A 57671-nucleotide genomic window follows, 5' to 3' on the forward strand; every position below is an offset into this window, starting at 1 on the left:
GAAACAGCATCAGTGGTTCAAAATTAAGTTGCGAAATGGTTCACTTTTCACTTGCGAAATACATCTGATAGAATTGCTTTAATTTTCAAGGTCGATAATGTTGAAGAGAAATATAAGGAATTAAAAGAAAAGGTTGAATTCATAACAAAGCCTACTGCACAAGAAAGATGGGAAATTAAAGTAGCTCATTTTAGAGATCCTGATGGGTCGCTAATTGAAATCTATGAGAGTATTGGATAATTTTAATAATGATGCGATTCTTTAAGAGTCACTAATCATAACTGATGCTTTAATCCAAAAAAGATCTTCAGCAAACGGGCGCGATTGTGGCATAAAGATTTGATTTTCAAACGACTTTATTGTTAACTTCACAAGTTCCTATTCATTAATTGTACAAGAAATTAAATGACTTTATTGTCACTCAACATTATTACGATACCGTCGGTGCTGTTTGGCACCGTTTTTTTAATTTTATATTTTCTTCGATCTAACACTTTGGTCGGCATAATTGTTTTTTTATTATGGAAAAAGGTAAAAAAAGGTTGCATTCAAGAAGAAAGTTTTTCAAAATTAATAAATAAAGATATGTAGGCAGAATTGGATTACCGCGTTTCTTGCTCCGTATTTGGTGGGACAAGTAAGTGAGAAAACGGTCCGCTTCTATATAAGTTGAGTTAATTTTTTTACATTGTTTTAGGCCGCTCTATGTGATGGAAAGAGATCTAGTTGATTGTAGTGGAAGGCGGCGACTCCTGCGGGATAAACGTGAGCCTTGAGACCCCACAGGACGCAAAGCGTCCGAGGAGGCTCAAGCCACGCCCGCGGAAAGCGTCCGCCTGGAACGGAAATCAACGGTGGCTAAAAAGTATGAAAAATATATAACCCAACTTATATAGACTTGAATTTAATTTATTGGAAGGTTGATTGTATGGTGACTGTTGATCCTGCTTTGAATACGATTCAGCATAGGAAGCTTACGAAAAGAGCGATTTTTTGGAGAGTTATTTTCGTGACAATCGGAGCCGTATTAATGGCTGTTGCGCTTGAACTTTTCTTAATCCCCAACAATATTTTGGATGGCGGAATCACCGGCATTTCGATTATTATCAGTTATTTAACAGATTGGAGAGTCGGGTTTATTCTTTTCGTATTAAACCTCCCGTTTGTCTACCTCGGTTATAAACAAATCGGAAAAACATTTGCAATTGCCACTCTTTACGGAATATTCATCCTTTCATTAACTTCAGTTTTACTTCACAACGCGTATGTTGTCACAGATGATTTATTGCTCGATACTGTGTTTGGCGGGATCATTTTAGGGACAGGCGTAGGCATTGTGATTCGTGCCGGCGGTTCTCTTGATGGTACGGAAGTTCTCTCGATTTTGATGAGCCAAAAACTTCCATTTTCTGTCGGAGAAGTTGTCATGTTCTTCAATTTCTTCATCTTCGCCACTGCCGGTTTCATTTTCAGCTGGGATCGCGCGATGTATTCAATTATCACCTATTATATCGCTTCAAAAGTGATTGATTTGGTTGTTGAAGGCTTCAATGAATCAAAATCGGCTTGGATCATCAGCGAGAAGGCTGAGGAAATCGGCATCTCCATCATGGCAAGGCTTGGGCGGGGTGTCACTTATCTGAAAGGTGAAGGAGCCTTTACAGGCAATGATAAAGCGGTCATTTTTTGTGTCATCACCCGTCTGGAGGAATCGAAGCTCAAATCCATCGTCGATGAATACGATCCCGCCGCTTTTCTTGCAATAGGAAACATTTCCGAAGTGCGCGGCGGCCGGACAAGAAAGAAGCGTATTCATTGAAAAGGAAACCCGGGCTGCCATATTACATCCAATCAGGCAAAGGAAAAAAAATCCCTTCCTGATTTTTTTATTGGCAAATACTCTATTGCAAATATTTCGGGTTACTCTCTTGCTCCTCCTGTATCTCGGTGAAAATGTTTGACGCACTATTTTTCTGCTCCATTGATTGAGATTCCTTGATACCAAGCATATACTCATCCATCAGCTTTTGAAAATCTTTCTTTGTCAGCGGTTTGGCTTCGTCCTTCAATTCATATCCGAGCTCTCCGTTCGGCTCAATCGTTGCTGTTTTTATATCATCCACTTTGCTGATGCCGTTCAATCTCAATCTCATTTCCAGTTGATCAACGCTCAATCGGAGCTTTCGAAGTTCAGACACATTGATGGTTCCATTTTCAATCACCACTTTGGATTTCCCCGTGAAAATTTTTTCAGCTCCATTTATTTTCACCTGAAGGTATTCAAGCAAAAATAGAGTGACAACGAATATTCCGACAACCACCAGCGTACGTACGACCCCCTTATGCGCAATGGGCTGAACAAGGATCGTTCCTAAAGAAAGCATGACAATCAACTGAGGCATGGTCATTTGGGCAATCGCTTTTCTTCCAGTCAATTTCAGTAAAAACAACCCGGCTATCAGAACAACGAACGGCTCCCAAATCAGATTCATTCCATCAACTCCATTCCTGAAATTATTATTTGTATTGGCAATGGAAACATGCATCCATTCACATGTTCTGTTACCAATTGGGCACCCTAAGCGTAAATTTTTAAAAGGGTGTGTAGCGATTGAAGGCCGTAACTTACCAGGGAATCAAAAATATGAAAGTCAAAAACGTGGAAGATCCCAAGATAGAAAGGCCGGACGATATCATCGTACGAATAACGTCCACGGCCATATGCGGATCGGACCTCCATCTTTACCTGGGCAACATCAAGCTGAGGGATGATTACATCGTTGGGCATGAACCGATGGGGATTGTGGAAGAGACCGGTCCTGAAGTGACAAAGGTGAAAAAAGGGGACCGGGTGATCATTCCGTTTACAGTTGCCTGCGGCACCTGTTTTTATTGCAAAAATGATATGGAAAGCCAATGCGATAACGTAAATGACATCGAAGATACAGGCGGCTATTTTGGATACTCCGAGTGGTTCGGAGATTATGCCGGCGGCCAGGCGGAAATGCTCCGTGTGCCTTTTGGAAACTTTCTCCCCTTTGTCGTTCCGGAGTCATGCGAGCTTGAAGATGAATCATTGCTCTTTTTATCAGATGTGCTGCCAACCGCCTATTGGAGCGTGAAAAATGCCGGTGTTAAAAAAGGGGATACAGTTGTTGTACTCGGATGCGGGCCTGTCGGTTTAATGACACAGAAATTCGCATGGATGGAGGGAGCCGGCCGGGTCATTGCAGTCGATCATGTGCCCTACCGTCTTGAACATGCCAAAAAAACAAATAACGTTGAAGGTTTTGATTTTACAGCTCACGATGACATGGGGCTTGAATTGAAGGAGCTGACCGGGGGCGGTGCTGACGTTATCATCGATTGTGTCGGGATGGACGGTAAGAAGTCGCCCCTTGAAAAAGTCGGCCAGAAATTGATGCTGCAAGGCGGTACGATGAGCGCAATCCAAATCGCTGCGAAAGCCGTCCGGAAATTTGGTACGATCCAGCTCACGGGAGTCTACGGCATGAATTATAATATGTTTCCATTAGGCGATTTTTTCTCAAGAAATATCTCGTTGAAAATGGGACAGGCTCCTGTCGCCCACCTCATGCCGGAGCTGTATGAAAAAATCATGGATGAACAATTCGATCCAACGGAAATCATTACACACAAGCTCCCGCTTGAAGAAGCTCCGCATGCGTACCAAATATTCAATGACCATGAGGATGATTGTATAAAAGTGGTATTGAAGCCGTGAATAGGAGTCGCCTCTCAATGATGAGCTGGTCATTGGGGAGGCTTTTTATGTGAAAGGGACCAAAATGATGTGATGATGTTCGGGATACTCCCCTACTGTGTTATAATAAGGAAAATAAAAAACGAAACCTTCGAGGTGATGAATAATGTGCGCATTAAGCAAGAATGCGAAAGAAGAAATCGCAAACGCCTTGAATGATAAAAATTCGGCAATGTTTGTTGCCGATGGAAAACTATTCTCTTTGGAGGTACATGATACGCCTTCCATAGATGAAAACTCCAATAACCTGGCTCAGAAAATCGAAGAATACCCAGAATTAAAGGAATCACTACAACGTTATCTTAACAATCCAGATATGAAACGCTATACCGCGAAAGAGTTAAAGGAGTTGCGGTATGACCAAAGAAGGTAACCGGAGGTTTTCGGTTCATTTTACAGAAGAATTTAACAGGTGTCTGGATCAAATCCAAGCCTTCTTTGCGGAGCAAGGAGAAGATGTACTTGATTGGTGGTTTACTAAAGAAGGTAACATGATCGATGAAATTGATCGACTGTTATCTTCTTTTCCGTATGCAGGAAGGTTAGTTGAGCAGGGAGATTTTAAAGGTTTTCGTTGTCTTACCTACGGAAAAAGTCGACATCGAATGTTAAATTATGTGATTTTTTATGTGGTTTATGAAGATGATGGTGACGTTGATGTCATTAACATTCTGCCTGCACGTTCAAAGCGAAAGCGGAAAAAATAGATTCAAAGTTTTAATTGAATCCACAAACGCCCGTTTATCGTAAAATGATACCATCTATTAACCATTTAAAGTTAGTATAATATTCCAATCAACCATGTGATTCCACCCGATCATCCGAATACCCCAAAAAATCAGGTGAAGGAGTCAGTGGTTCCCTCACCTGTTCCATTTACCAGTTTTCAATTTCTCGCCGCTCTTTTTTTAAGTTTCCTTTTTTGGATGAGCGGTTCCGCAGTTCTGCCAATACAGCTTCAAGCGGCACATTTTGATCCGCCATCAGAACGAGGCAATGGTAAAAAAGGTCGCCAAATTCATTGACAAGCTCTTCCTTGTCCTTGTTTTTAGCTGCTATAATGACTTCGCCTGCTTCTTCAATCAGTTTTTTGGCGATTTTATCTGTGCCTTTTTCAAATAAATAAGCGGTATATGATCCTTCAACAGGCTCTGCTTTTCTGTCTTTTATTTCTTCATCAAGAGATGAAATGACGGATGACAAAGGCAGTTCTTCATAATCGCCTTCGACTGTGTCAAAAAAACATGATTTTTTGCCTGTATGGCAGGCAGGGCCGAGCGGGTCAACCCTGACCAGCAAAGTATCGCCGTCGCAATCCGCCTGGATGGATTTGACCCGCTGCTTGTTTCCGGACGTAGCACCTTTATTCCAATATTCCTTGCGGGATCTGGAATAAAACCACGTTTCCTTTGTTTCCACTGTTTTGTTAAAAGCTGTCTCGTCCATGTAGGCGAGCATTAGTACTTCACTGCTCTTGTCATCAACGACGATTGCCGGAAGCAGCCCCTTGGAGAAATCAGGAGTCACTGACGTTCACTCCCTGCTCGCTGCACAGCTTTTTCACTTCGGAAATGCTGACGGTATTTTCGTGAAAAATGGAGGCCGCCAACGCCGAGGCGCAGTCCGTCTTTTCAAACACTTCGACGATGTGCCCTGCGTTGCCGCAGCCGCCGGAAGCCGTAACCGGAATGTCAACCGCATCGACAATCGCTTTTGTCAATTCCAAATCATACCCGTCTTTCATGCCGTCACGATCAACGCTCGTCAGTAAAATTTCACCTGCTCCCAGCTCTTCAATCATTTTGGACCACTGCACGGCATCCAGTCCGGCATCCTTCATGCCGCCATGGGTCATAACATGCCATGAGCCATCCGGGAATTGCTTGGCATCCACTGCCGCGACGATCTTTTCGGAACCGAATTTTTCCGCCGCTTCCTTGATCAGTTCAGGACGGTCCACGGCAGCCGAATTGATCCCTACTTTATCCGCACCTGCACCGAGAACCCGGGAGATATCATCCAATGTTTTGATCCCGCCGCCGACGGCAAAAGGAATCGAAATGTTTTCAGCCACCCTTTTTACAACATCCACCATCGTATCTCTTCCTTCGGTCGTAGCCGAAATATCCAAAAGCACCAATTCATCTGCACCATTTTTCGAATAATTCGAGGCCATCTCCACCGGGTCGCCCATTAGGCGAAGCCCTTCAAAATTGATTCCTTTCACCACTTGCCCATCTTTTACGTCTAAACAAGGAATAATTTTTTTCATCTTTCATGACCTCCTTAATTTTACCGTGCCTTCATACATTGCCTTTCCGACAATCGCTTCCTCAATGCCAAGTTGTGCAACCGCATCGAGGTCAGCCTCGTTTCTGATTCCTCCTGAAGCGACAATTTTACATCCGACTGCATCGTTGATCTTTTTCAACTGTTCGAGATTCGGGCCCTGCATCGTGCCGTCCTTTGAAATATCTGTGAAAACGATCGTTTCTATTCCGAGCTCCTCCATCTTTTTGGCGAACTCGATGTAATCCACTTCCGTCTCAGTTTCCCACCCGGATACAGCCACCTTTTCATTGCGGGCATCAATTCCGATGACGATGTTTTTCTTGTAATCTTTCAATGCTTCTTTTAAAAAATCTTCATCCTCGACTGCTGCCGTACCAATAACGACACGCTCGGCACCTGCTTCAACGTATGCCTTGACGGTTTCAAGGTTGCGGATACCGCCTCCAATCTGGATAGGCACAGTCGATTTGGCACAAAGCTTTGAAATCAATTCAAGCTGGTCGGGCTTCCCCGAACGGGCCCCGTCCAAATCAACGATATGGACGATTTCCGCCCCATCTTCGATAAATGTTTGAAGCTGAGATTCCGGATCGCTCCCCACCTGTGTCGTTTGGTTGAAATCTCCCTGATAAAGCCTGACGCACTTTCCATCAATCAAGTCCATCGCCGGTAAAATTTTCATTGGTTCCTCCTGCAATCGTTTTGCTTATATTTACTATTCCAAGAGACCCTTCGTTGAAAGAACCCCTTTTATTTCAGGATCAATATTGACCGCTTCTCTTAAAGCCCGTCCAAGAGCTTTAAAAAGTGCCTCGATTTTATGGTGGGTATTTTCCCCGTATAAAACCCGGGCGTGCAGCGTAATGCCGGCGTTAAAGGCAAACGCCTGGAAAAATTCCCTCACAAGCTCCGTATCGAAATTGCCCAATGACTGCATTTTAAAATCACCTTCAAAATACAGGAACGGGCGTCCGCTTATATCAAGCGAAACAAATCCTAGTGCATCATCCATAGGGACATAGGAAGTGCCGAATCGGACGATCCCCTGCTTGTCGCCAAGCGCTTCCCTGATCGCTTTTCCAAGGACAATCCCCGTATCCTCCACTGTATGATGGCTGTCGATATGCAAATCGCCTTCCACGGCCGCCTTCAGTCCAAATCTGCCGTGCCGTGCAAAAGCAGTCAGCATATGATCAAAAAATCCGACCCCCGTATGGATATTCACCTCTGTCGGGTCATCTAGATTAACAGCAAGCTCTATCCTTGTTTCACTTGTCTCCCTTTTACTAGACGCCTGGCGCATGACTGTCACTCCAATTCATCAATGCCTCTTTCAGCTTCGCATGTTCTTCCTTTGCCCCAGCAGAAATCCGGACAGCTTCAAAAGAACCTTTGTCGAAAAGACGGATTTTCATTTTTCTTTCATATAAAAAATCTGCCAAATCTTTGGCGCCTTCCATTTTCATTAAATAGAAGTTGGTGCTGCTCGGGTATAATACGGATCCCGGCAACCTGCCGGCAAATTCTTTCAAAATTTCTTCGAGCTCGGCAATTTGTGCAAGCTGCATAATTAAAAATTGGTCCAAAAGCTCCGGCTTTTTCAAAAGCTGCGTTCCGATTTGTGCGGAAACGGTATTGACGTTATACGGCGGTTTAATCGCTGTGATTCCTTCAATAATCCGGTCGTTGGCAACAATAAAGCCAAGACGGAGCGCCGCCATGCCCAATGCTTTTGAAGCTGTTCTTAAAATAATGAGATTATCATAATCAAGCACTTTTTTGGAAAAAGCTGATTCACCGGCGAAATCGATATAAGCTTCATCCAGAATAAGAATTCCGCCCGCCTGCTTCATGGAATCGATCAACGCTTCGATTTCCCCATTTTCATATAATCTGCCTGTAGGATTGTTTGGATTCGATAAGAATAATAACTTTGGTTTCAGGCGTTCTATTTCAGCCTTGGTTTTATCCAGCGACAATGAGAAATCTTCGTTCAATTGGATCGTTGTCACTGCTGCGCCCATGACGCGGGCATTTTTTTCATACATGGAAAAATCAGGTTCCAATACGATGACCTGATCCCCCGGATCAAGGGCATATTGGGAGATGAGTGTGATGCATTCATCAGAGCCGTTTCCCGCCAATATATTTCCGGCAGGAAAACCCGAAAACCCGCTGTATGCTTCGATCAACGCTTCCGTGCTTTCTGCCGGATAACGGTTCAACAGCGTTTGTTCCAGCCCGGAAAAATCAACATAGGATAGCAGGCTTGTGTATGCTTCATTGTTGTCAAGCCGGATCACATCAGCCTGTTCAGACGTCACTTTATACGGGATCAATCCTTCGAGTGTCTTTCTCACGGTTCCAGCCTCACTTTCACTGCACGCGCATGGCCGTCCAATTCTTCCTTCGCTGCCAACGTTTCCACATAAGGGGCCGCTTTGCGCAATGCTTTTTCAGAATAATAAACGTACGTTGTCTTTTTGACGAAATCATCTACAGACAGACCCGATGAAAAACGGGCCGTCCCCACTGTCGGCAAAACATGGTTCGGTCCGGCAAAATAATCGCCGACCGCTTCAGGTGTGTAATGCCCGATGAATACAGAACCGGCATTTTTTACTTTGCTCAAATGCCGCAGGGCATTTTCAACCTGGATTTCCAGATGCTCCGGGGCAAGAGCATTCACTAATTCAAAAGCTTCTTCTACAGAATCCACTAAAACAATGGCACCTTCATTTGTGAGGGAAGCTTCCGCAATATCTTTTCTCGGAAGTTCCCCACATTGCTTCTTTAATTCAACTAACGTTTCGTCAATGAGTTTTTTTGAAGCCGTAAAAAGAAAGGAGCGCGCTTTTTCGTCGTGTTCAGCCTGAGCAATCAAATCGGCCGCGACATACGACGGGGTAGCCGTTTCGTCCGCAATGATGGCGACTTCGGAAGGACCCGCGATCATGTCAATGCCCACATCACCGAATACAAGAGATTTGGCAGCTGCCACATAGGCATTTCCCGGACCGACAATTTTATCAACAGAAGGGATTTTGCCCGTTCCATACGCAAGCGCTGCAATCGCCTGGCTCCCGCCAATTTTATAAATCGTATCCACTCCGGCTATATCCGCAGCGACTGATAAAACTGCAGGAATGCTGTCTCCGCCCCTGACAGGTGTCACCATGACGATTTCCTGTACGCCTGCAAGGCTCGCCGGGATGGCATTCATCAATACGGTGGATGGGTAGCAAGCCTTTCCGCCTGGAACGTAAATTCCGGCGCGTTCAATCGGCCTGAAAAGCTGGCCGGAAATGATATCGTCCGTCATATCCATCATCCGCGACTGCTGAAGCTGCTTGGAATGAAAGCTTTTGATATTTGCTGCTGCCCTTTCAAGCGACTCGATCACTTCAGGAGATACTTCCTTCCAGGCCGCTTTTCTCTCTTCATTCGTCACTTCCCAATTATCGCCGCTGTACCCGTCAAATTTTTCCGTGTACTCTTGCAACGCTTTATCCCCACGGATGCGGATGTCTTCAAGGATTTTTTTTACCGTTTCTAAAACTTCATCGTCAAAAGGCTGCTTTTTCGTTTTTGCAGAAATGAATGAATCTCTGAACTGGTTGACAGTATATGCCGGGATCATATGGCAGCCTCCTCGATTCGGAATGAGTCGATAAGCGGTGCCAATACAGATTTTTTCAGTTTCAAAGAATTACGGTTTGCGATGCAGCGGGCGGAAATGGACATCATTTCCTCTTTGACTACGAGCCCGTTTTCTTTTAATGTATTGCCCGTTTCGACGATGTCCACGATATTATCCGCCAGGCCCAAAAGCGGAGCCAATTCAACGGAACCTTCCAGTTTTACAATGTCAACGGATTTGCCGCGCTCCCTGAAATATTTCGTTGTGATGTTCGGGAACTTCGTTGCAATCCGCTGCTTGCCGAATGAGCGGGGCCCTTCCGCTTCCCCTGCTATGGCGAGACGGCATTTGCCGAATGGAAGCGGCAATAAGTCATAGACGTCCGGCTCGAATTCAAGGAGAATATCTTCCCCGACAATGCCGAGGTCGGCAATTCCATGTTCAACGTATGTCGCCACATCCACTCCCTTCGCAAATACAGCAAAAAAATCGTCCGTCTCAATTTGAAGTTTTCTTCCTTTATCGGTCAAAGGCGCGATATCATAGCCTTTAGATTGTAAGAATGCGAGAAATTGCTTTTCCAATCTCCCTTTTGTCAGAGCGATCGTCGGTTTCACTTTTCCAACACCTCATATTTTCCGTCAATAAGTTTTATTTCCACTATTTTATCATAATTGTCCGGATCAGCCGCTTCCGTCCGGACATCGACAATGCAACCTTCGTATGAATGCCTTAGTTTTTCCGCGTAAACAAGCGAATCAAGATTTGCAATGATGCAGATTTTTTCCAGAGGGGATTCTTCCTGGTAAAGTTCAGCAAGAACATTCACATCGAACGCAAGGCCTGCTGCGGATACATGCCCTCCATACCGGTCATACAGTTTGTCGTAACGTCCTCCGGAGAAGCAGACAGCACCTGTCTTTTTCAAAAAGCCTCTGTATAACATACCTGAATAGTAAGGAAGGTTCTTTACCCTGCCCAAATCCACAAGAATTTCGCCGCTGCCCGATTCGCTTAAAATCTTGGCAGTCTTTTTCATTTGGGCAAGCATGTCGAGCAGGTCTTTCCTGTCCTTCCACCGTTCTTCATATTCAGCGATCACTTCTATGCCGCCATATGCATCAACGAGGGCTGCCAGCTCCTTCGCCGTTTCCTTGTCACCATGATGAAGCGCGATTTCGTATACCTCATCCTGTCTTTTATCATGCATGGCCTGGCGGAGCCGTTCCGCATCATCGTTTTTCAAATCAAGCTCCTGAACAAGGCTTTCATACAATTCAGTATGGCCAAGTTCGATTACATAATCTGTAATGCCAAGGCTTTTTAAAAAAGAGCCGGCCATCAGAAGACTTTCAATCTCGCCCATCAACGATGGCATATGAAGGATTTCAATCCCGGCCTGATGGTCTTCCATTCCCGGCCTGTCAGTCTTAAAGACGGACCCCTGATAAGCCCATTTCTGCGGCTTGTGCTCCTGTGCAGAAAGTGCGCGTGCAATGGATGTTGTCCAATCCGGGCGGAGCACCTCAATTTCTCCTTCCGAATTGAACCATTTCAGCATATTTTGAAGGTTCATACCCACATATTCATTTGTAAAAGTCGATGCATATTCAACCACGGGTGTAGAAATTTGCTCATAGCCGCGCAACACTGCCACTTCCCTGAACTTTTCCATGACAGAAAAGCGATTGCTGACGGTGCGCCCCATCTCATCCCTGCTTCCTGCTGGCAAAAACATAATAAGTCACTTCCCGAATCTATGATTCTTTAATTCTCTAGCGAACTAAAGGATTTCTGTAAATTGGTATTACTTTACCATAAAAAATAATTGCTCGTCAATTATCATTTTAAAATAAACTTGTCTGAAATAGTAAAAATAGAGGAGGGTCTTCGCAAAAAGAGGAGGAGAGGTTATCCGCGGGTATTTTTTATTATCCGCGGGTACGGTTGCCCAACAGGCCATCCGGCTGTTGGGCAACCCACCCTGCATTATTGATATAAATGACACGCTGTAAAGTGGCCCGGCTTCACTTCCTGCCACTCGGGCACTGCCTTGGCACACACATCCATGGCTGCCGGGCAGCGCGTCCGGAATACGCAGCCGCTTGGCGGATCGATCGGGCTTGGCACATCCCCTTTGAGGATGATCCGCTCGCGCCTCAATTCCGGATCAGGTATCGGAACTGATGACAACAATGCCTTGGTATACGGATGCAACGGATCTTCATACAGTTCTTCGCTGTCCGCCAGCTCGACCATTTTACCAAGATACATGACAAGGATCCGATCAGATATATATTTGACCATGGACAAGTCATGTGCGATGAACAAGTAAGTCAAGCCCATTTTCCGCTGCAAATCCTTCAGCAGGTTCACGACCTGTGCCTGGATTGAAACGTCCAATGCAGAAATCGGCTCGTCACATACAATGAATTTCGGGTCCAAGGCAAGTGCCCGGGCAATCCCGATCCGCTGGCGCTGCCCGCCGCTGAATTCGTGCGGGAAGCGGCTTATATGATCGGTATTCAGTCCGACAAGCCGAAGCAGCTCTTTGATGCGCTCTTTTTTCTTCTTCCCGCCCAATGCATGGTGAATCGCAAACGGCTCCCCGATGATTTCCTCTACTGTCATCCGCGGATTCAATGATGCATATGGATCTTGAAAAACCATCTGGATTTCCCTGCGCAGTTTGGACATTTCCCGTTCATTATTTCCATATATATTTTTTCCGTTATATAAAACTTCACCGGACGTCGGTTCGTACAATCTGATGATTGTTCTCCCGGCTGTGGATTTGCCGCAGCCGCTTTCGCCGACAAGTCCTACGGTTTCCCCCGGGTAAATATCCAGGTTCAGCCCGTCAACCGCCTTCAGTTTTTTATCGCCTACCGTAAAATATTTCTTCAAATCCTTCACCTGAATCAATGGTGAAGAAGAGCTTTCCTGTTCAAAAGAGTGTTTTTCTTTCAGTTGCGGCGCCATCTGCTTCCTCCTTGTCACACACTTGCTCTCTTTTGGGCCATAGGATGATGAAGCCAGCAAGCGGCAAATTGGTTTGTCCTCACTTCCTCGAGATCCGGATCATTGCCTTTACAAACACGCATGGCATATTGGCATCTGGCATAAAACGGGCAGCCTTCAGGAGGCTCGATCAAATCCGGCGGTGTCCCGATAATCGGCGACAGCGGCTGTGTTTTATCCATATCCAGACGCGGGATCGAATTCAATAATCCCATCGTGTACGGATGCTGAGGATTGGCAAACAGCTCCTTCACCGTTCCGGTTTCAACCACCTGGCCGGCGTACATGACGACCACCCGGTCAGCCACTTCCGCTACGACCCCCAGGTCATGTGTGATTAAAATAATGGATGTTCCGGTTTCCTTCTGGATTTTCTTCATCAGTTCCAGTATTTGCGCCTGGATGGTTACATCAAGCGCTGTTGTCGGCTCGTCCGCGATCAGCAGGCGGGGGTTGCATGCAAGCGCCATCGCAATCATGGCCCTTTGGCGCATTCCCCCGGAAAATTCATGGGGATATTGATTGACCCGCTTATCCGGCTGCGGAATCCCAACAAGTTTCAGCATATCAATCGCTTTTTCAATAGCCGCTTTTTTGTTGATGTCATTATGTTTTAAAATTGCCTCCATAATTTGGCTTCCGACCTTGCTTGTCGGATTCAAAGATGTCATCGGATCCTGGAAAATCATGCTGATTTGATTTCCGCGGATGCGCTGCATTTCTTTTTCGGAGACTTCTAACAAGTTTTTCCCCTGAAATTCAATCGATCCCTGCTTATATTGTACCGGAGGAGAAGGCAGCAGTTTCATAATCGATTTGGCTGTCACACTTTTTCCACAGCCTGATTCTCCAACAATGGCTACCGTCTCTCCCTGTCCCACATTGAAATTGACACCGCGGACAGCTTTTACTTCCCCGGCGTGTGTGTGAAAGGATACATGCAAGTCTTTTACTTCCAGTACGTTCTTCATATCGATCCCCACCTTTCTTAATCCCGCAATTTGGGATCGAGCGCATCCCTGAGTCCGTCGCCAAATACGTTAAAGGCCAGCATTGTTAAAGAGATTAATATCGCAGGTATGAAAAGCTGGTAAAAATTCCCGACGTGAATGCTCCCAAGCGAATCGCTGACGAGTGTTCCCCAGCTCGCCTGCGGTGCTTGGACGCCCAACCCAAGGAAGCTTAAGGTCGCTTCTGCAAAAATTGCCGTCGGAACGGTAAGGGTAATATTCACTAGGATGGGACCAAGCGTATTCGGTATCATATGCTTTCGCAAAATCCAGCCCATTTTCGCACCCATTGCGTTGGAAGCCTGGACGAATTCCTGCTCTTTCAATTGTAAAACCTGGCCTCTTACCAGTCTGGCCATTTGAATCCAGCCAGTGATCGACAAAGCGATAATGATCGGCCAAATTCCTTTTTCCATGACAATCATGACCAAAATAACAACAAGCAAATAAGGAATGGCATAAAGAATTTCGGCAATCCTCATCATAGCGTTGTCCACGCGCCCGCCTTTAATGGCTGAAATACCGCCGTACGTAACACCAATCAAAAAGTCGATCAGCGCAGCCATCACTCCGATAAACAGAGAAATTCTTGCGCCGTACCAGCTGCGGGTGAACAGATCCCTTCCGGCTGAGTCTGTACCGAACCAATGCTCAGCGTTAGGCTTCACATTCTTTTTTGTAAAATCTTGTTCGTAATACGTGTATTCGTTCAAATGCGGGCCGATAATCGCCATGATGGTCAATAAAATAATGACAATCAATCCGAGCATCGCAAGCTTGTTTTCAACCAGTCTCCGCCATACATCTGACCAGTAGGAAACAGAAGGCCTGGCAATTTTCTCAGCTTCTTTATAATTGTCTTCCGCGGGCAAAAACATCTCTTCCGTCAATTTCAGTTCCTGCTTGCTCATCAGCTGCTCTCCCTTGTAATCTTGATTCTCGGATCAATCCATGTATAGGCGATATCTACAATAAAGATCAATCCAATAAGAATGATGCTGTAGAAGATCGTAGACCCTAAGATGACAGGGTAATCACGGTTGAAGATACTTTTTACAAACATTTCCCCCATGCCTGGTATACCGAAAATAAACTCAACGATAAAACTTCCGGTCACCAGATTGGCAGTCAGGATTCCAAGAACCGTCACGACAGGCAGAATGGCATTCCGGATCGCATGCTTTAAAATGATGACACTTCTGGCCAACCCTTTTGCCTTGGCAGTTAAAATATAATCCTGGCTCATTACTTCCAGCATGCTGGATCTCATAAGCCTGGCGATAAAGGCCATCGGCATCATGGCAAGTGCGATTGAAGGCAGAATCGTATGCGCCCACGACTTCCATGTGGCAACCGGCAGCAATTCCCACTGGACTGCAACATAGTAGATCAAGAAGGTTGCAAAGACAAAATTCGGGACCGACAGGCCGATAATGGCAAGTACCATCGAACTGTAGTCAGGCCATCGATTTCTGTACAATGCCGCAATGACTCCCAGGATCAAACCGAAAGCAACCGCTATCAATAGTGCCTGGAGACCCAGGTGAAGAGAAACGGGAAACCCTTTTTTAATATAATCATTGACTGATATGGATTTTGTTTTCATGGATGGCCCGAAATCGAATTGGAGAACAGACTTTAAATAATGGCCATATTGGACAATTTCCGGCTTGTCCAAATTATAATGACGCTGCAGGTTATTATATACAGCCGGGGGCATGGCACCTTCTCTTGCAAATGGATTCCCCGGAATAATTTTCATAATGATAAAGGTGAGGGTGATGATGACCCACACAGTAATAATTGCCCAGAATAATCGATTCAACGTGTATTTCCACATCTTTTACACCTCTTTCATAGTGCTTTTTTCTTGGTTGACTAGACCGCTAACCCTATAATGCAGCAAAACCAGGTATGCCAAAAATGGCATACCTCGATTTTGGAATGCATGGTTATTTTTCAATATCAGCATAAATGAACTGCGGGTATCGGTTGATCGGTGTAAAGACACCTTTTACATGCGGTTTGACAGTAAAAGGCTTTGTGTAGAAATAAAGCGGGATGATTGGCATCTCATCCATTAAAATTTCCTCGGCTTTGTGCATGGCTTCCATGCGTTCTTTTGCATCCATGGATGTTTTGGCAAGCTTGACATTCTTGTCATATTCTTCGTTGCTCCAGTTGGCATCGTTGAAGGAGCCTCCGGATACCCATAGATCTACGAATGTCATCGGGTCGACATAGTCTCCAACCCAGCCGGCACGGGAAATTTCATAATCTCCTGCTTTTTCGCGGTCAAGCTTGACCTGGAATTCGACATTTTCCAATGTCACATCAATACCCAGGTTTTTACGCCACATTTCTTGTACAGCCTCGCCTATTTTCTTATGTCCCTCATCCGTGTTATAAGTAAATGTAAATTTCGGCATTTTATCCAAGCCTTCTTCAGCGAGCCCTTCTTTTAAAAGCTTTTTGGCTTCTTCCACATCTTCTTTAAATAGTTCCCCGGAGTTTTCCTGGAAATCTCCCTCAACATCAGGGATTCCCGGCGGGACTATACCGTATGCCGGCTTCTGGCCCCCCTGCGCTACATGTTCAACAAGCGCCTTCCGGTCAATCGCCATCGAGAGGGCTTTTCTGACCTTTGCATTATTGAACGGTTTTACCTCGTTGTTTAAATTATAATAGTAAACAGCCAAATCCGGAGCTATTTCAAACTCTGGATCGTCTTTACTGTTCAGTTCACCCGTGACATCCTGCGGAAGCGGGTAGACTAAATCAAGTTCATCCGCCTGATACATTTGCCAGGCAGTATCTTCATTGGCAATCATGACAAAATTGACTTCATCCAGGTTAATTTTGTCCTTGTCATAATAGTTTTCGCTTTTCTCCAATTTCAAACTTTCTTTATGTTTCCATTCAGCCAGCTTAAATGCACCGTTAGATACGTAGCTGTCTGCTTCCAATGCCCAGTCGGGATTTTCTTCCTGGACCTTTTTGTTCACAGGATAATACGTATAAAAAGATGTCAAATCAAGGAAATAAGGCGTCGGCTCAGCAAGCTTGACTTCAAGCGTATGGTCGTCTAATGCCTTTACTCCGACCTTTTCTTCCAACTCGGCATATTTATCCTTGTCTTCGGAGCTGTTGTACTCTTCCCCTCCCGCAAGATAATACATCTGGTAAGCGTATTCGGAAGCGGTTTCAGGATTGAGTACATATTTCCACGCATATTCAAAGTCATGGGCAGTTACCGGATCGCCGTTGGACCATACCACATCATCTTTCAGATTGAATGTCCAGGTGATGCCGTCATCACTGACCTCCCAATCTTCTGCCATTCCGGGAACAATTTCCCCTTCAGGAGTTTTCTTTGTCAATCCTTCAAAAACATGCTCCAAGACCCATGAATCGTGGGTTCCCTGGGCTGTCCCCGGATGCAGTGATCCCGGCTCTTCTTTGTTGTTCAGGTTCAATACCTTTTTGCCATCGGACTGTTCTTCACCGGTTTTTTCTCCATCAGAAGAATCCGGCTTCGACTCGGTTTCGCCGCTGAAACAGCCTCCGAGCAGCAGCATGAATGCGGTTGCAAAACTCAATAAAGCAAATCGCTTCTTCTTCAAGCTAATTCCCCCTTTTTGGTATTTTTGCAACGGTAAGCAAACAATTGCCTCCTCTATCATTCTATGATGCCAATTGCAATTCATTTGCTTTTTCGTTACAACACTAATATACCAAAAAGGGAGAGAATATCCAATATATTATTATTCTATCAAATTATTTTCCGTAGATAATCCGTAGCGGGAATATGGATTCATTTTTGCACTTTACACGGCTATGCCGCGATATCCCGCCTTGTAAAAAAAGCAAATGCCAAGATGTGAAATATGGAAAAATAGACTAATAAAATTATTACGGAAAACTTCATCGTCATACTGTCGACCATTGGCAATCCGTCGACATATTGCATCAAATTTGTATTTGCGAACAGGCTGTATTTTGCCCATTCAAATTTGCTCGCCAACAAATTCGTGATCGTTCCCCCTGTAAAAAGCAGGAATACTGAAAGGCCTATTGCAAGCGCGCTGCTTCTGAACACCGCCGATATCATAAAAGCCATGGCGGCAAGCAAAAAGATGCTTAAAGAGCTGAACGCATAGGATTTAATCAAATACAAGAACAGGCTTTGCTCTTCGACCCGGCCGTTTACATACGCCAAGTGGACATTTGCTGCCGCTTCCCCTGTCCCGAATAGTACAGCTCCGGCAATCCCTGAAAAAACAAACAATAGAATGAGCATCAGCAGCAGGAAAAGATTGACGGCAATATATTTGGAAAGCAGGATCTTCCATCGCTTATACGGCTTTACAAGCAGTACTTTGATGGTTCCCCATGAAAACTCGTTGGCCACAATTCCTGCAGCAATAATCAACACGAACAGCCCGGCTAAAGGAATCAGTCCAGCGGAATCATTGATGAATGTCCAAACTGTGCTTTTGGAAGCTGGGGGCAGGTCATTTTTTATCCGATATTCATTGACAGCCACCTGTTTATGGATAAATTCCTTCATGGACGGAGTCATGATTTGCACGCCGTCAGACTCCTGCTTCAGCGATTCATTTTCCGCCATCAGTTCCTGCTTCCAGTCATTTCCTGACGGTCTTTCTTTTCCTTCAAGATATTTGGTTATGCCGGCATTGACAAACACTACCAGAATGAGGAATCCAATCATGATAAAGGTGCTTTTTTGCCTGAAAACCTTCTCCCATTCATTTCGAACTAAATTAAACACGGGCAGCCACCTCCGAATGATTGGTTATTTCCAAAAACTTTTCCTCAAGAGATTTCTTGACAGGACGCATCTCAAAAACAAGCAAATCATTCTCCAGGAGCAGACGCAATGCATCCGGAACCTCGCCTGTTTCCAAATAGATCTGGACGCCTTTATCATGCTTTACAGCCTGGATACCTTTTCTTGCCAACACCTTTATTGCCTTATTTCGGTTATCCACATCACAGAAATAGGTTTTTTTGTCTGATTCCGTCTCATCGCTTGACACATTTTGAATGTTGATAAGCTTTCCTTTTTGTATAATGGCGATCCGGTCGCACATCATTTCCATTTCGGACAGCAGGTGGCTGGATACGATAATGGCCAGATTCTTTTTTTCGGCCAATCTTCTTAAATAGTCCCTGATCTCTCTGATGCCGGCAGGATCGAGTCCGTTGGTCGGCTCATCCAGAATGAGGATTTTCGGATCATGCAGGAGGCTTTGGGCAATGCCTAATCTTTGCCTCATCCCTAAGGAATAAGTTTTGACTTTGTCATGTATTCTATCCGTCAATCCGACAAGCGCAGCAATCTCGTCAATTTTTTCTTTCGTTACTCCTTTGCTTAAGCGTGCGGCCTGCTGAAGGTTCTGATAGCCGGACAGAAATTTATACAGTTCAGGATTTTCAACGATGGCTCCTACATGGCTGATAGCGTTCTCGTATTCTTTGCCGACGCTTTTGCCGCATATTTTTATTTCTCCGGACGTCATGCCGATCAGGCCGACAATCATTCTGATCGTTGTCGTTTTACCCGCACCGTTCGGCCCCAAAAAACCGAACACCTCACCGGCGTTGACGCTAAAGCTTAGATCGTCGATGATTTTTCTTCCCTTAATCGTTTTCGTCACCTTTTCAAGCTCAACGACTGCTCCCATCGCCATTACACCTCCTTTCTCTTGTTTGCCATTGTTGATTTAAACCATTCTAGGACGGATAATCCTTGTTCTTCGCGCAGGGTTTCCACATTTTCATGGCCGATAATATCCCCGTTGTAAATGGCAACGACCTCATCCATAATCGGTTCGATCTCGTCAATTTCGTGGGTGGCGATGATGACTGTCTGTTTCTCAAAATTGATATAAGCCAGCAGGCTTTTGACAATCGAATCTCTCACCATGGGGTCCAAGCCGGAAAATGGTTCATCAAGCAATACAACAGGAACATCCCTCGCCAATGTCAGCACAAGCTTCAATCTTCCCCTGTTCCCTTTGGAAAGCTGTTTGATTTTTTTATCCGCTGAAAGCTCCATCTCCTGAAGAAGCTGAAAGGCCTTTTCCCTGTCAAAGTCAGGAAATTGAGAGTCATAGAAATCAATCATTTTTCCTCCGGTAAAAGAATCGTAGAACATATCCAGTTCTGTCATGTATGCAACATGCTTACTGATCCTTCTCGTCACATTTTCCTGTAAAACTGAAACAGTTCCGCTGTTCGGATAGACCAGGCCTGTGATCAATTTCAGGGTGGTGGACTTTCCACTGCCGTTCGGGCCGAGCAGTCCGTAAATTTTACCGGGCTCAAAATGCAATGTAACATTGTTCAAAGCCTTTTCTTTCCCATACTTTTTCGTGACGCCGTTTAACTCAATGCTCACCCTGTTCACCTTCTTCCAAGAAATTTTTTAATCCGCTCACCATTTGCTGTTTCGTAAATCCCAATTCTTCCATGCTTTTTACAAATTGGCCGATCACTTCTATTTGCATGGAGTGCTTCAATTCATCCACGATACTTTCCCTCTCAATGACAAATGTTCCCTGCCCGCGCTTTGTCTCCACAACACCCATCCTTTCCATTTCCGCATATGACCTTTGTACCGTATTTGGGTTGACACCCGACTGCACCGCCATTTCCCTTACGGAAGGCAATTTTTCCCCAGGCTTGATTTCACCGCGGATAATCCTTTGAAAAATCTTTTCAGTGATCTGTATATAAATGGGTTTAGATGCTTCAAAATCTTTTGCCATAATTACACCTCGACTTTCCTGTCAAGAAGCCAGCTGGCGAGAAGGAAAACGATGATCGCCACAACAGCGTACAGACCGATTATTAGCAGCGGAATGTGAGCATCGGTATAGACGATATTCCAGCTGTTGTGCGTCCCATAGTCCATTTTGGGTGAAATATTGATGTTGACAGAGAAAAACATTTCTTTTTTAAACAGCTTCGTCTTGGATAGAAGGGTTTCCAGAAATCCGAATGCGAACCAGACAAGAAGGACTGCAAGCCAGCGGAAATTTTTAATGGCCGGATATTTGCCAAGCAAGTGATAAAGCGTCCAAAGGAAAATAACCCATACCGAAAAATATATGGCAACCGCAAAAATTCCGAGTTGCATGAAAAGCCCTTGCTTTACAGGAAGAAAACTGTTGTAGCTGTCAATCAGGCCGTTAGCAAGCAAGATTTTCATGACAAAAAAGGCATACAGTAAAATGAAAAATTGCGCCAGCAACTGAATAACAGCGGCTGCACTGAGTTTTGACAGCAGCAGTTTCGCACTGCTCTGCGGGTTATAGAGCCATAATTGTGTCTTGCCCTCCGAATTGAGAGCCGTCAGCATCGTCAGTGGTGCCAAGAGCAGATGCAAACTGGCCATCATCACAAGGAATGGGACAGGAATGCTCGGTTCGGAAACATATACTGAAAAAACATATATTCCAACCATCCCTACAAGCATGAAAGCAAACCATGTCAGATACCAGTTCCTTATAATGGTCAAGTCTTTTCTCAATAATCCTATAAATGCCTTCATTATATTTCCCTCCGTTTGCTTTTTGTACCAGTGTATTAATTAGATAGTACACTAATACAAACATACATGTCAAACCTATTTTTGAAAAAAGGCTGGTGTGGGAGGGATTTATTGTGCGGATTCAAGCCATCGAACGTAAGTCGTTTTAGTTGGGGCAGACGGGTTTTGGAGCAGCACAGCGGTTGCGTGCATCTTTCCTGCCCAGTGACCGCGGTCGGTGATAAGCCTATTGCGCGGGCACTGGAGACGACGCCCAGTTACCGCGGTCGGCGATAAATCCCTTGCGCGGGCATTGGAGACGACGCCCAGTTACCGCGGTCGGCGATAAACCCCTTGCGCGGGCAACTGGAGACTGCGCCCAGTTACCGCGGTCGGCGATAAACCCCTTGCGCGGGCACTGGAGACTGCGACCAGTGACCGACATTTGAGCCAGCCGCGTTTTAGATCACCTTGCTCACTTTCTAATCCAAGCGTTTTTTTCATACAAAAAGAACCTCCAGAAATGAAGGTTCTTTACTTTGATACATATTGATTTCCCTTAATCCAAAAACGCCACGGATAAAAGCGCGCCTCGCCCGTATTTTGAATCCCAATCCTTGTTCCCTGTTCAATCTCATCAGGGGAAATTCCTTCACTGATGAACAGCGGCCGCTCGAAAAATTTTCGTCCGTAATCTTCCATTGTAATCCCCATCGCTTTGGTCAATTTTCCCGGGCCGTTCGTCAAATTTTTCATTTGGTCGACTGGACGCCTCCGCTTCATCAACTCAATCCCTTTAAAAGGTTCCAACGCACGGATCAGAACGGCTTCCGGTTCATCAACACCTGCACTGACCACATTGATCAGGCAATGCGTATGCATCGTATATGTGTACACGAGACCTGCCTGTCCAAACATGATTTCCGTACGCTTCGTCCTTCTGTTTCCGAAGCTGTGCGCAGCACGGTCATGCGGTCCTCTATAGCTTTCCGTTTCCACTATATAGCCAGCGGTGAGCCTCCCCTCCGTCTCTTTCACAAGCAGGCAGCCCAGAAGCGACCGGGCCAGTTCGAGCGTCGGCTGTTGAAAAAACTTTTCGTTCAGTGGTTCTATTGAAATGTTTTCACTCACTGTCTAAACACCCGCTCCGCAATCATTCATTTAATTCATCGAGTGAAACTTCTTTCACTTTCTTTACTTTATTATGTTCAGAATCATACTCATATATTTCCAAATAGTTATAGTCAATTACGCCGAAACGGCCATCTCCCAATGGAACGACATTTTGCTGTGAAATCTCCATTTCATTGCCATCATCAGGATAGTCCACATGAACATCCGAATTACCCCCGCTAATAAGAGTGACAATCACCAAAAAAATTAACGTAATCCGAATTCGCCTTAATTCCCTTGCCTGCTCTTCCAATCTGTTCACTCATTTCTTTATTTTTTAACTCCTGCCAGTGCATCATCGAAAAACCCTTTCACCTTTTCAACATATTCCTCGGAATTCTGCTCAAAGGATTTGACATGGCCTTCTCCTTCCGTAAGCCATAAGGTAAAATGCTCCGGATCCTTCTTCGCCATCATTTCGCTTTCCGTATAAGGGATTGACCCATCTCCTTTATTATGAATAAAAAGAACCGGCCTCGGAGCGACTCTGTCCAATACACTGATGGGACTTGCTTCATCAAGGTCAATGTCCGCCATCATCGGTATGATGGTCAAAATAAGAGGCGTAAACGGAAAGTTCGGCAAGCCGGTCCACACTGGCATGTTCACCTTCAAATAGTCGTGCAGGTCGCTGAAAGGACTGTCGGCAACAACAGCAATAACATCTTCCGAGTCAGCCGCGGCCAATATTGAAGTGGCAGCCCCCATTGAAATACCCAATAACCCGACAGGCTCTTCATAATTTTCGGCCGTCCAGTCAATGGCACCAAGCAAATCAAGCTTTTCTTTTACCCCGACCGTTGTCATCTCCCCATCCGATTCTCCTGCATGGCGGAAATCGAACATGATGACACGATAGCCGTCAGCAAGCAGGTTGCTGGCCAGCGGCAAGAACGGAATATTCTCTTCATAGCGGTTTCCTTTGTAGCCATGTGCGAAAACAACATTCATTTTCGCCGTGCCCGGCGGCTCGAGCACCCATCCGGAAAGCTTCGTCTTTTCATCCTTGCTCATAAACTCAATATCCTTATATTCCATCTCATAATCGCTTGGCAGTACCTCAATCGCTTTTTTTGCAGGCTTTGTCAAATTCGTCCCGACATATACGGAAACTCCGATACAAGTAGAAAAGGCCAATAAAATGATAATGATTCCGGCAATCCACGCGATTTTCTTTTTATTCCAAGTGCCTGGCCTTTTTCTTAGGACAGGTGAGCTGTTCGTCGGTTCCAGCATCATCGGATTCCTCCTCATGTTTTACCATCTAACAAATATTATTTCGAGAAAAATATTTGAATTCCTCTTTTCCCTTTGACACATTCTGTTCAAAAGAAGCTAAAAGCATTAAAAAACACCTTGACTTTTAAAACTTAAATGTCTACTATATAAAAACAAATGTACTTTATAGACAGACAGAAAGGTGAGGAATTTTTAATGAAGAAAGACTATGTATCTATCGGATTATTAGGTTTGGGAACTGTTGGTTCCGGTGTAGTACAGCTGGTTGAAAACCACCAGGATGAGCTGGTTCACCAACTCGGCTGCGGTGTCAAAGTAAAAAGCATTCTTGTACGGAACACAGAGAAAGAAAGAGACATTCAAATTGGCCAGACATTCCTCACCTCCAACCCGGATGATGTGCTTCAAGACCCAGAAATCGATCTTGTCGTTGAAGTGATGGGCGGAATTGAAGAAGCCAGAGAACATATAACAAAAGCAATCCAGGCGAAAAAACATGTCGTTACGGCTAATAAGGATCTGATTGCACTCCATGGGCCCGAATTGCAAAAAGCGGCTGTTGAAAACGGCGTTGACCTGTTTTACGAAGCGAGTGTCGGCGGCGGTATCCCTATTTTGCGTGGATTGACCGAAGGTTTGGTATCCGACCGCCTGAAAAAAGTGATGGGGATCGTCAACGGTACAACTAATTATATTTTAACAAAAATGGAAGAGGAAGGTCAGTCCTATGAAAATGCCCTGAAAAAGGCGCAGGAACTCGGATTTGCCGAAGCGGACCCGACTGCTGACGTTGAAGGGCTGGATGCTGCCAGAAAAATGGCAATCCTTGCAAGACTCGCCTTTTCCACAAGCGTTGCTCTTGATGATGTGGAGGTGGAAGGTATCAGCAAGCTATCCCTTGAAGACCTGCATTATGGACAAAAACTTGGTTATTCCATGAAGCTGATCGGATTTGCTCAAGTCGACGACCATAAAGTGGAAGTGAGCGTCCAGCCGACATTTTTATCCAAGAGCCATCCGCTCTCCTCTGTCAAAAATGAGTATAACGCCATTTATGTGCAAGGTGAAGCAGTCGGTGAAACAATGTTCTACGGACCGGGTGCAGGAAGCCTGCCGACAGCCACTGCCGTCATGGCTGACGTTGTTGCCGTCATTAAAAACCTGCTTCTTGGCGTGAATGGAAAAAGCGCTGTAGCCCCAAGATATGAAAGTGTGTTAAAATCTCCTAAGGAGCGTTTTGGACAATTCTATTTCAGGCTTCATTTGGCTGACGAAGTTGGAGCATTTTCACAAATCACTACTTTGTTCAACGAGTTGGGTATCAGTTTTGAAAAAATCCTGCAAACTCCGCTCAATAAAGGGGAACTGGCTGAAATCATCATTGTTACACATACAGTTTCCTTGGAAAACTTCCAAGAGGCCTTAATGAAGCTTAGGGATTTGTCCGTTGTAAAAGACGTAATCAGTTATTATCGTGTAGAGGGGAATGGAGAAAAATGAACTGGCCGGGCCTGATCTCGCATTATCAACCTTATTTGCCTGTGACAGAAAAAACACCAAGATTAACACTTCAGGAAGGTAACACACCTTTAGTACATCTGGCCCATTTATCTAAAGACCTGGGAATTGAATTGTACGCAAAAGTGGAAGGAGCCAACCCTACCGGCTCATTTAAAGACCGCGGAATGGTCATGGCTGTGGCAAAAGCTGTTGAGGATGGCAGCAAATCGATCATTTGCGCCTCAACAGGAAATACATCTGCTGCTGCTGCGGCTTATGCCGCCAAAGCCGGAATCAGGGCGATCATCGTTATTCCGAACGGAAAGGTCGCACTTGGCAAATTGGCGCAGGCAATAATGTACGGAGCAGAAATCGTTGAAATAGAAGGCAACTTTGATGAAGCCTTGGCAATGGTCCGTAAAATCAGTGAGACAGCACCTGTTACTCTTGTAAACTCTGTCAATCCTTACCGGATTGAAGGGCAGAAAACAGCTGCGTTTGAAATTTGCGACCAGCTTGGCGCTGCTCCGGACGTTTTGGCCATCCCTGTAGGGAATGCCGGAAACATCAGCGCTTATTGGAAAGGATTCAAGGAATATAACGAAGAGAAGCAGACAGGACTTCCTAAGATGTACGGTTTCGAAGCGGAAGGTGCAGCTGCGATTGTGAAAGGTGAGCCTATTGCAAATCCCGAAACTGTAGCAACTGCCATCCGGATTGGAAACCCTGCAAGCTGGAACCTTGCGACAGCAGCAAGAGATGAGTCCGAAGGTAAAATCGAGTCTGTAACGGATGCAGAAATTCTAGAAGCATTCCAATTGATTGCACGTAAGGAAGGCGTGTTCGCCGAGCCTGGTTCATGCGCATCTATTGCTGGTGTACTTCAGCAGGTGAAAAACGGCAGCATCAAAAAAGGAAGCAAGGTTGTCGCTGTATTGACAGGTAACGGACTGAAAGACCCGCAAACTGCCATATCTCAAATTGAGTACAATCCTGTCGTCCTTCCAAATGATGAAAATGTCATTATAGACTATATTAAAGGCGTGGTTAATGAATGAACGGCTTCACTATCTCTGTTCCGGCAAGCACCGCAAATATCGGCCCGGGATTCGATTCTGTCGGAATGGCACTGAACCGTTATTTGACATTACACGTTCAAAGAAGTGACGAATGGGTATTTGAGCACCGCTCAGAGCATCTCCCCCCTGCTGATGCAGCCCAAGAACATTTTATTTACCAAATGGCGGAAAGGATGGCTTCGGAATGTGAAGCCGTCCTTCCTCCTTGTAAAGTGGTTGTTGAAAGTGAAATCCCTTTGGCCCGCGGTATGGGAAGCAGCGCCTCAGCAGTCGTAGCCGGAATAGAACTTGCCAACCAGCTTTGCCAGTTGGAATTAACTCCGGAGGAAAAATTGGAATGGGCCACAAAATTTGAAGGCCATCCGGATAATGTCGCTCCGGCCCTGCTCGGCGGATTGATTGTCACGGCAGAAACAAAGCGGACAGACAAAGTGGAGTATTTTCAAACAGACGATCTAAACATGGACCTTGTCCTATATATTCCAAATTTCGAATTGAAGACAGAAACTGCCAGGAAAGTTCTTCCTGAAACGTTCAGCCGAGCGGATGCAACGGCTGCAAGCGGAATTGGGAATGTCATGATTGCAGGACTGCTATCAGGGGATTATGGGCTTGCCGGCAGAATGATGGAAGCCGACCTCTTCCATGAGCCTTATCGTGCTTCGTTGATTCCAAACTACGATGAGATCCGCCAGGCTGCAAGGGAAATGGGAGCATTCGGAACAGTGATAAGCGGTGCAGGACCGACAATGATATCCTTTGCTCCAAAAGGAACCGGGGAATCAATCGTGAAGGGTATGCAGGCAGTACTGCCAAATTACTCCATTGAATTGATGGAAGCCGACCGAAACGGACTTCGTGTTGAGAAATTCCAGGATTGTAAATAATGAACGAATCGCCTGCGGCCCGAGTGATGAGCACTTGGGCCGTTTATTATCTTTAGCAGAGTATGGAACCCCATCCAAGAACAAATTCTTGAAAAAACAATCCATATATATTATTATTCTCTTATAATTTTTCTGCGCTGGTGTAGCACAGATGGTAGTGCACATCACTCGTAATGATGGGGTCGCAGGTTCAAGTCCTGTCACCAGCATTCGAACGGCCGATGATGCGAAAGGTCGTTTTCACATTTGGAGAAGTACCCAAGTCCGGCTGAAGGGGATGCACTCGAAATGCATTAGGGCGGGCAACCGCCGCGTGGGTTCGAATCCCACCTTCTCCGTCATAAAACAAAGAAAAAGGAACGCCCACTCCCTTGGTGTGAACGTTCCTTTTTTTATTTCACTTCTATTTCATGCTCTTCATGCTCATGCAAACCTTCATCATTTTCGACATGCACCTGAATTTTGTACATTCCGGGCTTTTTAAAATCATAGTGTCCTGTATATTCTCCAGGTTTGGACTCTTTCGCATCCACAAACTCGTGTTTATCGGAACCATCAGTCCAAATTTCAAAGCGGACACGTGCAGCTTCCATAGGCTTGTTCTTAAGTTCAAGATGAGCCATAAGCTCGGCTTTCTTTCCCGCTTTTACGTTTCTTGGTTCCATGAAGTGCATGCTAAAACCCTCAGTTTGATGGTGGTGGCCATGGTCCCCATGATGATGGCCGTCCTCTTCTTCAGCAGCCCCTTCCCCAACTGTCACTGATTTTTTCGGCATGTTGTGCAATCCTCTTGCTGTCACATGTACCTGCACAATGTACACGCCATTGGCATCAAAAGACTTCTCAGCTTCGTATGTGCCGTCTTTGTTATTTTTCGCTTTGATCATTTCACTGTCTTCTTTTTTTCCTTCTTCCCATATTTCAAATTCGACCTCGTCAGCATCTTTTATTTTTTCGTCACCTTGCGTGACAGTCGCTTTAAAAGGTACAGTTTCACCTATATCTGCTGTCTCCTGCACCTCCAATTCCACATCAAGAGGTTTTGGAATATCATCTTCCGAATCCTCAGTTCCTGTATTTCCGCAGGCAGCCAATGCAAGAACGAACAGCCCAATCACAAGTGGCCATAGTCTTTTTTTCATTCATGTCCCCTCCAAAAACTAGAAATTTCCTATTTTCAACTGTACACCCGGATTGTGTGAAACATGTGAAATCAGCGTATCCAATTATTGAAAAGAAGCAGAAATAATTGGAAGGCTGATGGAAGCAGTTGTACCTTTTCCAATTTCGCTTTCAATATGGAATGTTCCGCCATGCAATTTTGCTAAGCTTTCCACGATAGGGAGACCCAGTCCCGTCCCCCCTTCTTTCCTCGTTCTCGCCTTATTCACCCGGTAGAAACGTTCCGTGATTTTATTTAAATCTTCAGCAGGTATCCCGTGACCGGTATCTGCAATTGTAATCAAACCGAATGCTTGATCCTTCAATGTCAAGGAAACTGTAATGGTTCCGCCCTTTTCGGTATGCCTGATCGCATTATCAAGCAAGTTCAAAAGCATCTGCTCCAGGCGCTCTTCATCCACTTCGGCAATCAGATCATAGTTCAGCCGGAACTCCAGATGAATCCCTTTTTGGAGGACCCGCTGTTTCACTTTTTCTATCGATTCCTCAATGATTTGCGCAAGCGGAACAGGCAGCTTTTTCAGAGAAAATTCCTTGGACTCAAATTTTGCCAAATCCAACAGGTCTTCAACAAGACGCTCCATTCTTTTAGCTTCACGTAAAATGATCCGGTTGAATTTTTCTTTGTCTTCGGGCGGAGCCAACCCCGTCTGAATGGCTTCCGTATACCCTTTAATATAACTTAGCGGTGTTCTAAGCTCGTGCGAAACATTCGCAAGGAATTCTTTTTTCTTCTCATCTTCCTTTTCGATGGATTCAGCCATTTCATTGAATGTATGGGCAAGCCGGCCAATTTCATCATCAGGATAGTCCGCCACCCGTACAGACAGATTGCCATCCGATAAATCCCTGGCCGCAGTTTGCATCTCTTTCAATGGATAAATCGCCCTTTTTAACCACTTATTTCCCACTGTCAAGGCAATAAGCAGAAATAAAACAGCGCCCCCAATCCAATAAATGGAATAACGGAAGATCATTTCACTCAAATTGGCCAAAGGATAATATAAGTAAATGACACCTTCCAGTCTTTTTCCATCCAAAAGGGGAATGACGACCGAAATAACATCACGGTTCAATCGCTCCACATGCCCCTTTTTATAAACCGTTTCGCCTTTTAAAAGCGTTTCCCGATCCTCGCCGCTGATCAATGCTTGGTAATCGACTTCAAATGGAAGACACATGCTCAGTTCCCGAGGGTTTTTTACAGCAAATACTTCAAATTGGGATTTCTCCCCAAACCAGTTCACATCATCTATAAAGGATCCGGATACCGACCCTCCATTATAAGAGTTGGCAAGCCGTCTCCCCGTTTCAAGCATCTCCGTTTTGAGGCTGTTTACATACAACCTCTCATATAAAAAGTAAGAGAATAATGTGGCATATACAGTTGATACGGTAAAAGCGAGCACCAGGGCAATGGACATTTTCCGGGACAAGCCGATTTTCATTTCGGAACCTCGAATTTATAGCCGCATCCCCAAACTGTTTGAATGTAGCGTCCCGCTTCCTCTCCTATCTTCATTCGAAGTGTTTTTATATGAGTATCTACGGTACGCAATCCGCCTTGGTAGGCAATGTCCCATACTTTTTCAAGCAGATCCTCACGTGAGAACACCTTACCGGGATGTTTCATCATGACTTTAAGGAGTTCAAATTCTTTGAAGGTCAATTGGATTTTATCGCCTTTCACGATGAGCTTTCTCTGATCTTCATCCATCATAAACCAGCCATGCTCCATGACTGCCTTGTTTTGATGGAATGCAGATCTTCTTAATACAGCATCAATCCTTGCCACAAGCTCACCTGGGGAAAACGGCTTGACTATGTAATCATCCGCTCCCAGCCTCAGTCCCTTTACCTTATCCCATTCCTCTCCCTTTGCTGATAAAAAAATGATGGGAATATTGCTCTTTTCACGGATTTCTTCGCATATTTCAAACCCGTCCATGCCGGGAAGCATGATATCAAGCAATACAAGGTCCGGCTCTTCTTTTAAAAATTCATCTTGGAGCTGTTCATATCCATCAGCTTCAGATGTCCGATATCCCGAATTTTGCAAGTACATGGAGATCAGGTCTCTCATTTCTTCTTCATCATCCACGATCAACACGTGTACCATCATTTCACCTTCTCACGCGTAAAAATAACGAATGGCCCTTTGCCGACATCGGCAGTCTCCTCAATATCAAGTGTATCCGGGTTGATCCAATACATTTTTTCACTGTCAAATCCTGCCACTACAAGCTTTCCGCCTAATGAATCAATCGCAAAAGGATTGGCCCCGATTTCGGCTTCGTTCATCAGCTCATAATGGACATTATAATGATACAGCATATTTGTTCCATGGCTTAATGCATATATTCCCTTTTCATTTTCAAAAAAATCAACCGGCATCAAAGGGGCGGGAAGTTCCTCTTTTAACGTACCCGTTTCTAAAGAGTAAATTGAAATGGCCGATTGGGGTTTATCCCCTTTTCCATGCCCGCCAATCCATAGTTCCTTTTCCCTCAGCAGCATCCCTGCCGTGGATGCGGGAATATTGAACTCATTTTCGGTTTCATGACTCCTTAGGTTGATGACCGAAAGCTTGGCTCCTTTGAATGAAGCTACATAAAGCTTCTTCCCATCCGTCTCCATGGCCATCGGATAATCCGGTGTTTTTACACTGTTTGTTTCTTTACCATTTTCATCAAAAAATCGGACCTTGTTCTGGATTTTGTCAGCAAAAGCGAATTCAGCGTCCGGTTCCAGATAAAGAACATTTGATATGCCCTTTCCGCACTTAAAGCTCTTTTTTAAAGACCCGTTTTTAAGAGAGTAAAAGTTAACCTCCTCAATTTCCGGACCATATAGGATCAATGTATCTCCATCAGGCAGGAGAGTCGCGCCAGTATACGGCTTCTTCAATTCCCATCGTGCAAACTTCTCACCGGCCGCATTTAAAAAATCTATACTGAAATCTCCCACATTCAAAGTGGCCGCAAATGATTCCCTTTCATCAATCGGCTGCTGTTTCTTTTCCTGGCAGCCTGACAGAATGAAAAAACATGCCAGGCAGATAAAAATCAAGCGGAGTTTTCCCATCGTCTCACCTTCGTTTTCAAACATGGTGGGTCTTATCATAAGCATAACCTAAAATTGTGTGCTTTTGATGAAATAAGTATGTTTAATCAAAGACAGTCAGTCTAGGCTCGATATATAAGAAACATGTCCTCAGATTAACTTTTTATGAACTGTATAGACAGGGGTGGTAAGATTCTTATAAAGTGAAATTTCAATCAGTGGGGTTTTCTTCATCCCCCACTGATTGTTAGTTGAACGAATCGGGCTTTTACGGGCAGTTCATCTAATGTTTTGAGGTGGGAGTCTTACTCCCATGAAAATAAATGAATTACTTATGATAAAAATCCCAATCCCTATACGGGATTTTTTATTTTTTAATATTAGAGTTCAATCATCCTTGTAGATACCTCTTTAACATTCACTGTTATAATAGATTTGTAAGATTTAATAGAAATCTATTTTGGGCCAAAACCAATGATTGAGGAAAGGGGAGTTGGCATAAACATGCCGGCAACTCCAAAGAAAATAAGATATATCTTTTTAATTCTGGGCATATTTACACAAAAATATCCAGTAAGTGAGCTGTGTTCTTGGCTGAAAAAATATGCAGCTTTATCTCCATTTTAAACGGGGATAAAGCTGCATATAAACATGTTTATAAGAATCTTTAAGCGTTGTTCGCATACGTATTAATTCCTGTTCCGTTTACAATCTCCTGAACTTCAGTGCCGTCGAGCGTTTCCTGGTGCATTAACGCTTCGACAAGGTTTTCATACTCCGTTTGATGAGCTTTGATGATAAGCTCCGTTTTTTCCAAAGCATTATTGAACAGTTCCTGCATTTTCGTTTCTTTTTCTTGCTTTTGGAAAGTGAGTGTAAAACCGTCTTGAAGCATGCCCGTATCGACCATTTGCTCCAAAAGATTTTTTGCCTGCTGGACATCACCGCTGACGCCGATGCTGTGTTCGCCAAGGTAAAGGCGTTCGGCGACGCCTCCGGCAAGAATCATGCTTACCTGGTCAAGGAGTTCGCTTGCTGTTGAAAGGTGCAGTTCCTTTTGGATAGGAGCCACATAGCCAAGTGCCTGGCCACGCGGAATGATTGTCGCTTTTCTTACAGTGCCCGGCTTGGTGACCGCCTGAACGAGAGCATGTCCAGCTTCATGGATGGCTACACGCCTCTTCGTCTCCGGATCGTTTAAGGCGCGGGAGGTGCTGCCTAGAATCGTCCGGTCAATCGCATAATCAAGGTCTTTCTTATTGATCTGTTCTCTTCCTTCACGGATGGCCCTTCTGCTTGCCGATTCAAACAGTGAGCTGATTTCCGCTCCGGAAAAACCGGATGTGCTTTCGGCCAGTGTGCCAAGGGAAGCCGCGACATCCTGCGCGAGGTTCTTACCTTTTGTATGAATATCGATGATTTCCCTTCTGCCTTTTGTATCAGGCAAAGGAACATTGAATGTAAAGTCGATTCTTCCTGGCCGCAGGAAAGCATCATCCAACATGTCTTTCCGGTTGGTGGCGGCAATGAACAGAATCCCGTCATTATCATGCCCGCCATCAAGCTGTACAAGCAGTTCCGTCAATGTTTTTTCCGTTTCTTCTCCGCCATGCGCTTTACGCTTGCCGGCAAGAGCGTCAACTTCATCGATAAAAATAACTGACGGCTTTTGTTTCCGGGCGTTTTCGAATAAGGAGCGTACCCGTGAAGCGCCGACACCGACAAAAAGCTCGGTAAAAGCGGAACCTGAAGACGAGAAGAAAGAAGCGCCGATTTCTCGGGCGATGGCCTGTGCCAGCAATGTTTTACCTGTTCCAGGCGGCCCGTACAATAAAATTCCTTTTGGGGCCTCAATGCCTACCTTGGCTGACCTGTCGGGATCTTTGATAATTTCCAGCGTCTGAAGGATTTCCTCTTTCATTTCTTCAGGCAATCCTCCGACATCGTCAAGAGTGATGGAAGGAAGCGGCGTTTCTTTTGACGTGCTGTTCTTCATTGCTGTAACGCCTATTTTTCCTTTTTTATGCAAAACGAACGCTGCGCCAGCCATGAGAACAATCAGGCCCCCGACGACCCAATTCCCTGCCTGGCTGCCGTTCGAATATTTATAACTAATATGGTAAGTTTCAACAAGTTTTTCAACCATTTGGCTGTTTGGCCTTACGTGGGAGATGAACTTACCATTTGGAGTCTTGAGATATAACGTCCCATCGGACGTTTCCTTGAGTGAAACCAATTCGCCATTTTGAGCCTGGATTGTGGACTCCATCTCAGAAAATGGAATGACGGTTCCTTTATCCATTGTTTGAACCGCCCACACAATGCATGCTGCGATGACAATGAGACCGATGGCTAGAGGAACAATCTTCGTTGTGAATTTGGAATTAGATTTCACCGTTCCAGCTCCCTTAAATGATATAAATCTATTACATAGTATAACACCTGACAGTTAAATAGGCTATAAGTCATATTATGGCAGCTGTGTGACAACGGCAAAGAGGGAAGCGGAAGAGATAAGTATGCTGATCCTACCTTTCAACGGAGAATGGCCCTATTTTAAATTGACAGAAGTGAATGAATATTATAACCTACATACAATGGAGGGAACAATAACAATTTTATATTAAGAGAGAAAGGTAGTGGAAGATGATCCTTAAACCTTATAATGTACCGTTGCCGTTACAAATGATGCGTTGTTTAATTCCTCGTTATGAATTATCACCAAAAGAGAAACATGATTACATTTATCTGGAAAAAGGCCACGAAGGTGAACGTAAATTTGCATCACTGTTGGAGAACTTATCAAATTTGATCATCATGCACGATTTATTACTCGAATGTGATAATAATATCTTTCAAATCGATGCGCTATTGCTTAAACACAAGACTATCCATCTTTTTGAGGTAAAAAATTTTGAGGGTGACTTCTACATAGAATCAGACATCTGGTATACAGGGTCAGGTAAGGAAATCAAAAATCCCCTGCTTCAGTTAAGCCGCTGCGAATCTTTACTTCGGCAGTTTCTTCAAAAATCCGGATTTAATTTTCCTATTAAAGGAAATGTCATCTTTATTAATTCCGAGTTCACTTTGTACCAAGCCCCACTCCATCTGCCCATTATACTCCCAACCCAACTAAATCGCTTTTTGAACCAACTTAATGCGAATTCTCCAAAACCGAATAACAATCATATAAGTCTTGCCGATAAGTTAGTAAGCAGCCACTTAGATGATCGCTCCTACCACAGATTACCCCATTACCACTACGATCAATTGAAAAAAGGGATCGTATGTATGTCGTGCAACTCCTTAACGACTTCTTTAATGGGCAGGCGGGTGGTATGTGATCATTGTGGAAGCGAAGAGAATGTGGACACTTCGATAAGGAGAAGTATCCAACAATTCCAGCTACTTTTTCCAGATAAAAAGATTACAACGAGTATTATTCAAGAATGGTGCGGAATCGGTTCAGATAAAACAATTAGGAGAATTCTTGGAAGCTATTTTAAAATGAAATGGCAGGGTAAGAATACGTATTATGTGGATTCAAATGGGTAATAGTTGCTCTTTCAATTTATACCCTTATAGTCGGGTTAAAATTAATATGCATGAAGCACAGGCCTATTCGGAGGACAAGAGTACGGATTCGTTACTGTTTTTCCGAATTGAGGCCTCATTCGGGAAGGTATCACTCTGATTCGTTACCGTTTTCGAAAGGTGGACCTTGATTCGGGAAGGTATCACGCCGATTCGTTACCCTTTTCGAAATGCGAACCCTCTTTCGGGAAGGTATCACGCCGATTCGTTACCCTTTTCGAAAGGTGAACCCTCGTTCGGGAAGGTATCACGCGGATTCGTTACCCTTTTCGAAATGCGAAACCTCGTTCGGGAAGGTATCACGCGGATTCGTTACCCTTTTCGAAATGCGAAACCTCATTCGGGAAGGTATCACGCGGATTCGTTACCCTTTTCGAAAGGTGAACCTTCATTCGGGAAGGTATCACACTGATTCGTTACCGTTTTCGAAATGCGAAACCTCATTCGGGAAGGAATCATACGGATGCCTTATCATTTCCACAATGTGCATCCCATCATCTGCCGCTCCGGCTAATTCCAATATAAAAAGGCACCCATACAAGGATGCCTCTTTTAAGCGCAAATCGTAAATCAATGCAATTCACTGTGAATGATGGATCTCCATTCAAGGTCCCCGCGTTCCAATCCCCGAATCAATAGTTCGGCCGTGCCCATATTGGTAGCAAGCGGAACCCCGTACACATCGCTCAGCCTCATAAGCGCGGATACATCCGGTTCATGCGGCTGGGCAGTCAGGGGATCCCGGAGAAAAATAATCATGTCTATTTGATTTTGGGCGACAAGTGCACCAATCTGCTGGTCTCCCCCAAGCGGCCCGGACTTAAACCGCTGTATGTCCAAGCCGGTCGCTTCCTGAATTCTGGTACCGGTCGTTCCGGTTGCGTACAGCCTGTGATTCTTCAAAATATGGCGGTAGGCCATTGCGAATTGAACTATGTCATCTTTTTTCTTATCGTGGGCAATCAAAGCTAGATTCACAGTTTTCCCTCTTTCTTCATTTAATTCGAAGGCCTGCCTGCCAGCTGCTTTTCTCCTGAAATTCAAGCCATTCCAGTTGACGCAGCCGTACATCAAACAGTTTTACCGGATCCCGGAAAGTTTCCGGATGTGATTTCATTTTAGATAGCGCCGCTTTGTTTTTATCAACTTGCTCTTGATAAGAGGCGGCGGATTTTTTCAAAGCTTTAAAAGGTTCCCTGAAAAACAGGGAAATATCCCGAGGGATCGCTTTTTCAAGAAGTTCAAATTGACGGAAAAATTTATTTGCGATCGATTCCGCTGTTTCACTGTAGTCTTCATTTTCGATGAAGCTTTTATACCTATTATACATCATCGAGTTATTGGCCGGAATGACACCAAATATCTTCCCGGCGCTTTTCAACAGTACCTGTGAAGGGGTTCTCTTCAGCAAAATATTTTCCTTGTCAATTTGGATAGCCCCCGTCATCCTGTCGGCATCCCTCTGCCAATCTGCCAGAATCTGAAAATCACATTCCAGGCGGATTTGCTCCTCTCCCATCAGCTCATTGAAACTGTCGTTCCATCCAATCAGCAGTTCCTGCGCTTCATTCAACTCACCTTCTGCAAAACTGATCCAATCCTGCAAAGAGCTGATATACGTTGGATGGACGGTATATTGCAAATACTCGTCAATCCTTTTGTTCATCTCATCATTGAGCACATGGTGGATATTGCCAAAATCACTGTCCTCACGAAGAATATCCGCGGATTCCTTAATCAATTTTGGAATCGTCTTTAACAGATCCGAGCGGATTTCATCTTTAAGCGACCGGTAGGCATTCTGAATCACTTTTGACTTTTCTTCTTCCACATCATAAAGCTGATGGATGGCACCCTGAAGCTTTGAGAGCAGATCCTCCTCGAATTGGATGGATCCGTGCAGTTCCTTCTCCACTTTCACTTGCTGCTGCAATAAATGTTTGATTGTTTCCCGGATAAAAAACAACATGTTTCCGGTACGAAGCCTGTCATTCCGCACATTGCGAAGTTGCTGATCAATAAAACGAGAAAATGCCTCCTGCTGCTTCTCATCGTCTCCATCTGCAGAGAAGGTGATCAATTCTGCATCCGGAAAATAGTTTTTGATCCTTTTTCCGATGTCGGCAATCTTGTCAGGGGCCAGCAGTCCACTCTTTTTCAACACGAAATGTACAGGGCAAAGCGGAATTCTTTCCGTTACTTCCAATAAAAATTCACATTCCTCTGCAGAAAATGGTTCAATCGTATTCAGGACAAATAATAGGCTGTCGCTCATCCGTACATATTCCAGAAAATGGCGGTTATTTTCGTTCAGCCCATCCATTTCAGGATAGTCGATAATGGCAACATCACGGCCATGCAAGAAAGCATTCGGTCCTGAATAGACAAGCATTGCGTCATGAAGGTTCTCCGCCTCGATGATCTCCTTGCTTGTAGTAACGGCTGAAGTTCCTTCATCAGTTACGAGCTGAAATTCAGTCTCTTCCCCGTCCTTAAATAAAACGGGAAGGGAGACATCAATAATGCTGCTGTGCTGCTTCAGCATTAAATGAACAAATGAAGATTTCTCACCCGCAGACTTGCCTGCAATCATGACCCTTCGTGAATTTAAATCCTCAAGCTGCTGCAAGCTCCATTCAAATCTTTTGTGAAGATTCAAGCCTTGTTCATCTGCCCAGCTTTGAATGGCGTGGGCCAGTCCCGCTATTTTTTCCATCAGCATTCCCTGGTTAGTCGACTCCGCCAGGCTTTCTTCCGCTGAGCTGACTGCCTTCTGATTCATTTGCGAAGGAAAAACATCGTTCCATGCCAAAACACCTGCTGCCGCCAAGGGGGCAGTTTTGAAATCCGCAATTTTCAGCCATGCCGTTAAAAGATTTGGCATGATCTCTGTCAGGTCTGTCAAATAATATTTGCCCGAAAGCAATTGAATAAAGGTGTTATTCATAAGCTCAGGCAATGACTTCCATTTATACGTATGCAAATCCGAATCAAGTAAAATGATGGTCGCTTCCGTAATCCATAACAGATAATCTTCACGTTGTTCATGGCTTTTCCAAAGGGCAGCCATCAATTTTTCAAATAAGGCCGGATCCACCTTTTGCGCCAAATATAGAATCGGCACAAAATGGGATGCCCCATGGAGTTGGGTATGGCCATTCTCTATGAAAGAATGAAGCTTTTGAAACCATTCAGGCGATTTTGTCCGCCTCGCTTCGTTGACGGCAAGCTCCACTGCACTGTTCCAATCCCCGCGTTCTTCAAAAAAGGCGCATGCCAGCTCCGTCACATTCTGGTAATCTGGATGAATAGCAACGGCGTTTTTGATCATTTGGTCAGCTTCTTCATTTTTACCCTGTTCCAAATAAAGTGTGAACAACTGCAAAGCCACTTCTGTATTGAGGATCAGAGATTCTGCTGAAATCGACTTATAAATATCCTCCGCTGTACGTAGAAAGCCAAGCTCAAAGTACGCATCTGCAATATTCTTTTTTGCCCATGGCTCCAGCTCATTATGTATGTTTTCCCATTTGAAAATGGCTGCCTCGTAATCACAGTTATGAAAATATACTTCACCTTGGGCAAACCGAATATAGGAAAGGTCGGCCATATCCTTTTTTTGTTCTTCTAAATAAAGCTCTCCCAGCTGGCGAATGGGATGATCATCCAAGTCCCCTTGCAAGAACTTTTCCTCGTAATAAGCTTTTTTTACCAAGGAGTCTTCATTTTTCACTGTCTTCACCCGCCCGTCTGTTTAGATAATCGCTTTTATACATATTACTATATTTTTATGTACGAATCACTTTTAATTAACAACACTTTTTGCAGACGGAGACAGCCACTTTTAACATTTTTAACTTATTTTCTTAACTTTTCCCCTTTTTATTGACACTTTGTTGTGCTAAAATGTTTCCTATAATTGAATCATCAATATGTAATGACGGAGAAGGCATGAAGTGAAATCTTGAGAGAGTCGGTGGCTGGTGGAAACCGATGATTTTGCCTCAAACAGCCCAGCACTCCGGAACTGGCGTTTTGCGCCCGGCCATATGCCGTTATCTTCTCGAGACTATTTTTAAAAAATGGAATTTCTTAAAATAGTGAACGAGGGTGGCACCACGGATATTACGTCCCTCATAACAAGGCATCCATGTCTGTTATGAGGGGTTTTTCATTTAATTTTATTTTGAAAGGATGAATAATCAGTGTTTTTAGACAAAGAGTTTCTGTTTACACCAGGGCCTACTCCGATTCCCGACCGGGTGAATATCGCGATGAGCAAGCCGATGATCGGCCACCGCAGCGCGGCATTCCCTGTATTGCTGGAAGATGTATCTACTAGGCTTCAACCGGTTTTCGGATCGGACAATCCAGTTTGCATCATCTCAGGAAGCGGAACAGGAGCTTTGGAAGCAGCCGCAGTAAATACAATCGAACCGGGCGATGATGTTGTCGTCATCGTCGGCGGAGCATTTGGCGATCGTTTTGCAAAAATATGCGCAGCTCACGGAGCTAATGTTCATAGGCTCGAAGTGGAGTGGGGCAAGGCGTGCCAGCCGGAACAGCTTGAGGATTTTATCAAATCTGCCAATAAAAATTTCAAGGCAGTTTTTGCCACTTACTGTGAAACTTCCACAGCTGTAATTCATCCGATCAAACAACTCGGCGAAGTGACAAAGCGTGTATCTGATGCCCTGTTCATCGTCGATGGGGTCAGCTGTATCGGCGGCGTTCCTGCTGATATGGCAGGCTGGAATATCGATATTTTAGTTTCCGGATCACAAAAAGCATTGATGCTTCCGCCAGGGCTCGCTTTTGTTGCTGTCAATGACCATGCAAAAACTGTGATTAAAAATAACAAATCCAACCGCTTTTTCTTTGACTTGAACCGTTATTTTGATGCTTATGACCAAAAAAAATCCACACCGTTTACCCCAGCGGTCTCGCTTATTTACGGGGCCCAGGAAGTTTGCCGGATGATTGAAGAAGAAGGATTGGAAAATGTCATCAAACGCCATGAGCTTTTAAAAACAATGACCCGCGAAGGGGTCAAAGCATTGGATATCCCGCTTTTGACATCTGATGAGGTCGCTTCTCCTACCGTCACAGCTGTAAAACCGGAGAATGGAAAAGCGAATGAGATGAAAAAAATGATGCTGGATCAATACAGAATTTCACTTGCCGGCGGACAGCAAAAGTTATCCGGAGAAATTTTCCGGATCGGCCACATGGGATACTGCACACCATTTGATGTACTGACTGTATTAAGCGCACTTGAAATGACCGTCAAGGCAATCGAAGGCAGAGACGTACTCGGCCTTGCGACTAAGAGAGCACAGGAGGTTTGGGCTGAACATGTATAAAGTGTTAGTAACAGATTCAATCAGCGATTCCGGATTAAAGGCACTATATGATCATCCGAATTTTACCGTGGAAAAAAAATCAGGGTTGTCCCCTGAAGAGATAAAGGAAATCATTAAAGACTACGATGCATTGATTGTAAGAAGCCAGACACAGGTGACGGAAGATATTCTGAATTCCGCTGATCATCTCCGCGTCGTTGCCCGTGCTGGAGTTGGTGTAGATAATATCGATATCAATGCCGCAACAAAAAAAGGGATCCTCGTCATCAACGCACCTGGCGGGAATACGATTGCCGCAGCAGAACATACAATGGCCATGATGCTTTCTTTGGCACGCAGAATTCCTCATGCGCATATGTCAACATCTGCCGGAAATTGGGACCGCAATGCTTTCAAGGGAGTTGAATTGTACGAAAAAACCCTTGGTATCATTGGGATGGGTAAAATTGGAGCTGAAGTCGCAAAAAGAGCGAAAAAATTCGGCATGACGATTCTGGGCTACGATCCCTATTTGACTGAAGAACGCGCAAATATGATGGGAATCACGAAAGCTACATTGGATGAAATTGCGGAAGCCGCAGACTTCATTACAGTCCATACGCCGCTTACAAAAGATACAAAAGGCTTGATTAATGACGACTATCTGGCCAAAACGAAAAAAGGCGTCCGGATCATCAACTGTGCACGCGGCGGCATCATTGACGAGGCTGCTTTGGTACGCGGATTAAATTCCGGCCAGGTTGCAGGTGCAGCCATCGATGTATTCGAAACTGAGCCTGCATCCAACCAAGAACTTCTCAGCCACCCAAATGCCATTGTCACACCGCATTTGGGAGCATCAACAGTAGAAGCCCAGGAAAAAGTTGCCCAAGAAGTCAGTGAAGAAATCATCGATATTTTTGAAACTGAATCCATTCGCCATGCGATCAATATGCCGCAAGTTTCCGGCGAGAAACAGAAGAAGCTTCAGCCTTTTATCGATCTGGGCGAGCAAATCGGAATACTTGCCATTCAATTATTGAAGCATGCCCCTGATAAAATCGAAATCAACTACTTTGGCGAACTTGCAAAAGAAGATAACGACCTATTGACAAGAACGATGATCAAAGGTATTTTGTCATATCATTTGAGCGACTCTGTCAATATGGTCAATGCCCTTCATCTCCTGAATGACCAGGGCGTATCATTCAACGTCACCAAAAGCCCGGCAAGCAAAGGGTTCGCAAGCTATATGGAACTTACTTTGTATAATGAAAATGACAAAGCAATTGTCGGGGGGACCATTCTCAACGGTTACGGTGCACGCATCGTGAAAATGAATGAGTACAGAGTGGATGTCCGTCCTGAACGCTATATGCTGTATATCGAACACAATGATGTACCGGGAATGATCGGACAAGTCGGCTCCATCCTCGGAAACCATCAGATCAACATCGGAACAATGCAGGTGGGAAGAGCCGAAGCCGGCGGGGAGGCCATCATGGTTCTTACACTTGATAAACAAGTCGGCGATGACGTTGCCCAAGAATTGGTGAAAATGGACGGTTTAAGAGCTGTTCAGTTCCTGGAGCTTCCAAACGGTAATGTACCAGTATATAATGCATAAATAAACTTTTCACAACAAGAGATCCTGCTCAATTAAAGTGCAGGATCTCTTTTTAATGCTATTTTACCAAGGAAAGAACGAGATCCTTCACATCAAGGACTCCGTCTAAAATATAGTCTGCATGGTGCTCTTCAAATTCAGCGCGTGCATCCTGGCCGGATAGTCCGGTTAGGACCGCTGCGAACAAGCAGCCCATCTCCCTTGCGGCCAATAGATCTGCCAGGGAGTCACCCACGATAAGCGTCTCATTGCCATTTTCGACAGGCAGTTTTTCTGCTAAACATTCTTCGTCTGTCTTTGTCTTGCCTGACAATGCCTTTATATAGGTGAACGGGTGAGGCTTTGAAAGGGAAGGTCCCTCAGGGTATGCACGTTCCGCCCTTAACACGTCATCCGCTGTAACAATATAATTTGTATCGAAATGTTGAATCCAACCTAAGGCTTTGAATGGTTCGATCGTTTCAAGTTCCGGGCGTCCCGTTCCAATTCCGACCCTGACACCGCTGTTTGTCAATGCGTCAAAAAGCCCGGCAATCTTTTCTTTATCCGCCAGCACTTTTTCATCGGACATGAAACCGGCTTTTCCGGTTTGGACTGATGGCCTTCCAGTTGATTCAAGCACATGTTCATCCCCTACATACCACTCTTGGGAAACAAGCTCACATGTCGACCAAAGCTGATCCGCCTTCCCGAACATCCTCGTTTCGACACCGAGCTTTTCTTTTGACAGATAGTCCAGATGATCCATCAGCCCTTGCGGCGTCGGCATGGCGCTTTGAAAATCATCAAGAAACTTTGGAAAGTCAAAAGTCAATTTTCTTCCACCCAAGGCTTCGCCTATTTCCATTAAAACCTTCCGGTCAATTTCGTTCGTCAGCCACTTTGTGGTGCTCTCTTTAAGTTCATCCTTTACCTGTTCCAATAAATGGAGGAGCTGATAACCGGCGGTCAAATAGATCATATCCCAGTTGGCATTCAGCCCGCCTGCTTTTAAAAATTTCAATACACGATCATCAACAAAAATTTCGCTCCGTATTTTTTCAATTTCTGTATCAGTCAGGTCTGTTTTAAATTGTTCGGGATCGAGTCCCAAATATTTGGGGCTGACCAGTACTTCCCATACAGCAAGCGCCGACATATCAAAATAGCGCTCTTCGCTTAATAACACACCATCCACATCAAACAAAACAGTCTTTACCATGCGTTATCTCCTTTTCCTGGCTGCTTTTTTACTTTAGTGTAACATAGGAAGCGGGTTATTTCTTCTCATACCATGAATTTTTAAACTATTTTTGCTTGCTGCTATGGATATCCGTCCCAACACATTTTGGATTTAGCCCTTATCCGTTGTTAAATCCAAAACCGTCTGCAAAATAACATTCACTCCGTTTTCACAGTCTTCCCACGCTGTCAGCTCGTCTTCGGCATGACTTTTGCCGTTTACACTGGGCACAAAGACCATCGCTGTCGGTATATACGTTGCGATAAACTGTGCATCATGGCCCGCGCCGCTTACCATACGCTTATAGGAATATCCGAGGCTTTTTGCCGATTGCTCCAATGAATTCACAATTTTTTCATCAAACCATACCGTATGTCGATCCCATAATTTGGTTGTTGCCACTTTGCAGTTTTCTTTTCCGGAAGAATCCGGAAGCTCTTGAATAATTTCTTCCACCAGCTGTATTGTTTTTTCATCCTGATGTCTTGCCTCTAAAGTGAACACAACCTTATTGGGTATAACTGTATGGATGTTTGGGCTGACATTCATTCTTCCAATCGTGTATACGAGCTGATCATCTAACTGATCCATTTTCCGGCGTATTTCCGATATCAAATGATTAGCTGCAAATAAAGCATCTTTTCGCATCGACATTGGTGTAGTGCCTGCATGGTCAGATTCTCCAATTACTTCTATTTCATAACAGACCATGCCAACAACACACTCAACTATACCAATCTGAATGGTCTCACTTTCCAAAACAGGCCCCTGTTCAATATGTAATTCCAAAAAAGCAGCCGCTTCTTTTAAACGATTCTCTTCTTTTCCTTCATATCCGCTGTGTTTAAGGGCTTCTGCAAATGTGATTCCATCAGCATCTGTTGACTTCAGCATGGATGCTTTATCAAAACGTCCGGAAAGAACACCGGAAGCCATCAAGGAAGGTTCAAATCGCGCACCTTCTTCGTTCGTAATATTAGCAACGACGACAGGAACCTTAGGCTTGATGCCATTTTCGACTATCGTCCTGACAACTTCAAGACCGGCCAGCACACCAAGCGCGCCGTCAAACCGGCCTCCCTTTTTCACCGAATCCAAATGGGATCCGATCACCACCGGAGGCTGATTATTATCAATTCCCGGCAGTGTTGCATACATGTTCCCCATATCATCCCACACTACCGACATGCCAAGCTGTTCACATAAGGTTCGGAAATGCCCCCTTGCTTTAACATCGGCATCAGATAGCGCCAATCGGGTAACCCCATTCTTTTCAGTCCTGCCAAAATCGGCGAATTCTTCTATTGTATCCTTTAGCCTATTCCCATTGATCAGCACTTTTTGTTTTTTCATATATAAGCCACCTCCACATAATGTTTGGACCCAACACAATTCAAAAAAATCCAAAGGCACCTCCTGCGAACAGGAGACGCCCTCCAGTAACCGTGTTTGACGTTTTGCCTATTGTACGGGCACTGGGGACGCCGACCAGTGACTGCGTTTGACGATTTGTCTCTTGCACGGGCACTGGAGACGCCCTCCAGTGACCGCGTTTAACGATTTGCCTATTGCGCGGGCACTGGCTCCAACCGACTGGGTGGTCATTTAGGATAATTATTACCTTTAGCTTAAACGGAGTCCCAAATCACCATAGCTGAGGCTTGGATTCGCTTTAGCCGGCCTGTCGTTCACCGCTTATTATTTAGTCCCCTTTTGAATAGCCGCTGCACGCCCGTTAATCTTTTATTCTATCAATCTCTTTCGCTGCTTAATGTATAGTGTTGTGAAATACTTCCGGCTGCCCGGATTTTTTAATAAAACAGTCTCCTTGTCTGAGGTTTTCCCTTTATTCTCAAATTCAAGAATATCCCCATCGAGCGTTCCACGTGCACCGATCATTGTATAACCTCTGTTCAATAGATCGTCAATTTTAAATTTCTCTTCAAGAAAAGCATCATAGTTCGACAATGATATCCCCCTCTTTCAATCAAAAAAGTTTACCCTACCACTTCTGTCCGGCTTTCTTCATCTTCGTCAATGTTCCAATCGCGGCCAACAGTGATTCCAAGATATTTATCGTCACTCGGGTCTTCTATTTCTGCCTGCGGAAACTTTTTAAAATACCAATATTTTGCCAGTACATAGTACACAACTCCGGCCACAACCAAGCCTACAACAAACGAAAAGTCCATTAATAGAATCGCTGTGATACCGCCCATCCCCCAAGCAATGAAACCCACAACGTTCACTCCGCCATGAAACTTATATTGCCCATTATTTCTGTAGAGGTCTTTCACATTTACTCTTCTTTTTCTCAACAGATAGTAATCTACAATAAGGATCCCGCTTATCGCCGACAAAATGGCTCCAATGAATAAGAGTGCCTGTGTCAATATTTCATACACACTCCATGGCTGAATAACTGTGCCGACAATACCGACAATAAACACCGCAATCGCATTCGACACTTTGGGTCCCAGCACATTCGAAAATACAGCAGCAGCCGGGACAATATTAGCGGCTGTATTCGTTGACCATTGTGTCAATACAATCATTAAAAGCAGCATGGCCAACATCCAGCCGGAGGCCGTCTCCTGGAGAGCAGTAACCGGATTGGAAGTACCGGCCACCATTAAGGCGGCAGCACCAATCATAATCATAAATGTCTGAGTTAATGGCAGGGCAATTAAACTGCCGATTAAATTTGTTCTATTTCGTTTAAACCAATTCCGTTCATTCCTCGGCGCTTTAAAAAACCGGGATATTGTCGGTATATCGCAGCCGAGCGTCGCCCAAAAGCCCATATTCGCAAAAATGACGATAATGAATGCTGTAAATGCAGCTCCCCCTGTAACCGGGCTTTCCGCCCAAGCCCATACACTTTTTCCCTGTTCGGCGATATCTGCTGTCAAGGTATTATAAATAATTAAAGATAGAATAATGATAATTGGAGCAGCCAGGTCTGCAAAGCGTTCGACCCATTTAATCCCTGAAGCGGTATTGATCAGCTGGACAAGGGCAAATATTAAATAACACAGCAGCCAGTTATCAAATCCGGGATTGATTGTATGGATGATGGAATTGATAGCGGTTGAACCGAAATACGTATTTAACCCAAACCAAAATGATGCTGTAACTGCCCGGGTGATCGAGGGGATATGGGTACCAACTGTGCCAAAAGGCGCCCGCATATAGACTGGAAAAGACAAGCCATGTTCAACCCCGATATCACCGACTATGGAAATGAAAATACCAATCGCAATACATCCTATTAAAGTAGCCAGCACTACCCACGGCAAGGAAATGCTCCGTACTCCGGAAGCTCCAATATCAAAAGTTGCCAAAAGTATGGCCATCCCGACCCACATGGCAAAAAAGCCCCTGATCCCTATCTTCCGCCCTTCATAACTAATTGGAAGCAAATCCGGCGACTTTAGATACGAGGTGTTATTATTCGTCTTTCCCATCGTCCATCCCCTCATTTTCGTATGACAAGGCTGCTTCATTTAAAGATTGAAAGCAGCCCTGCACCTTAATTTTTCATCGGTTTATTAAGTCCTCCGCCTTACCGGTTTCCTTATGGGAATCGTGGTTGAATTTGCCGCATTTTAAAAATTTCCCTTTCCCGGGGTTGCCCACGAACTGTCTATCCTTAATTACAAAATCCCCCCGCGACAGCACTGTAATCGGTTCTCCTATGACCTTAAACCCTTCAAGGGCACTATAATCCACATTCATATGATGGGTTTCAACAGAAATTGTCCGTTCAACCTCCGGATCAAATAAAACAATGTCTGCATCACTGCCCGGTGCAATCGTCCCCTTTCTTGGAAACAGCCCAAACAGCTTGGCTGCCTGTGTCGAAATGATATTGACGAATTCGTTAAGTGAAATCCTGCCTTTTTTCACACCTTCTGAAAATAAGACACTAAACCGGTCCTCGACAAAAGGGCCGCCGTTAGGTATCTTTGAAAAATCATTTTTCCCCAGTTCCTTTTGGCCTCTGAAATTAAAAGAGCAATGGTCAGAACCGACGGTCTGTAATTCCCCGCTTTTCAATGCATTCCATAAAATTTCCTGGTTTGAACGATCCCGTAATGGCGGCGACCATACATATTTAGCTCCCTCAAATTCCGGTTTTTCCAAATAAGTTTGGTCAAGAACAAGATATTGTGGGCACGTTTCCCCAAAAACACGATATCCCCTGCTGCGTGCTTCGGCAATTTGTTCAACTGCTTCCTTACACGTCACATGGACCACATACAATTGGGAGTCAGCCAGCGCAGTGAGCCTTGCAGCACGTCCGGTAGCTTCTCCCTCCAGTTCCGGCGGACGGGTTAAGGCATGGTAGATGGGCTCCGTGTTTCCTTCTTTTAATGCTTCTATTGTCAAATAGTTAATCACATCCCCATTTTCCGCATGAACCATCACCAAACCACCATGCTCCCTGGCCGTGATCAATGTCTGGAAAAGGGTTTCATCATCAGCTTGCAATACATCTTTGTACGCCATAAATATTTTAAAAGAAGTAACTCCTTCTTCTTCAATAATCTGTGGCATTTCCTTAAATACCTCTTCATTTGCTTCCGCAATCTGCAAGTGAAATCCGTAATCGATCGCGGCCTTTCCCGCTGATTTGGCATGCCATTTTTCCAAGGCGCTCTTTAATGATTTTCCTTTTTCCGTCAAGCAAAAATCAATGATTGTCGTTGTTCCGCCGTGTGCCGCAGCGATAGTGCCAGTTTCAAAGTTATCCGCTGTAACAGTTCCGCCAAACGGCATATCCATATGCGTATGCGGGTCGATGCCTCCCGGCATAACATAACAGCCGGATGCATCAATCACCTCTGCATATATATCGCTTAGATTTTGGCCGATAGCCTGAATTTTTTCACCATCAATCAAAACATCTGCGGAATAAATATCTGTTGCAGTTACAATTGTTCCATTTTTAATAATTTTTTTCATTGCTACCCAGACCCTCCCGGTATTTTAAAAAATATAAACGAATGTCGCCATAGCCCATCTGCATTTTTCATATGGCGCAGCTAATCAGCATTAAGCATTTGCAGCGCCGCTTGGCGTTCATTCCATGACATTGGCGGTTCAGTCGGTACAAGTTCAACCATGTCGATTGCCCCTTTAACCGGACAAACGATGGAGCAAAGGTTACACCCGACACAATCTTCTTCCCTGACCTTCAAGTAATCATGGCCATTTTCATCTGTCAGCATATCGATACACTGATGGGAAGTATCTTCGCAGGCAATGTGGCACTTATTGCAATTAATGCAGATATCATTATTAATTCGGGCAACGATCTTATGATTTAAATCCAGGTTGCCCCAATCCGTATATTTTTCTACAGAGGCACCGATGATGTCACTTACAGAGGCAATCCCTTTCTCATCCAGATAATGACTCAGCCCTTCAGTCAAGTCATCGATAATACTGAACCCGTGATGCATGGCAGCTGTACAAATTTGTACACCCCCGGCTCCCATGAGCATGAACTCCACGGTGTCTTGCCAGGTTGAGACTCCTCCTATCCCTGAGATTGGAATGGTAATATCCGTTTGTCTGGCGCATTCTCCGATCATATTCAGGGCAATGGGTTTTACCGCCGGGCCGCTATAGCCTCCGTGCGCCCCTAATCCATTCACATTCGGGATCGTATTCCATGTATCCAAATCGACCCCCATTAAACTATTAATTGTATTGATCATGCTGATTGCATCTGCTCCGCCCCGCTGTGCAGCTCTTGCGGTCGCAGTAATATCTGTAATATTCGGTGTTAATTTGGTGATCACCGGGACTTCTGCCGCTTCCTTTGCATACAGGGTTGTCTTTTCCACCAAATCCGGATGCTGGCCAACCGCCGAACCCATCCCTCTTTCAGACATTCCGTGCGGGCAGCCGAGATTCAATTCAAAACCATCGACCCCTGCATCCTGAACTCTTTTAACGATTTCATGCCATTTTTCCCGCTTCGGTTCGACCATTAATGAAGCGATAATGGGACGATCGGGAAAAAGCTTTTTCGTTTCATAAATTTCTTTTAAGTTATCCTCAATCGGCCGATCAGAGATTAATTCAATATTGCTAAAACCGGCCACCCGCCGGCCATTGAAGTGATGTGCACCGAAACGAGAGGTCACGTTCAATATCGGCTCACCAAGCGTCTTCCATACTGCCCCGCCCCATCCGGCTTCGAATGCCCGCTGTACCTGGTACCCCGTATTTGTCGGTGGTGCGGATGCAAGCCAGTATGGATTAGGAGAATGAATCCCAGCAAAACGAATACTTATATCAGCCATGTTGATCCTCCCATCTTTTCTATTGAAATTTTACACGTTCTCTTTCACAGGCTTTTTTATGAGATAAGTATAAAATTAGACAAAAAACTGTATTCAAGGGATAACGTTGGATGTCCAGCTCCAGGCGCCATCGGCTCGAGGTCACAAGCCGAATTGCTGTGGTGGCTGAAAAGCTGCCTCCTCGCAATTCGGCTTGTGCTTGTCGCCGATAGGCGGGCGCCTTGCGCTTTTCTTTAATTGCTGATGTATGGCGTATGCCGTCTCTTTTCCCTGCTGTGCAGCAGTGACTACCATAGCTTCCCCCAGCCCTTTTCCAAAAATCACATCACCCGCAGCATATACCTTTGGATTGGAGGTGAGGTATGTTTCATTGTCCACCTTCACCACACCACCGTGGTGTTCCAAACCGAATTCCTCAATCAGTTGACGATGGCGCGTCTGGCCAATTGCCTTCACCACTATGTCAACATCGATCAAAAATTCAGACCCTTTTATTTCAACCGGCCGCGGACGTCCGTCGGTTCCCGTTTCTTTCAGCTCCATCCGGACACACTCCATCTGTTTCAACCGGCCGCTGCTGTCGCCGATGAGACGTTTGGGTGTGGTAAGCCATCTGAATTCAACTCCATCTTGTTTAGCGAACTCATATTCAAAGTCGTAAGCCGTCATTTCCGCTTGTGTTCTGCGATAAAGAATCTTTACATTGTCTGCCCCAAGCCTTATGGATGTGGTGGCACCATCGATCGCCGTATTCCCTGCCCCGATGACCGCTACACGTTTCCCGGCAAATTCGGATGGATAATTTTCATGCTTTATCTTCTCTATCAGATCGATTGCATCATAAACGCCAATTAAATCTTCTCCTTCTATTTGAAGCATCGGAACTTTCGACATTCCCACCGCAAGAATAACAGCATCATAATCCTTTATTAGATCACTAGCAGAAATGTCTTTGCCGATTTCTATATTTGTACGAATTGAAACCCCCAAGCTTTCTACTTGCTGCACTTCCCATAAGGATATATTTTTTGGAAGGCGAAATGGGACAATCCCATGCGTGTCCAAGCCGCCGGCTTCCTGTTTACGTTCAAATATCGTCACCTCATACCCTAACCGTCCAAGTTCCCGGGCCGCCGACAGACCGGCAGGACCGCTGCCTACAATGGCAATCTTCTTTCCGTTCCTCTCCCCTGCTTTGAATAGTACCTGTTCATTTTTGATAGCCCAATCAGTAGCATAGCGCTGCAAATCACCAATCAAAATGGGGGTTGTGGAATGGTTCAGTACACACGCCCCTTCGCACAATTCCTCGGTCGGACAAACACGGGCACAGCTTGCTCCTATAGGGTTTTCTTCCATGATCATTTTGGCAGATCCTTTTAAGTTCCCCGATGCGATTTTCTTGATAAAACCCGGAATATTGATTCCGGTAGGGCAGGCTTTTATACAGGGTGCATCATAACAATAGAGACAGCGATTCGCTTCATCTAACGCTTCCTGTGCGTTAAAACTGGGCTTGGACTCCTCAAAATTTTTCGCCAGTTCCTCAGGTGACAACAAATTTTGTAATAAATTTTCCAATGATAAGCCTCCTTCAGGGTTTCAGTATAAGAAAATCAATATTGTTTAAAAAACCGTATTCCATTTTTCCGCCCCAATCTTTTTTCGTATCTGTGTCTGCACAACCTAAACCCCGAAAATCACCCCCTGATATTCATATGAGCGGGCTTATAATATTATATTTACTATTATAAATATTTGGAATTATTTAATCAATGAATATTATGTAACAAATACACTATTCCGATTAGTTATTTCGTCATGAGCGGCAAAGAGATCTTCAAAGTTTTTCGTCCAGTAAAATAATATGTATCTTGTACCACATCTAGCCCGAAAAATTTTAATTGCCAAAGAAATTCATTCGCTTGCCCGAATTTCTTGAGAATTTTCCAATTAAAAATAATATCTGCATATCCTATATATTTAAATTTAAATTCAATAAAAAAAAGCCATATGGCTTTAAAGTCAATCGAAAATGCAGGATGTTGTCTTTTAATTGTAAGATATCCTCCATGACTTTTTATTTATGATCTGCTTTTCACATTGGGGCCATTCATTAATTCAATACCCTTTTGACGCAGCTTGTATTTTTGAATTTTTCCGGACGCAGTCATCGGAAATTCCTCACAAAATTGAATGTACCGAGGAGTTTTTTGACGGGAAATTCTGTTTTTGAAATACTCTCTCATCTCCTCTTCTGAAGCTGTTTGATTTTCCTTTAATTTCACCCAGGCCATTACCTCTTCACCAAAAAATTCATCCGGAACACCGACTACTTGAACGTCCAACACTTTCGGATGCTGGTAGAAATATTCCTCGATTTCACGGGGATAAATGTTTTCACCGCCCCGGATGATCATATCTTTGAGACGGCCGACAATCCGGCAGTATCCATTTTCATCCATGACCGCCAAATCTCCGGTATGGAGCCAGCCTTCAGCATCGATGGCTTCCGCTGTTTCTTTTTCGTTTTTGTAATATCCTTTCATCACATGATACCCTCTTGTACACAGCTCCCCTTCCACATTTCTGGGAACTTCGCGATTCGTTCCCGGTTCAACAATTTTCACTTCCACATTCGGCAAGGCCCTTCCAACAGTGGCAACGCGGATATCCAGTGGATCATTTGTCCTTGTCTGTGTGATGACAGGAGAGGATTCTGTTTGCCCGTAGGCTATTGTAATCTCTTTTGCCCCCATCTTTTCTGTTACTGCCCTCATCACTTCAATCGGGCACGTTGAGCCTGCCATTATTCCGGTCCGCAGCGAACTCAAATCATAATTTTCAAAATCAGGATGATTCAATTCTGCGATAAACATCGTTGGAACACCGTGAAGGGCAGTGCATTTTTCTGCTTCAACCGCTTCTAGCACTTGTTTGGCATGAAATTCTTCTATGACTACCATTGTCGTGCCTGCCGTCACACTTGTCAGCGTACCAAGGACACAGCCGAATGTGTGAAAAAAGGGGACCGGAATGCACAATCGATCTTTTTCAGTTAATTTCATGCAGGCCGCAATGCTATTTGCATTATTGATCAGATTATAATGGCTGAGCATTACTCCTTTGGGATAACCTGTTGTTCCCGAAGTGTACTGCATATTGATCACATCATCCGGATGCAGTTCCGACTGTCTTTTATCGAGTTTTTGATCATCCTCTTCGAGTCCAAGTTTCAGTATGTCCGACCATAGGAACATTCCCGGAAAACGCTTTTCCCCCAAAATGATGACATTTCTCAAATAGGGCAATGATTCGGACCGGAGTTTTCCTGGCTCGGATGTTTTGAGTTCGGGAACAATTGAATATAGCATATCCACATACGAAGTTCCTTTATATGATTCCATCAAAATAAGTGTTGTGGCATCTGAATGGGACAGCAGATATTCGAGTTCACTTGTTTGAAAATTAGTATTTACCGTAACAAGTACGGCCCCCATTTTGCCTGTAGCGAACTGAGCGGACAGCCATTCGGGCTGATTGGATGTCCATACGGCAAGATGATCCCCTTTTTCTATTCCGAGCTTCATCAACCCTTTCGCCACTTGCCGGCAATGTCGATCAAAGGCTTCGTAGGAATAACGAAGATTCCGGCCGGGAAATACAACCGCATCGTTATTTGGATATTTTCCGGCAACCTCCTCCAACAACTGACCAATGGTTTTGTTCATTAAATCAGGCATGCTTTCCTCCTTCAAAAAATCTTTATTGCCCACGATTGCTATCCTAAACACGGGCAGCCCTTTTCGAACATCCCCTAATTAAAGCGCCTACAAAACAATTCCCTTTATTTTACGTTTTATTATATAGGGGATCGGCCGGCAAAATCAATATTTTCGAAAAATTTTAAATGCGTTGTTTTCAAATGACTTATACCATTGAAATATTTGACGCATAAAATCCTTCGTTTTTTCAAAAATAGTAAGAAAGGAGATGATTTTGTGCCAAGAAAAACCGAAGATATTCATTCAAACGCCACTCCCCACTCCGACGGAAAATATGAAAGTGTGATCAACGACCCGACGGCAACGGAAAGTCCGCAAAGTGGCGTATTCATCGATAATGAAGCAAGGGAGCAAAATCCTTTCCAACTGTCCAAAACAAAAAATAAAGACATGGAAGAATTCGAGAAGTTGATGCGCGGGGACGCATTGGATAAAATTTGATATACGAACAGCCCTTTCCCGAATTGGGAAGGGCTGTTCGTAATAAAAATGGGAACCTTTCACCTTTTATTACGGATTTTATATGTACATCCGAGTTGTGGTTCCCGTAAGTCTCGCCAGTTCCATAAGAGTAACAATTCTTATCCCAAAATAGTTGTAGCCCAGCACTTGTTTGCATTCTTTAATTGTAAAGGAGTTTATAAATCGATCAGAAATAATTGATTTCCCCATTGTTATCCTCCAATCCAAACGAAAATTATAGCAGGACGTCCTATATTTTAATGAAGAATAAGAGTTTTTTTGAACATGTCTCTATAAAATTAAAAAATACAAGCATTTGCAATAAGTATTGTTTTATTTTTTTAACCGATATATAATTCTACTGTAAGCGCTTGCGTGTATACTAATATAGTAATATTACTTGATTTTGCAAAAAGCTGTCATATCGAAATTCGTCTAAAAATTGTGTAGAGTACAGAACATTCTTTAGTTCGGCCTTTTTTAGGGGCGCTTTCCAAAAACTGCAAGAGTCAAGTAATATTATTTGATTCTTGCAGAAATTTGTCTCTATTAAAATTCGTCTAATAGATAAACTTTAAAAGGGGGATTTTTGTGTTAGATCAAATTGTAAATACCGTTAACGGGTGGCTGTGGAGCCCTGTATTGGTTGCATTCATCGTTTTTTGCGGTTTATATTTTAGTTTCCGCACCAGATTCATGCAGATTCGTCACTTTAAGGAAATGGTTAAACTAATATTCTCAGGGAAGGGTTCCGATGCGGGGGTTTCTTCGTTCCAGGCATTGGCAATGTCTTTATCGGGCTGTATCGGAGTAGGAAATATCGCAGGAACCGCAACAGGTATTGCTTACGGAGGGCCAGGTGCCGTATTTTGGATGTGGGTCATAACCTTTATCGGCGCAGCCTCGGCTTATGTGGAGTCGACTCTTGCTCAAATCTATAAGGAAAAGCAGGATGGACAGTATCGGGGTGGTCCTGCCTTCTATATAGAAAAGGGGCTTGGCTGGAAATGGTTTGCTGTTGTTTTCGCGGTGGCAACACTGCTCGCTATGGCTGTTTTAATGCCGGGGATACAGGCTAATGCAATTGCAGACAGCGTTCATAATGCTTTTGGCGTTAACCATACCATCACTGGTTTAATCGTTATTGCGCTTGTTGGTTTTACTATATTTGGCGGTGTTAAGCGTATCGCCAGAACTGCTGAAATTATCGTTCCTTTTATGGCAGCCGGTTATGTGTTAATTGCACTCGCAATCATAATGATTAATTTTGAAAATATTCCGGCGGTATTTGGGCTCATTTTTAAAAGCGCTTTTGGATCTGAAGAATTGTTTGGCGGCATTATTGGCTCAGCCGTTATGTGGGGAGTAAAACGCGGTCTTTATGCGAATGAAGCCGGACAGGGTACCGGTGCTCACCATGCAGGAGCTGCCGAGGTATCCCATCCGGCAAAGCAAGGGCTTGTACAGGCGTTTTCCATTTATTTGGATGTATTCTTGGTTGTTACAGCGACTGCATTGATGATTTTGTTTACAAATCAATACAATGTCATAAATGAAAAAACCGGTGAACTCATAACTGAAAACATTGCAGGAGTCGAACCGGGAGCCGGTTACACCCAAGCGGCCGTTGATACGCTCCTCCCGGGATTCGGTTCGGGATTTGTTGCCATTGCCATATTCTTATTTGCCTTTACAACCATTTATGCTTATTACTACATTTCAGAAACAAACCTTGCATACTTGTTACGTGGTAAAATCAGGGGCTTTGCTTTTGTTGCCATTAAAATCATCTTTTTGGCTGCCATTTTCTATGGGGCAGTAAAAACCGCAACAACAGCATGGGCAATGGCCGATATCGGACTCGGAATTATGGTATGGCTGAACTTAATCGCGATTCTATTGTTATTTAAACCAGCGAATATTGCTTTAAAGGATTACGAAGAGCAGCTCAAGCAAGGTAAAGATCCAGAATTCAATTCGTCTAAATATGGAATTAAGAATGCTGATTTCTGGGTAAATGGGTATGAAAAAACAAAAGAGAAAGACAAGAACGTTTCATAATGTAAAACGGGCATCCGTTTGGAAATCACACTTAATTAGAAAAGGGGCTGTCCGAAAAGTGGAAATCCCCTAATACTCAATAATTAAAAATGTTGATATATCAAGGTTTTTAGAACATGAAAAGGGGTGTCCAAAAGTCAAAAAAATGACTTTCTGGACAGCCCCTTTTTTTGTTGAGCGCCCATGCTGGGCGCTCAACAAAAACACACTCACTATACGTTAATCTTTTTTCCCACCCAACGAATGGAGCCCGTTTGACTATGTGGATGGCAGTTTGATTTAACTCTGCGATATTTATACTCTAATTCCCTTAATGATAATTCAAAAAGATGTTTTTCCCCATGCTTGTATACTCCCATAATTACAAGTTTATCAATCAATTCTTTCCGCCTGTTTTCAACTGGCTGTGTTAATTGGCTCAACCGTCTTCTCTCCTCTCATTGATGAACTTAATCCGATCTATATCTTATACATACATTAAAACATATAATTCATATAAGTCAACTATGAATTGAAGTTTCTTTGGCATATTTTGCACAATTAAAATGTAAAATTGGTCGTTTTGTCAAAAAAACAGCCAAATTCTTTAATTAGAGTAGTTCAAGAGTTTTATTTTATTGTTATATTTAATTCCTCATTATTCTCGTCTTCACGATAAAATGATTTTTTATTTGCACCCAATACGGAAATTGAAAATATTATAGCCGATATCAACATGAAAAGTGCCAAAACAACAATGGTTAGCCGCAAGGAAACCAGATCTGCTGTAATACCAATCGCCAGAATAAATACAACTTGAACTGCACTTTGGATAAGTTGAAAAATGCTAGTTACTCTTCCCATCACATCTACAGGTACATTGTTTTGGTAGAAGGTCATGATCCCTGCGTTTAGGAATGTATTAAAGAACCCCAAGAGGACAAATCCGACTACAATCGATGTAAAAGACCAAGAAAATGCGTAAATTAGATAACCAACCGTCATCATATTCAGACCGATCACAATCATATAACGAAGCGATAGCTTATTTGAAAATAACGACAATAAAGCAGCGCCCATAACAGATCCGATTCCTGTAATACTAATTAATAAGCTGTAATCAAATTCAGAAAGACCGATCACTTGTTGTGTGAAAACTACTTCTTGCGCATCCATGGCAAATGAAAAAATCATGATCATAATGAAACCAAGGTAAATAAAAGACACATATTTATTGCTGGAAATGAACTTTTGTACAACCGTAAAGTCACTAATCACTTGTGAAAAAGTTAATACTGGAATCGTTTCTTTATCAATGTTTTCTTTTTCAGGAAGAAATAATAACATTATGGCTGAGATTACAAAGAATATTGCATTCATCCATAGCGTAGCTTCGATGGAAGTTAATAGGATTAGCGATCCCCCAATTGCAGGCCCGATGATAAACGCTCCAGAATCCGCAAATGAACGAATTGAATTAAAACGCTTTCTTTTTTCTTTTGGAACAAGAATGGCAACATAGGTCATTGATGACGGATTAAAAAACGCTTTTGCGGCACTCAAAACAATAAGAATCACATAGATCACTGTCATGTTTGGTGAGAATGGAATTAAGCAAATGAACACAGCTCTCAGTATATACGTTACGATCATTACTCTTCTCTTGCTTCGATAATCAATAAAGCTTCCTGTCCAAAACTTCGTTACAATATTTGTTAATGGTCCGATTATCCATAGTCCAGCTACTGCTGCTGCAGATCCCGTAAGTTGATACACAATAATGTTAATTGAAACCAGATAAATGAAGTCTCCAATACTTGAAATCCCAATTGATGAGAGTAATATTGCTGG

52 protein-coding genes, 2 tRNA genes and 1 pseudogene (1 of these 55 running past the window's edge) are annotated in these 57671 nt (G+C 44.1%); 15 read left to right on the forward strand and 40 right to left on the reverse strand.

Annotated elements, in window-relative coordinates; all coding sequences use genetic code 11:
- The first annotated feature begins 51 nt into the window (after positions 1 to 51).
- Both FS666_RS08110 and FS666_RS08115 read left to right on the forward strand, forming a co-directional pair.
- A complete protein-coding gene (locus FS666_RS08110) occupies positions 52 to 240 on the forward strand; it encodes a VOC family protein (RefSeq protein ID WP_144461350.1) in 189 nt (62 codons plus the stop codon).
- 688 nt (positions 241 to 928) lie between these two features.
- Positions 929 to 1819, forward strand: coding sequence for a YitT family protein (locus FS666_RS08115; protein WP_144461349.1), 891 nt, complete (start codon positions 929 to 931; stop codon positions 1817 to 1819).
- Between the two features lie 82 nt (positions 1820 to 1901).
- On the opposite strand, the gene FS666_RS08120 is transcribed toward FS666_RS08115, so the two are convergent.
- Positions 1902 to 2492, reverse strand: a complete 591-nt coding sequence (locus tag FS666_RS08120; protein ID WP_144461348.1) for a DUF421 domain-containing protein — start codon at positions 2490 to 2492, stop codon at positions 1902 to 1904.
- Positions 2493 to 2611: 119 nt separating this feature from the next.
- Between FS666_RS08120 and FS666_RS08125 the strand changes: the two genes are divergently transcribed.
- The 3 genes from FS666_RS08125 (at position 2612) to FS666_RS08135 (ending at position 4491) form a co-directional block, all read left to right on the forward strand.
- Positions 2612 to 3745, forward strand: a complete 1134-nt coding sequence (locus FS666_RS08125; RefSeq protein ID WP_144461347.1) for a zinc-dependent alcohol dehydrogenase — start codon at positions 2612 to 2614, stop codon at positions 3743 to 3745.
- A gap of 145 nt (positions 3746 to 3890) precedes the next feature.
- Positions 3891 to 4157, forward strand: coding sequence for a hypothetical protein (locus FS666_RS08130; protein WP_144461346.1), 267 nt, complete (start codon positions 3891 to 3893; stop codon positions 4155 to 4157).
- Positions 4141 to 4491, forward strand: coding sequence for a type II toxin-antitoxin system RelE/ParE family toxin (locus FS666_RS08135; protein ID WP_144461345.1), 351 nt, complete (start codon positions 4141 to 4143; stop codon positions 4489 to 4491). Before FS666_RS08130 ends, FS666_RS08135 begins: the two co-directional genes overlap by 17 nt.
- Positions 4492 to 4660: 169 nt before the next feature.
- Here the strand turns inward: FS666_RS08135 and hisIE are convergent, their stop codons facing one another.
- From hisIE to FS666_RS08240, 21 genes are all read right to left on the reverse strand, one after another.
- Positions 4661 to 5311, reverse strand: coding sequence for a bifunctional phosphoribosyl-AMP cyclohydrolase/phosphoribosyl-ATP diphosphatase HisIE (gene hisIE, locus FS666_RS08140; protein ID WP_144461344.1), 651 nt, complete (start codon positions 5309 to 5311; stop codon positions 4661 to 4663).
- The gene (gene hisF / locus FS666_RS08145) at positions 5301 to 6056 is read right to left on the reverse strand and encodes an imidazole glycerol phosphate synthase subunit HisF (protein ID WP_144461343.1); all 756 of its coding nucleotides are present in this window, start codon (positions 6054 to 6056) and stop codon (positions 5301 to 5303) included. The genes hisIE and hisF overlap by 11 nt, the downstream gene beginning before the upstream one ends.
- Before the next feature lie 3 nt (positions 6057 to 6059).
- Positions 6060 to 6758: a 1-(5-phosphoribosyl)-5-[(5-phosphoribosylamino)methylideneamino]imidazole-4-carboxamide isomerase gene (gene hisA / locus FS666_RS08150; protein ID WP_120071384.1), complete on the reverse strand. Its 699-nt coding sequence runs from the start codon at positions 6756 to 6758 to the stop codon at positions 6060 to 6062.
- A 33-nt stretch (positions 6759 to 6791) separates the two neighbouring features.
- Positions 6792 to 7379: an imidazoleglycerol-phosphate dehydratase HisB gene (hisB, locus tag FS666_RS08155; protein ID WP_120071382.1), complete on the reverse strand. Its 588-nt coding sequence runs from the start codon at positions 7377 to 7379 to the stop codon at positions 6792 to 6794.
- The gene (locus tag FS666_RS08160) at positions 7363 to 8436 is read right to left on the reverse strand and encodes a pyridoxal phosphate-dependent aminotransferase (RefSeq protein ID WP_186306501.1); all 1074 of its coding nucleotides are present in this window, start codon (positions 8434 to 8436) and stop codon (positions 7363 to 7365) included. The genes hisB and FS666_RS08160 overlap by 17 nt, the downstream gene beginning before the upstream one ends.
- Positions 8433 to 9716, reverse strand: coding sequence for a histidinol dehydrogenase (gene hisD, locus FS666_RS08165; protein ID WP_144461341.1), 1284 nt, complete (start codon positions 9714 to 9716; stop codon positions 8433 to 8435). The genes FS666_RS08160 and hisD overlap by 4 nt, the downstream gene beginning before the upstream one ends.
- Positions 9713 to 10333 carry an ATP phosphoribosyltransferase gene (gene hisG / locus FS666_RS08170; RefSeq protein ID WP_144461340.1) on the reverse strand — a complete coding sequence of 207 codons (621 nt, stop codon included), beginning with the start codon at positions 10331 to 10333 and terminating at the stop codon, positions 9713 to 9715. The genes hisD and hisG overlap by 4 nt, the downstream gene beginning before the upstream one ends.
- Positions 10330 to 11454, reverse strand: a complete 1125-nt coding sequence (locus tag FS666_RS08175; protein ID WP_144461339.1) for an ATP phosphoribosyltransferase regulatory subunit — start codon at positions 11452 to 11454, stop codon at positions 10330 to 10332. Before FS666_RS08175 ends, hisG begins: the two co-directional genes overlap by 4 nt.
- Before the next feature lie 251 nt (positions 11455 to 11705).
- Positions 11706 to 12698: an ABC transporter ATP-binding protein gene (locus FS666_RS08180; protein ID WP_144461338.1), complete on the reverse strand. Its 993-nt coding sequence runs from the start codon at positions 12696 to 12698 to the stop codon at positions 11706 to 11708.
- A 14-nt stretch (positions 12699 to 12712) separates the two neighbouring features.
- Positions 12713 to 13708, reverse strand: coding sequence for an ABC transporter ATP-binding protein (locus tag FS666_RS08185; RefSeq protein WP_144461337.1), 996 nt, complete (start codon positions 13706 to 13708; stop codon positions 12713 to 12715).
- Positions 13709 to 13725: 17 nt separating this feature from the next.
- A complete protein-coding gene (locus FS666_RS08190) occupies positions 13726 to 14658 on the reverse strand; it encodes an ABC transporter permease (RefSeq protein ID WP_144461336.1) in 933 nt (310 codons plus the stop codon).
- Positions 14658 to 15587, reverse strand: coding sequence for an ABC transporter permease (locus tag FS666_RS08195; RefSeq protein ID WP_120071366.1), 930 nt, complete (start codon positions 15585 to 15587; stop codon positions 14658 to 14660). The genes FS666_RS08190 and FS666_RS08195 overlap by 1 nt, the downstream gene beginning before the upstream one ends.
- A gap of 112 nt (positions 15588 to 15699) precedes the next feature.
- Positions 15700 to 17370, reverse strand: a complete 1671-nt coding sequence (locus FS666_RS08200) for a peptide ABC transporter substrate-binding protein (RefSeq protein WP_144461335.1) — start codon at positions 17368 to 17370, stop codon at positions 15700 to 15702.
- Positions 17371 to 17582: 212 nt separating this feature from the next.
- The gene (locus tag FS666_RS08205; protein ID WP_144461334.1) at positions 17583 to 18539 is read right to left on the reverse strand and encodes an ABC transporter permease; all 957 of its coding nucleotides are present in this window, start codon (positions 18537 to 18539) and stop codon (positions 17583 to 17585) included.
- On the reverse strand, positions 18532 to 19455 hold the full coding sequence (locus tag FS666_RS08210) for an ABC transporter ATP-binding protein (RefSeq protein ID WP_144461333.1): 924 nt from the start codon (positions 19453 to 19455) through the stop codon (positions 18532 to 18534). Before FS666_RS08210 ends, FS666_RS08205 begins: the two co-directional genes overlap by 8 nt.
- 5 nt (positions 19456 to 19460) lie before the next feature.
- Positions 19461 to 20171 (reverse strand): ABC transporter ATP-binding protein, encoded by a 711-nt coding sequence (locus tag FS666_RS08215; protein ID WP_144461332.1) that lies wholly within the window; start codon positions 20169 to 20171, stop codon positions 19461 to 19463.
- Positions 20161 to 20541 (reverse strand): GntR family transcriptional regulator, encoded by a 381-nt coding sequence (locus FS666_RS08220; protein WP_144461331.1) that lies wholly within the window; start codon positions 20539 to 20541, stop codon positions 20161 to 20163. Before FS666_RS08220 ends, FS666_RS08215 begins: the two co-directional genes overlap by 11 nt.
- A gap of 2 nt (positions 20542 to 20543) precedes the next feature.
- Positions 20544 to 21326: a hypothetical protein gene (locus FS666_RS08225; RefSeq protein ID WP_144461330.1), complete on the reverse strand. Its 783-nt coding sequence runs from the start codon at positions 21324 to 21326 to the stop codon at positions 20544 to 20546.
- A gap of 513 nt (positions 21327 to 21839) precedes the next feature.
- Positions 21840 to 22436, reverse strand: coding sequence for a DNA-3-methyladenine glycosylase (locus tag FS666_RS08230; RefSeq protein ID WP_144461329.1), 597 nt, complete (start codon positions 22434 to 22436; stop codon positions 21840 to 21842).
- A gap of 22 nt (positions 22437 to 22458) precedes the next feature.
- Entirely contained in the window at positions 22459 to 22731 is a 273-nt protein-coding gene (locus tag FS666_RS08235) for a YmzC family protein (RefSeq protein WP_144461328.1), read from the reverse strand.
- A 17-nt stretch (positions 22732 to 22748) separates the two neighbouring features.
- Positions 22749 to 23717, reverse strand: coding sequence for an alpha/beta hydrolase (locus FS666_RS08240; RefSeq protein ID WP_144461327.1), 969 nt, complete (start codon positions 23715 to 23717; stop codon positions 22749 to 22751).
- A 195-nt stretch (positions 23718 to 23912) separates the two neighbouring features.
- On the opposite strand from FS666_RS08240, the gene FS666_RS08245 reads away from it, so the two are divergent.
- The 5 genes from FS666_RS08245 to FS666_RS08265 all read left to right on the forward strand — a co-directional run bounded on the left by FS666_RS08245 (position 23913) and on the right by FS666_RS08265 (position 27521).
- Positions 23913 to 25217, forward strand: coding sequence for a homoserine dehydrogenase (locus FS666_RS08245; RefSeq protein WP_120071347.1), 1305 nt, complete (start codon positions 23913 to 23915; stop codon positions 25215 to 25217).
- On the forward strand, positions 25214 to 26275 hold the full coding sequence (gene thrC / locus FS666_RS08250; protein WP_120071344.1) for a threonine synthase: 1062 nt from the start codon (positions 25214 to 25216) through the stop codon (positions 26273 to 26275). The genes FS666_RS08245 and thrC overlap by 4 nt, the downstream gene beginning before the upstream one ends.
- Positions 26272 to 27183, forward strand: coding sequence for a homoserine kinase (thrB, locus tag FS666_RS08255; RefSeq protein ID WP_120071342.1), 912 nt, complete (start codon positions 26272 to 26274; stop codon positions 27181 to 27183). The genes thrC and thrB overlap by 4 nt, the downstream gene beginning before the upstream one ends.
- A gap of 136 nt (positions 27184 to 27319) precedes the next feature.
- Positions 27320 to 27392 (forward strand) — tRNA-Thr (locus FS666_RS08260).
- A 39-nt stretch (positions 27393 to 27431) separates the two neighbouring features.
- A tRNA-Ser gene (locus tag FS666_RS08265) sits at positions 27432 to 27521 on the forward strand.
- Positions 27522 to 27575: 54 nt separating this feature from the next.
- Here the strand turns inward: FS666_RS08265 and FS666_RS08270 are convergent.
- From FS666_RS08270 to FS666_RS08290, 5 genes are all read right to left on the reverse strand, one after another.
- On the reverse strand, positions 27576 to 28325 hold the full coding sequence (locus tag FS666_RS08270) for a FixH family protein (RefSeq protein WP_120071340.1): 750 nt from the start codon (positions 28323 to 28325) through the stop codon (positions 27576 to 27578).
- Positions 28326 to 28409: 84 nt separating this feature from the next.
- Positions 28410 to 29813: a sensor histidine kinase gene (locus tag FS666_RS08275; RefSeq protein WP_120071338.1), complete on the reverse strand. Its 1404-nt coding sequence runs from the start codon at positions 29811 to 29813 to the stop codon at positions 28410 to 28412.
- A complete protein-coding gene (locus FS666_RS08280; RefSeq protein ID WP_120071336.1) occupies positions 29810 to 30484 on the reverse strand; it encodes a response regulator transcription factor in 675 nt (224 codons plus the stop codon). The genes FS666_RS08275 and FS666_RS08280 overlap by 4 nt, the downstream gene beginning before the upstream one ends.
- Entirely contained in the window at positions 30484 to 31449 is a 966-nt protein-coding gene (locus tag FS666_RS08285; RefSeq protein WP_120071334.1) for a LolA-like protein, read from the reverse strand. Before FS666_RS08285 ends, FS666_RS08280 begins: the two co-directional genes overlap by 1 nt.
- 646 nt (positions 31450 to 32095) lie before the next feature.
- Entirely contained in the window at positions 32096 to 33823 is a 1728-nt protein-coding gene (locus tag FS666_RS08290; RefSeq protein ID WP_144461326.1) for an AAA family ATPase, read from the reverse strand.
- A 251-nt stretch (positions 33824 to 34074) separates the two neighbouring features.
- Here FS666_RS08290 and FS666_RS08295 point away from each other — a divergent pair, with 251 nt between their 5' ends.
- On the forward strand, positions 34075 to 34986 hold the full coding sequence (locus FS666_RS08295) for a nuclease-related domain-containing protein (protein ID WP_144461325.1): 912 nt from the start codon (positions 34075 to 34077) through the stop codon (positions 34984 to 34986).
- A gap of 609 nt (positions 34987 to 35595) precedes the next feature.
- Here the strand turns inward: FS666_RS08295 and mgsA are convergent.
- Both mgsA and FS666_RS08305 read right to left on the reverse strand, forming a co-directional pair.
- Positions 35596 to 36003, reverse strand: coding sequence for a methylglyoxal synthase (gene mgsA, locus FS666_RS08300; RefSeq protein WP_120071328.1), 408 nt, complete (start codon positions 36001 to 36003; stop codon positions 35596 to 35598).
- 16 nt (positions 36004 to 36019) lie between these two features.
- Positions 36020 to 38758: a GTP-binding protein gene (locus FS666_RS08305; RefSeq protein WP_144461324.1), complete on the reverse strand. Its 2739-nt coding sequence runs from the start codon at positions 38756 to 38758 to the stop codon at positions 36020 to 36022.
- A 472-nt stretch (positions 38759 to 39230) separates the two neighbouring features.
- On the opposite strand from FS666_RS08305, the gene FS666_RS08310 reads away from it, so the two are divergent.
- Complete coding sequence (locus tag FS666_RS08310; RefSeq protein ID WP_144461323.1) at positions 39231 to 40388, forward strand: pyridoxal-phosphate-dependent aminotransferase family protein; 1158 nt, start codon at positions 39231 to 39233, stop codon at positions 40386 to 40388.
- Positions 40381 to 41994, forward strand: coding sequence for a phosphoglycerate dehydrogenase (gene serA, locus FS666_RS08315; protein WP_120071320.1), 1614 nt, complete (start codon positions 40381 to 40383; stop codon positions 41992 to 41994). The genes FS666_RS08310 and serA overlap by 8 nt, the downstream gene beginning before the upstream one ends.
- A gap of 58 nt (positions 41995 to 42052) precedes the next feature.
- Here serA and FS666_RS08320 read toward each other — a convergent pair whose 3' ends face one another.
- From FS666_RS08320 to FS666_RS08355, 8 genes are all read right to left on the reverse strand, one after another.
- On the reverse strand, positions 42053 to 43195 hold the full coding sequence (locus FS666_RS08320; protein WP_120071318.1) for an HAD family hydrolase: 1143 nt from the start codon (positions 43193 to 43195) through the stop codon (positions 42053 to 42055).
- A 132-nt stretch (positions 43196 to 43327) separates the two neighbouring features.
- Complete coding sequence (locus tag FS666_RS08325) at positions 43328 to 44569, reverse strand: Zn-dependent hydrolase (protein ID WP_120071419.1); 1242 nt, start codon at positions 44567 to 44569, stop codon at positions 43328 to 43330.
- 390 nt (positions 44570 to 44959) lie between these two features.
- Positions 44960 to 45184, reverse strand: a complete 225-nt coding sequence (locus tag FS666_RS08330; RefSeq protein ID WP_120071315.1) for a hypothetical protein — start codon at positions 45182 to 45184, stop codon at positions 44960 to 44962.
- A 29-nt stretch (positions 45185 to 45213) separates the two neighbouring features.
- Positions 45214 to 46683: an NCS1 family transporter gene (locus FS666_RS08335; RefSeq protein WP_120071313.1), complete on the reverse strand. Its 1470-nt coding sequence runs from the start codon at positions 46681 to 46683 to the stop codon at positions 45214 to 45216.
- Between the two features lie 73 nt (positions 46684 to 46756).
- Positions 46757 to 48184, reverse strand: coding sequence for a dihydropyrimidinase (gene hydA, locus FS666_RS08340; protein WP_120071310.1), 1428 nt, complete (start codon positions 48182 to 48184; stop codon positions 46757 to 46759).
- A gap of 80 nt (positions 48185 to 48264) precedes the next feature.
- On the reverse strand, positions 48265 to 49533 hold the full coding sequence (gene preA / locus FS666_RS08345; protein ID WP_144461322.1) for an NAD-dependent dihydropyrimidine dehydrogenase subunit PreA: 1269 nt from the start codon (positions 49531 to 49533) through the stop codon (positions 48265 to 48267).
- Positions 49534 to 49674: 141 nt separating this feature from the next.
- A complete protein-coding gene (locus tag FS666_RS08350; protein WP_244943877.1) occupies positions 49675 to 51114 on the reverse strand; it encodes an NAD(P)-dependent oxidoreductase in 1440 nt (479 codons plus the stop codon).
- A 503-nt stretch (positions 51115 to 51617) separates the two neighbouring features.
- A complete protein-coding gene (locus tag FS666_RS08355; protein WP_144461321.1) occupies positions 51618 to 53276 on the reverse strand; it encodes an AMP-binding protein in 1659 nt (552 codons plus the stop codon).
- A 258-nt stretch (positions 53277 to 53534) separates the two neighbouring features.
- Here FS666_RS08355 and FS666_RS20250 point away from each other — a divergent pair, with 258 nt between their 5' ends.
- Complete coding sequence (locus FS666_RS20250) at positions 53535 to 53759, forward strand: hypothetical protein (protein WP_244943878.1); 225 nt, start codon at positions 53535 to 53537, stop codon at positions 53757 to 53759.
- 25 nt (positions 53760 to 53784) lie between these two features.
- Here FS666_RS20250 and FS666_RS20255 read toward each other — a convergent pair.
- A pseudogene (locus FS666_RS20255) lies at positions 53785 to 53931 on the reverse strand (DUF2332 family protein); the annotation flags it as partial.
- 440 nt (positions 53932 to 54371) lie between these two features.
- Here FS666_RS20255 and FS666_RS08365 point away from each other — a divergent pair.
- Complete coding sequence (locus FS666_RS08365; protein ID WP_144461319.1) at positions 54372 to 55841, forward strand: alanine/glycine:cation symporter family protein; 1470 nt, start codon at positions 54372 to 54374, stop codon at positions 55839 to 55841.
- Between the two features lie 212 nt (positions 55842 to 56053).
- Here the strand turns inward: FS666_RS08365 and FS666_RS08370 are convergent, their stop codons facing one another.
- Positions 56054 to 56263: a Fur-regulated basic protein FbpA gene (locus tag FS666_RS08370; protein WP_144461318.1), complete on the reverse strand. Its 210-nt coding sequence runs from the start codon at positions 56261 to 56263 to the stop codon at positions 56054 to 56056.
- 187 nt (positions 56264 to 56450) lie between these two features.
- Positions 56451 to 57671: the 3' portion of an MFS transporter gene (locus FS666_RS08375; protein WP_144461317.1), read on the reverse strand. Its footprint extends 27 nt past the window's final position; the window shows 1221 of its 1248 coding nt (coding positions 28-1248); its start codon lies beyond the right edge, outside the window — the gene reads right to left on this strand; it ends in the stop codon at positions 56451 to 56453.

This window comes from Siminovitchia fortis, from assembly GCF_007681465.1.
GTDB classification, from domain to species: domain Bacteria; phylum Bacillota; class Bacilli; order Bacillales; family Bacillaceae_C; genus Siminovitchia; species Siminovitchia fortis.

Coding starts and splice junctions, on each gene's coding strand:
- FS666_RS08115 (WP_144461349.1), top strand. CDS start 929: ATGGTGACTGTTGATCCTGCTTTGAATACGATTCAGCATAGGAAGCTT.
- FS666_RS08120 (WP_144461348.1), bottom strand. CDS start 2,492: ATGAATCTGATTTGGGAGCCGTTCGTTGTTCTGATAGCCGGGTTGTTT.
- FS666_RS08130 (WP_144461346.1), top strand. CDS start 3,891: ATGTGCGCATTAAGCAAGAATGCGAAAGAAGAAATCGCAAACGCCTTG.
- FS666_RS08135 (WP_144461345.1), top strand. CDS start 4,141: ATGACCAAAGAAGGTAACCGGAGGTTTTCGGTTCATTTTACAGAAGAA.
- hisF (WP_144461343.1), bottom strand. CDS start 6,056: ATGAAAAAAATTATTCCTTGTTTAGACGTAAAAGATGGGCAAGTGGTG.
- hisA (WP_120071384.1), bottom strand. CDS start 6,758: ATGAAAATTTTACCGGCGATGGACTTGATTGATGGAAAGTGCGTCAGG.
- hisB (WP_120071382.1), bottom strand. CDS start 7,379: ATGCGCCAGGCGTCTAGTAAAAGGGAGACAAGTGAAACAAGGATAGAG.
- hisD (WP_144461341.1), bottom strand. CDS start 9,716: ATGATCCCGGCATATACTGTCAACCAGTTCAGAGATTCATTCATTTCT.
- FS666_RS08175 (WP_144461339.1), bottom strand. CDS start 11,454: ATGTTTTTGCCAGCAGGAAGCAGGGATGAGATGGGGCGCACCGTCAGC.
- FS666_RS08180 (WP_144461338.1), bottom strand. CDS start 12,698: ATGGCGCCGCAACTGAAAGAAAAACACTCTTTTGAACAGGAAAGCTCT.
- FS666_RS08185 (WP_144461337.1), bottom strand. CDS start 13,708: ATGAAGAACGTACTGGAAGTAAAAGACTTGCATGTATCCTTTCACACA.
- FS666_RS08190 (WP_144461336.1), bottom strand. CDS start 14,658: ATGAGCAAGCAGGAACTGAAATTGACGGAAGAGATGTTTTTGCCCGCG.
- FS666_RS08195 (WP_120071366.1), bottom strand. CDS start 15,587: ATGTGGAAATACACGTTGAATCGATTATTCTGGGCAATTATTACTGTG.
- FS666_RS08210 (WP_144461333.1), bottom strand. CDS start 19,455: ATGGGAGCAGTCGTTGAGCTTGAAAAGGTGACGAAAACGATTAAGGGA.
- FS666_RS08220 (WP_144461331.1), bottom strand. CDS start 20,541: ATGGCAAAAGATTTTGAAGCATCTAAACCCATTTATATACAGATCACT.
- FS666_RS08225 (WP_144461330.1), bottom strand. CDS start 21,326: ATGAAGGCATTTATAGGATTATTGAGAAAAGACTTGACCATTATAAGG.
- FS666_RS08240 (WP_144461327.1), bottom strand. CDS start 23,717: ATGATGCTGGAACCGACGAACAGCTCACCTGTCCTAAGAAAAAGGCCA.
- FS666_RS08245 (WP_120071347.1), top strand. CDS start 23,913: ATGAAGAAAGACTATGTATCTATCGGATTATTAGGTTTGGGAACTGTT.
- thrC (WP_120071344.1), top strand. CDS start 25,214: ATGAACTGGCCGGGCCTGATCTCGCATTATCAACCTTATTTGCCTGTG.
- thrB (WP_120071342.1), top strand. CDS start 26,272: ATGAACGGCTTCACTATCTCTGTTCCGGCAAGCACCGCAAATATCGGC.
- FS666_RS08270 (WP_120071340.1), bottom strand. CDS start 28,325: ATGAAAAAAAGACTATGGCCACTTGTGATTGGGCTGTTCGTTCTTGCA.
- FS666_RS08275 (WP_120071338.1), bottom strand. CDS start 29,813: ATGAAAATCGGCTTGTCCCGGAAAATGTCCATTGCCCTGGTGCTCGCT.
- FS666_RS08280 (WP_120071336.1), bottom strand. CDS start 30,484: ATGGTACACGTGTTGATCGTGGATGATGAAGAAGAAATGAGAGACCTG.
- FS666_RS08285 (WP_120071334.1), bottom strand. CDS start 31,449: ATGGGAAAACTCCGCTTGATTTTTATCTGCCTGGCATGTTTTTTCATT.
- FS666_RS08295 (WP_144461325.1), top strand. CDS start 34,075: ATGATCCTTAAACCTTATAATGTACCGTTGCCGTTACAAATGATGCGT.
- serA (WP_120071320.1), top strand. CDS start 40,381: ATGTATAAAGTGTTAGTAACAGATTCAATCAGCGATTCCGGATTAAAG.
- FS666_RS08320 (WP_120071318.1), bottom strand. CDS start 43,195: ATGGTAAAGACTGTTTTGTTTGATGTGGATGGTGTGTTATTAAGCGAA.
- FS666_RS08325 (WP_120071419.1), bottom strand. CDS start 44,569: ATGAAAAAACAAAAAGTGCTGATCAATGGGAATAGGCTAAAGGATACA.
- FS666_RS08335 (WP_120071313.1), bottom strand. CDS start 46,683: ATGGGAAAGACGAATAATAACACCTCGTATCTAAAGTCGCCGGATTTG.
- hydA (WP_120071310.1), bottom strand. CDS start 48,184: ATGAAAAAAATTATTAAAAATGGAACAATTGTAACTGCAACAGATATT.
- preA (WP_144461322.1), bottom strand. CDS start 49,533: ATGGCTGATATAAGTATTCGTTTTGCTGGGATTCATTCTCCTAATCCA.
- FS666_RS08355 (WP_144461321.1), bottom strand. CDS start 53,276: ATGCCTGATTTAATGAACAAAACCATTGGTCAGTTGTTGGAGGAGGTT.